At 64.4% G+C, this 42,228-nt stretch carries 39 protein-coding genes, 1 tRNA gene and 1 pseudogene; 17 read left to right on the forward strand and 24 right to left on the reverse strand.

Annotation, left to right across the window (positions count from 1 at the left end; all coding sequences use genetic code 11):
- Positions 1-565 precede the first annotated feature (565 nt).
- The 6 genes from cas2 to cas5c are packed head-to-tail and all read right to left on the reverse strand — an operon-like array spanning position 566 to position 5,952.
- Positions 566-856 (reverse strand): CRISPR-associated endonuclease Cas2, encoded by a 291-nt coding sequence (gene cas2 / locus C5F44_RS15190; protein ID WP_107674400.1) that lies wholly within the window; start codon positions 854-856, stop codon positions 566-568.
- Position 857: 1 nt separating this feature from the next.
- Positions 858-1,886, reverse strand: coding sequence for a type I-C CRISPR-associated endonuclease Cas1c (gene cas1c, locus C5F44_RS15195; RefSeq protein WP_107674401.1), 1,029 nt, complete (start codon positions 1,884-1,886; stop codon positions 858-860).
- Positions 1,883-2,506: a CRISPR-associated protein Cas4 gene (gene cas4 / locus C5F44_RS15200; protein WP_107674402.1), complete on the reverse strand. Its 624-nt coding sequence runs from the start codon at positions 2,504-2,506 to the stop codon at positions 1,883-1,885. Before cas4 ends, cas1c begins: the two co-directional genes overlap by 4 nt.
- A complete protein-coding gene (cas7c, locus tag C5F44_RS15205; protein ID WP_107674403.1) occupies positions 2,507-3,457 on the reverse strand; it encodes a type I-C CRISPR-associated protein Cas7/Csd2 in 951 nt (316 codons plus the stop codon).
- Positions 3,458-3,499: 42 nt separating this feature from the next.
- Entirely contained in the window at positions 3,500-5,257 is a 1,758-nt protein-coding gene (cas8c, locus tag C5F44_RS15210) for a type I-C CRISPR-associated protein Cas8c/Csd1 (RefSeq protein WP_107674404.1), read from the reverse strand.
- Positions 5,254-5,952 (reverse strand): type I-C CRISPR-associated protein Cas5c, encoded by a 699-nt coding sequence (gene cas5c, locus C5F44_RS15215; RefSeq protein ID WP_107674405.1) that lies wholly within the window; start codon positions 5,950-5,952, stop codon positions 5,254-5,256. Before cas5c ends, cas8c begins: the two co-directional genes overlap by 4 nt.
- A gap of 96 nt (positions 5,953-6,048) precedes the next feature.
- On the opposite strand from cas5c, the gene C5F44_RS15220 reads away from it, so the two are divergent.
- From C5F44_RS15220 to C5F44_RS18360, 4 genes and pseudogenes are all read left to right on the forward strand, one after another.
- The gene (locus C5F44_RS15220) at positions 6,049-6,453 is read left to right on the forward strand and encodes a hypothetical protein (RefSeq protein ID WP_146161964.1); all 405 of its coding nucleotides are present in this window, start codon (positions 6,049-6,051) and stop codon (positions 6,451-6,453) included.
- Positions 6,446-6,667, forward strand: a complete 222-nt coding sequence (locus tag C5F44_RS15225; protein WP_107674407.1) for an RNA-binding protein — start codon at positions 6,446-6,448, stop codon at positions 6,665-6,667. The genes C5F44_RS15220 and C5F44_RS15225 overlap by 8 nt, the downstream gene beginning before the upstream one ends.
- A 91-nt stretch (positions 6,668-6,758) precedes the next feature.
- The gene (locus tag C5F44_RS15230; RefSeq protein WP_107674408.1) at positions 6,759-7,295 is read left to right on the forward strand and encodes a hypothetical protein; all 537 of its coding nucleotides are present in this window, start codon (positions 6,759-6,761) and stop codon (positions 7,293-7,295) included.
- A gap of 208 nt (positions 7,296-7,503) precedes the next feature.
- Positions 7,504-8,040, forward strand: a pseudogene (locus C5F44_RS18360) (IS1 family transposase); the annotation flags it as partial.
- Positions 8,041-8,117: 77 nt separating this feature from the next.
- Here C5F44_RS18360 and C5F44_RS15245 read toward each other — a convergent pair.
- Positions 8,118-10,349: a CRISPR-associated helicase/endonuclease Cas3 gene (locus C5F44_RS15245; protein ID WP_107674410.1), complete on the reverse strand. Its 2,232-nt coding sequence runs from the start codon at positions 10,347-10,349 to the stop codon at positions 8,118-8,120.
- Positions 10,350-10,618: 269 nt separating this feature from the next.
- Here C5F44_RS15245 and C5F44_RS15250 point away from each other — a divergent pair, with 269 nt between their 5' ends.
- The 3 genes from C5F44_RS15250 to C5F44_RS15260 all read left to right on the forward strand — a co-directional run bounded on the left by C5F44_RS15250 (position 10,619) and on the right by C5F44_RS15260 (position 14,968).
- Positions 10,619-11,452: a helix-turn-helix domain-containing protein gene (locus tag C5F44_RS15250; protein WP_107674411.1), complete on the forward strand. Its 834-nt coding sequence runs from the start codon at positions 10,619-10,621 to the stop codon at positions 11,450-11,452.
- Between the two features lie 15 nt (positions 11,453-11,467).
- Positions 11,468-12,280 carry a helix-turn-helix domain-containing protein gene (locus C5F44_RS15255; protein ID WP_107674412.1) on the forward strand — a complete coding sequence of 271 codons (813 nt, stop codon included), beginning with the start codon at positions 11,468-11,470 and terminating at the stop codon, positions 12,278-12,280.
- A gap of 261 nt (positions 12,281-12,541) precedes the next feature.
- Entirely contained in the window at positions 12,542-14,968 is a 2,427-nt protein-coding gene (locus C5F44_RS15260; RefSeq protein ID WP_107674413.1) for a Hint domain-containing protein, read from the forward strand.
- A gap of 270 nt (positions 14,969-15,238) precedes the next feature.
- On the opposite strand, the gene C5F44_RS15265 is transcribed toward C5F44_RS15260, so the two are convergent.
- The 7 genes from C5F44_RS15265 to C5F44_RS15295 form a co-directional block, all read right to left on the reverse strand.
- Positions 15,239-17,350: a hypothetical protein gene (locus C5F44_RS15265; RefSeq protein WP_146161965.1), complete on the reverse strand. Its 2,112-nt coding sequence runs from the start codon at positions 17,348-17,350 to the stop codon at positions 15,239-15,241.
- A 26-nt stretch (positions 17,351-17,376) separates the two neighbouring features.
- Entirely contained in the window at positions 17,377-19,593 is a 2,217-nt protein-coding gene (locus tag C5F44_RS15270; RefSeq protein ID WP_107674415.1) for a glycosyltransferase family 2 protein, read from the reverse strand.
- A 322-nt stretch (positions 19,594-19,915) separates the two neighbouring features.
- On the reverse strand, positions 19,916-21,049 hold the full coding sequence (locus tag C5F44_RS15275; protein ID WP_107674416.1) for a glycosyltransferase 61 family protein: 1,134 nt from the start codon (positions 21,047-21,049) through the stop codon (positions 19,916-19,918).
- A gap of 200 nt (positions 21,050-21,249) precedes the next feature.
- Positions 21,250-21,326 (reverse strand) — tRNA-Arg (locus tag C5F44_RS15280).
- An 11-nt stretch (positions 21,327-21,337) separates the two neighbouring features.
- Complete coding sequence (locus C5F44_RS15285) at positions 21,338-21,802, reverse strand: GNAT family N-acetyltransferase (protein ID WP_107674417.1); 465 nt, start codon at positions 21,800-21,802, stop codon at positions 21,338-21,340.
- A 61-nt stretch (positions 21,803-21,863) separates the two neighbouring features.
- Positions 21,864-22,175, reverse strand: coding sequence for an ETC complex I subunit (locus C5F44_RS15290; protein ID WP_107674418.1), 312 nt, complete (start codon positions 22,173-22,175; stop codon positions 21,864-21,866).
- Positions 22,176-22,430: 255 nt separating this feature from the next.
- Positions 22,431-23,285 (reverse strand): class I SAM-dependent methyltransferase, encoded by an 855-nt coding sequence (locus C5F44_RS15295; RefSeq protein WP_107674419.1) that lies wholly within the window; start codon positions 23,283-23,285, stop codon positions 22,431-22,433.
- A 97-nt stretch (positions 23,286-23,382) separates the two neighbouring features.
- Here C5F44_RS15295 and uvrB point away from each other — a divergent pair, with 97 nt between their 5' ends.
- Positions 23,383-25,566, forward strand: coding sequence for an excinuclease ABC subunit UvrB (uvrB, locus tag C5F44_RS15300; RefSeq protein WP_107674420.1), 2,184 nt, complete (start codon positions 23,383-23,385; stop codon positions 25,564-25,566).
- On the opposite strand, the gene C5F44_RS15305 is transcribed toward uvrB, so the two are convergent.
- A complete protein-coding gene (locus C5F44_RS15305) occupies positions 25,563-26,192 on the reverse strand; it encodes an NYN domain-containing protein (protein WP_107674421.1) in 630 nt (209 codons plus the stop codon). The genes uvrB and C5F44_RS15305 overlap by 4 nt on opposite strands.
- Before the next feature lie 67 nt (positions 26,193-26,259).
- Positions 26,260-26,577 carry an antibiotic biosynthesis monooxygenase family protein gene (locus tag C5F44_RS15310; protein ID WP_107674436.1) on the reverse strand — a complete coding sequence of 106 codons (318 nt, stop codon included), beginning with the start codon at positions 26,575-26,577 and terminating at the stop codon, positions 26,260-26,262.
- A 49-nt stretch (positions 26,578-26,626) separates the two neighbouring features.
- On the opposite strand from C5F44_RS15310, the gene C5F44_RS18040 reads away from it, so the two are divergent.
- Positions 26,627-26,803 carry a hypothetical protein gene (locus C5F44_RS18040; RefSeq protein ID WP_164681953.1) on the forward strand — a complete coding sequence of 59 codons (177 nt, stop codon included), beginning with the start codon at positions 26,627-26,629 and terminating at the stop codon, positions 26,801-26,803.
- Here the strand turns inward: C5F44_RS18040 and C5F44_RS15315 are convergent.
- The 7 genes from C5F44_RS15315 to C5F44_RS15345 form a co-directional block, all read right to left on the reverse strand.
- On the reverse strand, positions 26,793-27,080 hold the full coding sequence (locus C5F44_RS15315; protein WP_107674422.1) for a hypothetical protein: 288 nt from the start codon (positions 27,078-27,080) through the stop codon (positions 26,793-26,795). The genes C5F44_RS18040 and C5F44_RS15315 overlap by 11 nt on opposite strands.
- A 58-nt stretch (positions 27,081-27,138) precedes the next feature.
- On the reverse strand, positions 27,139-28,140 hold the full coding sequence (locus C5F44_RS15320) for a rhamnan synthesis F family protein (RefSeq protein ID WP_181318293.1): 1,002 nt from the start codon (positions 28,138-28,140) through the stop codon (positions 27,139-27,141).
- 122 nt (positions 28,141-28,262) lie between these two features.
- Positions 28,263-29,138 carry a glucose-1-phosphate thymidylyltransferase RfbA gene (gene rfbA / locus C5F44_RS15325; RefSeq protein ID WP_107674424.1) on the reverse strand — a complete coding sequence of 292 codons (876 nt, stop codon included), beginning with the start codon at positions 29,136-29,138 and terminating at the stop codon, positions 28,263-28,265.
- The gene (gene rfbD / locus C5F44_RS15330; protein ID WP_107674425.1) at positions 29,135-29,989 is read right to left on the reverse strand and encodes a dTDP-4-dehydrorhamnose reductase; all 855 of its coding nucleotides are present in this window, start codon (positions 29,987-29,989) and stop codon (positions 29,135-29,137) included. Before rfbD ends, rfbA begins: the two co-directional genes overlap by 4 nt.
- A gap of 25 nt (positions 29,990-30,014) precedes the next feature.
- Positions 30,015-31,058, reverse strand: coding sequence for a dTDP-glucose 4,6-dehydratase (gene rfbB, locus C5F44_RS15335; protein WP_107674426.1), 1,044 nt, complete (start codon positions 31,056-31,058; stop codon positions 30,015-30,017).
- Positions 31,058-31,618 (reverse strand): dTDP-4-dehydrorhamnose 3,5-epimerase, encoded by a 561-nt coding sequence (rfbC, locus tag C5F44_RS15340; RefSeq protein ID WP_107674427.1) that lies wholly within the window; start codon positions 31,616-31,618, stop codon positions 31,058-31,060. The genes rfbB and rfbC overlap by 1 nt, the downstream gene beginning before the upstream one ends.
- Positions 31,619-31,838: 220 nt before the next feature.
- Positions 31,839-33,629 (reverse strand): ABC transporter ATP-binding protein, encoded by a 1,791-nt coding sequence (locus tag C5F44_RS15345; RefSeq protein WP_107674428.1) that lies wholly within the window; start codon positions 33,627-33,629, stop codon positions 31,839-31,841.
- A 249-nt stretch (positions 33,630-33,878) separates the two neighbouring features.
- Between C5F44_RS15345 and C5F44_RS15350 the strand changes: the two genes are divergently transcribed.
- From C5F44_RS15350 to C5F44_RS18185, 4 genes are all read left to right on the forward strand, one after another.
- The gene (locus C5F44_RS15350) at positions 33,879-35,012 is read left to right on the forward strand and encodes a 2OG-Fe(II) oxygenase (protein WP_107674429.1); all 1,134 of its coding nucleotides are present in this window, start codon (positions 33,879-33,881) and stop codon (positions 35,010-35,012) included.
- A 15-nt stretch (positions 35,013-35,027) separates the two neighbouring features.
- Entirely contained in the window at positions 35,028-35,558 is a 531-nt protein-coding gene (locus C5F44_RS15355; protein ID WP_107674430.1) for a sigma-70 family RNA polymerase sigma factor, read from the forward strand.
- Positions 35,548-36,339 (forward strand): anti-sigma factor family protein, encoded by a 792-nt coding sequence (locus tag C5F44_RS15360; RefSeq protein ID WP_146161966.1) that lies wholly within the window; start codon positions 35,548-35,550, stop codon positions 36,337-36,339. Before C5F44_RS15355 ends, C5F44_RS15360 begins: the two co-directional genes overlap by 11 nt.
- A gap of 156 nt (positions 36,340-36,495) precedes the next feature.
- Positions 36,496-37,563 (forward strand): Hint domain-containing protein, encoded by a 1,068-nt coding sequence (locus tag C5F44_RS18185; RefSeq protein ID WP_235822648.1) that lies wholly within the window; start codon positions 36,496-36,498, stop codon positions 37,561-37,563.
- Between the two features lie 109 nt (positions 37,564-37,672).
- Here C5F44_RS18185 and C5F44_RS15370 read toward each other — a convergent pair whose 3' ends face one another.
- A complete protein-coding gene (locus tag C5F44_RS15370) occupies positions 37,673-38,662 on the reverse strand; it encodes a Hint domain-containing protein (RefSeq protein ID WP_107674432.1) in 990 nt (329 codons plus the stop codon).
- Positions 38,663-39,040: 378 nt separating this feature from the next.
- On the opposite strand from C5F44_RS15370, the gene C5F44_RS15375 reads away from it, so the two are divergent.
- The 4 genes from C5F44_RS15375 to C5F44_RS15390 all read left to right on the forward strand — a co-directional run.
- A complete protein-coding gene (locus tag C5F44_RS15375; protein ID WP_107674433.1) occupies positions 39,041-40,141 on the forward strand; it encodes an ABC transporter substrate-binding protein in 1,101 nt (366 codons plus the stop codon).
- Between the two features lie 80 nt (positions 40,142-40,221).
- Positions 40,222-41,088, forward strand: coding sequence for an ABC transporter permease (locus C5F44_RS15380; RefSeq protein ID WP_107674434.1), 867 nt, complete (start codon positions 40,222-40,224; stop codon positions 41,086-41,088).
- On the forward strand, positions 41,085-41,867 hold the full coding sequence (locus C5F44_RS15385; RefSeq protein ID WP_107674435.1) for an ABC transporter permease: 783 nt from the start codon (positions 41,085-41,087) through the stop codon (positions 41,865-41,867). The genes C5F44_RS15380 and C5F44_RS15385 overlap by 4 nt, the downstream gene beginning before the upstream one ends.
- Positions 41,867-42,228 (forward strand): ABC transporter ATP-binding protein (locus C5F44_RS15390; RefSeq protein WP_146161967.1); only part of this gene is annotated, 362 nt, incomplete at its 3' end. The genes C5F44_RS15385 and C5F44_RS15390, both read left to right, overlap by 1 nt.

Raw genomic sequence — 42,228 nt, forward strand, 5'->3', positions numbered from 1 at the left:
CTGCAATTTGGGGCGGGTTTCGATCCGCGCCCCCCGGGTGGGGGCGACCCGAGACCGGGAAAGAGCCCTACCTGTTTGTCGGCAACGTTTCGATCCGCGCCCCCGGGTGGGGGCGACCGGTGGTTCAATGCCACCATTCAGCACCATCACCTGTTTCGATCCGCGCCCCCGGGTGGGGGCGACGAAATCGCCAGTGACAACCACCCGCATTCCGCCGGTTTCGATCCGCGCCCCCGGGTGGGGGCGACCGTGCTGGGCCAGCTTCGCGCGGTGGGCAAGCTGGTTTCGATCCGCGCCCCCGGGTGGGGGCGACGGCAGAGGCCATCATCGCCATGGGCGAGGCAAAACGGGTTTCGATCCGCGCCCCCGGGTGGGGGCGACTGTGGGGAGTATATCCGGCGGAGGACAAAAAGGAAATCGGGCGTTGGCCGCGAACGCCGGGCGGTTCTGGTTCCGCCCGGGTGTTTTCCGGCGCAGGCGACAGGAATGTTTCACGATTTCAAAGAGCTGGAAAGGGTGCGAACCTGGGCGGGGAAGGCGCCATGCTGCAGGTTCGCAGATTGGGTCAGAGGAACAGCGGGCCGTTCAGGTCTTTTGCGGGTTTCGCGCCCACATGTTCGATGCGGCGTTCCCAGTTGGCGCCAAGATAGTAGTAGCGCAGGCTGTCATGGGCGGGGTCAATCAGCCCCTCCAGCCGTGCCTTGAGCCTGGTCCATTGCGCCGGGTCAACCTCAACCTCGAAGACCGAGAACTGGACGCGCTGGCCGTAATCCTCGCAGGCCTGGGCGATCTTGCGAAGGCGTTTCCTGCCGCCCGCTTCCAGCGTGTTCACATCATAGGTCACAAGGACGAGCATGTCAGGTCCAGAACCATGGCGGATAGGCATCCATGTCGCCGCGCAGGTGGCGGGCCAGAAGCTGCGCCTGAAGATGCGGCACCAGCCCCAGCGGGGCCTTTTCGTCCAGGAAGGCATGTTGGCGCTCTTCTCGCTTGCGCTCTTGCCAGGCGGTCAGCACCGTCTTGCGCCCTTCGTCCGTCAGAAGCACGGCGCCGCTTTCGGTCTGCCGGAAATCCCCGGCCCGCAACTGGCGCCGGTTGACAAGCGACAGCGCCAACCGGTCGGCCAGAGGCGCACGCAGCTCTTCCATCAGATCCAGCGCCAGCGAGGGGCGGCCGGGGCGATCCCGGTGCAGAAAGCCCACGGCCGGGTCGAGGCCGACACTTTCACAGGCCGACCGGCAGTCATGTGTGAGCATGGTATAAAGAAACGACAGCAGCGCATTCATCGCATCCAGCGGCGGGCGGCGCGACCGGCCGGTCCAGCGCAAGGCAGCGTCGGGGCTGCGGATCAGGCGGTCGAAGACGGCAAAGTAAAGGTTCGCGGCCTCGCCCTCTGATCCGCGCAACTGGTCGGTTGTCCTGTCGGAAAGCTGCACCCGGCGCAGGATCTGGGCCATGCGTTCGGTGGCCTCCTCCAGCCCCGGGCCGGCTGCGTGGTCACGGATCGCCCGGCGCAGGACAGCGCGCTGATTGGCGATCTTGGCCAGAACGAAAGACCGCACGATGTCGGCGCCACGGTCATTCCCGGTTTCTGCCAGCCGGTACTGCGCGCGGCGCAGCAGAACATTGCCTTGGGCGGGGCCTTCGACGCGGGCCTGAAAGCGGCCGGAACGATCAAGAAGGACAAGCGTGATGCCGCGCTCGGCACAGGCGCCGATCAGCGCGGGCGTGACAAGAACCGGGCCGAACGCCACGACCGAGGCCAGCATGTGCAGGGGAACGCGGGATTTCTCGGCGCCGTCGATCATGGCCACCAGGTTTTCGCCATCCTTGTGCAGCGCGGCCCCTTCCGAGGTGACATAGGCGGTGTTCAGCAGCTTTTTCATGGGTCCGTATCCTCAAGCGCCCTTGCAACCGCCCGGTCGCGCCAGGCGCGGGCGGGGCGGCCACAGGCTTCGGGGCGGCAGAGGTCAAGCAGGGAACAGGCCCGGCAGCGGGATTTCTGCAGCGTGGGCGGCGGGGTTTCCTCGGCGGCAAAGACGCGGGCCAGATCGACAACGGCAGCTTCCGTCAGGGCACGAAGGTCTGCATCGAAGGGAACGGTGACCCGCCGCCGCGTCTCGGCGTAGAACAGCGCGCCCTCGGGAACGGGGCGGCCGGTCATCTCTTCCAGACACAGCGCCTGCGCACAAAGCTGCGCCTCGTCGGCGCGGTGCAGCTTGGGCTTGCCGCGCTTGTATTCCACCGGAAAGGCCGTTCCGTCGGGGCCAAACTCAACCAGATCGGCCACGCCCGACAGGTTCAGCCGCGCCGATCCGAGGGGTAGCGACAAGACCCGCCGCACGCCCTTGATGCGCCGGGAGCCGCCCTTGTCGGCCACCGTATGCAGCACATCCCCTTCCGCAGTGAAGCGGTTCTCGGCCCAAAGCCGCTCCAGATGGATCAGCGCCGCCTGCCGCAGGCAATAGACAGCGTGCTGGATGGCCGAAAGGGGGATGGGTTCCATTTACACCAGATCCAGGATCTCCACCCCTTCCGGCAGGCCTTCGCGGTCAATCTCGATCACATAGTCCGAGAACCGCCGGGCCGGCGCCAGGTTGCCCAACCCCCTGTCATCCAGCGCGCGCCACTCCCCTTCGACATTGCGGCCGATACGGACCCGGTCAAACAGCTTGTGAGCCGGGGCGTTGCCAAGCGCATTCTGGTGGCGAAAGACAATCAGGCGGCGGGTGGTCATCTCGCCCCGCGCGGCAGACCGATCATGCTCGAACATCGAGGTCAGGGCTTCGAACAGCAGGGCAAGATCATCTTCCGAAAACCCGGTCTTTTCCGCGAACTTCGCCGAAACGAAGCCATGGGCAAGGTAGAGGCCATAGGGAACAATATGCTTGCGCCCCATGGTGCGATTGTCGCTGCGCTGGTCGTCCCCGCCTTCCGAAGCCTTCTTCTTTTCGGCCTCATTGGTGGCGGCCATACGGGTGACGGTGATTTCGACCGGCATGATCGGTTCAACCGAGGTGGCAAAGGTCATCTGCACCGGCCCCTTGACCTGGCCACAGTTGATGCCGGTGGACATGACGGCGCCAAAGGTGCGCACATCGAAGAAATTGGCGCACATCCAGTCGCGCAGTTTCAGCGCCTCGGCGTCGTCCTTGGGGTTGAGCTTGGCATCCTTGGCCGCCTTCGTGTCATCGGGGCGCAGCGCAACATAGGCCTTGCGATGCATCTCGTTCAGGATGGCGCCTTCCTGAACATAGATGTGGTGGCCCACCTCGCCCGTGCGGGCAAGGTCAACATAGTTGCGGATCTTGCGCTTGAGGCTGACATCGCTGACGAGACCGTGGTTGGTCTCCGGGTCAAGCCGCGGCATGTTGCCGGCGTCCGGGTCGCCATTGGGGTTGCCATTGGTCACATCGAAGATCAGCGCAAAATCGTGGCGGCGGGAAAGGGGGGTCATGGGGCTGTCCTTTTCGGCAAATCCATAGGGGAAATCGGACGGTCAGGCGCTGGCGTCCGTCACAGGGGAACCCTCGGGGTCGGCCTCGTCGCGCTTGCGGAAGAAATCGCTGCGCTGGTGGTAATACCCGATGCCGAACAGCGCCTGTTCCGCCGCCGAAAGCGATGACGGGATCGGGTCGTTCCCCGGCTCCATCAGATCGGTGATCGAGGTCAGCAGCTTTTCAAGGTTCACCGCCCGTCCCGCCGACAGTTTGCGCAGCTTGGAGAAGTGGTTCTGCGATCCCGCATCCAGTGTGCGGAACACCTTCTGCGGCGTGGCCGAGGCCGCGCCATAGAACTTGTCCTTGATCGTGGCGTTCACATGGCCGCCCAGCGCGGCGCGCTGAACCTCTTCATAGACGGCGAACAGGCGGCCAAGGATATAGCCCTTGTTCTGATTGGCAGGATCAAGCGCCACGGGGGCCTCCATGGAAAGGTTGCGTTTCAGGACAGATTTCAGGATGGCGGCGCGATAGGCATTCACCTCGCCGTCGGAGCGGACCCGCATCAGGGTGGTGGACAGCAGCGTCATCGGATAGCGGCCGCCGGTCAGGATGGCGCGCATCCATTCCCCGGCGATCAGGGGGGGCACGTTCTCGCGCTTGCCCTGCACGGCCAGTTCCACCAGATACCGCCAAAGCGGCGGCCAGCCGTCGCGGGGCGGCGGGTCCAGCGCCATGTCAGCCAGAAATCGCTGATAATTCGCCACAAGCTGGCCAAAGGTGCTGTCCCAGTAGAACCGCACCGACAAGCGCGCGGCATTGGGCGCAAGGCCCAGAACATGGAACCGCGCGCCCGCAAGATCAGGCAGGATCTGCACCAGCGGCTTGCCCTCGCGGATGGCGCCCAGCTTTTCGCCAACCTTCTGCGCGAGGGTCGCCTCGATTGCGGCAATATCTTCCCGGGTCGGCGCGGTATCGAAAAACCCGGCAAACAGGCTTTCGGCCTCGGCGGCCGCGCTCTCCTCGGCCTCGGCCCAGAACACCGTCGAGGTGTCGCCGATCTGCAGGCGATGGTGTTTGTCCGACAGGAACAGGTTCAGCGCGGTCGTATAGGCGAAGGTCGCCGCCTCGGACACCGGGGCATTGTCGCCCTGTTCGTGGCCGTAAGAGGTGAAAGCGTCGAGGTTGAAGGAGACCAGACTGGAACCCGAGCTTTGGCCGCCCCAGACACCTTTGACAGACGGATGCAGTCGGGCGACCGGCGCCTTTTCCGCGGTCAGCAGGCAGGTCTGCGGGTTCGAGGCGCCTTCGGCCCCGATCCGGCGCCACAATGCGCGGGCGGCAGGGCGGTCGTGCAGGAAGCCGCGCTCCGACCCCAGTCTGAAAACGATGTTCGCGTCGCGAATGTCTTCTTGCCCCAGCGCCGCAAAGGCGTCGGGTCTCCAGGCATCCAGAAAGCGCAGGAAGGCCACAAGACCTTCGTCCGTCGTGCCGTCCAGCCAGTCCCGGTGGCGCGCGCAGAAGGCGGCATGGACTTCGTCCACCCGCTTCGCCCCTTCCCCTGCGACACCCAGCACATAGGCGGATTTGTCCCAAAGAAAATTCGGCGCGATGTTGACAGCGCGCTTGACGGCCGCCGGCACCTGCATGATCCGCGGACTGCGCTTCTTGTCCGTTCCGCGCAGGTCGGCAACCTCGGCAACCGTGCCATCCGGGTTCAGGATCACGCAGAAACCGATCTTCTCCGAAGAATAGCCGTAGGGCGGCGCGTGCGGCAGGCGGTCATAGGCGGCGGCAAGGGCCGAAAGCAGGTTCATTGCCGGATCTCCGGGCTGCCGGGCTGGGGCACCTCCATCACACCATCGCGCAGGCTGGCGCGGAACAGCAGTGACGGGCGCCCCGGTTTGGCGTGGTCGATGTCCCACAGCATGAAACCCAGATCGCGGGGGGCGCCAAAGCCAAGATCGGAGGTTTCCGCCTCGGAGTTGCGCGGGGGAAGGGGCGCGCCGGGGGCGATCAGCGCGAAATCGGCGGCGAATTCGCGGGTGCCCAGGCAGGGCTGATGAAAGCACTGCCCCCGGGCCGCCCGGCGGTTGAAGATGTCCAGATGCTTGCCTTCGCTGTCATCGGCATCCGCGCGCGGGGTCAGCACGAAATGCGCCTCGATCACATAGGCCGGCGCCACCAGCACGGTCGAGGCACGCTGCTGGCGGTCTTCATCGACCAGAAGCTGCACCCCGCCAAGATCACCCCGGTTCATCGCCTGCCTGATCTTGCCCGCCGGGGCCTTGTGGCCCACCTCATTCCTGCGGATCGACTGGAACCGGATCGGCTCCAGCACATGGATGCGGTCAATCACCCAGCGGATGGCGGGCTTCCAGTGGATGGCCTCCAGAATTCCCCGCGCGGCCGAGGGCGGCATGACATCATAGGATGCCCGCTCCACCTTGAGTTCCGGGCGCGTGAACAGCGCATGGCGCCCCCGGACGTGCAATCTTATGCCATAGGACATGAAATCCCCCACACCACAAATGCCACCAAGAGGCGATTAAAATCTTTTATACTTTTCCATAAGGCGAATTGCCTGACAAATTCTTTTTCGCAAAATATGAAGCGAATGATTTTCAGAAGGCCTTGGCCTGCCGCAATCAACTCGGTGGTGTCTCAGTTTGAAAATCGGGCGGCCTTGACAGGGGTATCGCCCAGCGCCACGGGTTCCTATATGCTTAGCGTGAAGCATACGGAGAACACCATGCCAGTGTTGAAAAGAGAGATTGCCAAGCAAACAAAGGGATCGTTTGCCGAAACAGAAGACTGGTGGAGCTTGTGCTACGACTCCGAAGCGCAGGCATTCTTCGTTGAACACTGTTGGCACCACATGAACGCACACAACATTGACCAGAATGCTCACGCTGGCACGAAGGTGATCCAGATTGAAGGCTACTCCGGCCCTGGGGCCGACAAGATTGAAGACGCGAAGGCTTCTCTGCTTGCCGAGGCCGGACATGCCTAAAGGTCCCAACGGAGAGAAGCGCCCCGCCAACGCAATCGGACTGGCCGTGCTGGTCGGCAGGATTGCGATTGGTGAAGTTGACGACGTGCCGGTTGATGACGGGAAAGACCCGGCGGCGAAGGCGTTGGGCAAGAAGGGCGGGGCGGCTCGCGCTGCGTCAATGGCAGCAGAAGAACGCGCAAAAGCTGCACGAAAGGCCGCGGCGGCGCGTTGACCGAAGACGCATCCACGTCCACGCCCCATCAATATTGACAACTAACGTGGCTGGGCCTAGAGTTTGCGGAAGCGACTCAGGGGGCCACAACATGAACTTCTTGGACATCTTGAACGGAGAGATTACCGCCCAGGAGCGTTTGCTGGAGGCTCATCCGGCATACATCAAGTTGAAGGCGTTGCGCGCTACACGTGACGCTTATGGCGCGGCTGGCGCGTCGTATGGCGCTGCGGTCGCCTCGTTTGCCAAGGGCGACGCTGCTCCGCCAAAGTCCTTTCTGTCAAGTGCCGCGCCACGTTCGCGCGGAGCCCCGCTGTCAGGAAAGAGCATGGAGGCCGTAAACGCGGTCATTGAGGCCCTGCGCCTAATTGGTGCGCCTGTGAAGACTGCGGACTTGTTGGACATGATCGGTAAGGACGGGATTACATTTGCGGGCAACGCACCGCAGAACGTGCTTTCAAGCCTATTGTCGCGGTCGCCGGACGTTGTGTCCAAGGGCGGTCACATTGGGTGGGCTTTGAAAGAGTGGGATACGGCAGGAGGCGAGAAGCTTGGCGGTGAACCGCCTCCTGCCGATGATGCAACCCCAGCGCAAGGCCGTGAAGCCGGCCCGGGCGGTGGCACATGAGGAGGTAACTAAAGCCGCTTTCGCGGCACCCTCACGCACCCGTAGCTCAGTGAATAGAGCGGGTGATTGCTAGTATCCAGGTCGTCAACTTCAATCTGACCGGGTGCACCATCCACTAAGCGCCGTGTGCTATTTCTAGCGTACGGCGCTTACTTTGTGAATCATAAAATCATGCTTAACGATAAGCAAAATTTCACATACAAAACGCATGAACAAGCTAGACATTAAAACCCGCGCCACCATCCTGAACCTTCTGGTTGAGGGGGCGTCCATGCGTTCGCATCAGTCGCATACGGGTGTCTCCATCAACACTGTGACCAAGCTGCTTGAAGACGCCGGGAAAGCCTGTGCCGCTTACCACGATGTGACCGTGCACAACGTGAAAACGCAACAAGTCCAGTGCGATGAAATCTGGTCGTTCGTATACGCCAAAGACAAGAACTTTGCCGAAGCCAAAGCCGCTCTGAATGGCGCTGGCGATGTGTGGACGTGAACTGCGATTGACCGCGACAACAAGATGATGCTGGCCTTTGAAGTTGGCGACCGTTCGGCGGCAACCGCTAGCGAGTTCATGTTTGATCTATCCGCTTGGCTGGTAACCCGCGTCCAGCTGACTACAGACGGCCACGGCGCTTACCTCAAAAGCGGTTGGCGATGCGTTCGCGGCTGCCATTGACTATGCGATGCGGTCAAGATCTACGGCGAGCCGACGGGCGCTGAGGGCCATGAGCGCAAGTATAGCCCTTTATCGACCCAGCAGAATCTGCTCAGGTTAGGCCGCTAAAGCGAATGCCTCAGCGGGGGTTTTCATGTCCAGCGCCTTCAGATGAACATCTGGTCCTCGCCCAGATCCTCGGCCCCTTCCCAGAAAAGGCCGATGTCGCGGCGATAAAGCTCGGTTTCCGACAGGACAAAGAACTGGTCGCCGCGCTGTTCTGCCGCCACGAAGCCTCCCTTGCCATTGACCCGCAGCTTTTCGCGGGCGCGGGCGGGGATCTGTACGGTATAGGGCTGCAAGGCCCGGGCGATCTTGCCTGAAGGGATTTGCCCGAAAGCAAGTTGCCGGATGGCGTCATCCGACCCCTCACAGGGGATGATGACCGGCAGAAGCGGGCTGTCCACCATGCGATAGGCGGCCGCAACGCTGCGATAGGCAAAGTTCACCGGGCCTCGGGGGGTGAACAGGAACCTGTCCAGCAGACCTTCGCTGTCCAGCCGCGCGTCGCCGGCCCGCCAGTAGACCTCTTCGAACCAATGGCGGATGGCCTGCGGGTCGCCCAAGGCGGGGCTGCCGAATGTTGCCAGCGTGGCCCGCATTGCCGTCGCCAGCGCCCGGATCTCGGCCGGGGCAGGATGGTCGGGCGCCGAAAACAGCGTCAGTGTGCTGTCCTCCGGCGGGCGGCGCCCTTCCCGGTTCACGCGCCCCGCCGCCTGAATCACGCTGTCCAGCCCGGCCTCGGCCCGCCAGCCCACCGGAAAATCCAGATCGACGCCGGCTTCGATCAGGCTGGTCGCGATCAGCCGGCAGGGTGCCCCCTGCGAAAGCCGCTGCCGGATATCGGCAATGATCTCGCGCCGGTGGGCGGGGTATTGCCGCGTGGTCAGGTGCAGGGCGCCGGGCTGGTCCTGCACCTTGCGGAACAGGGCCAGGGCATGGGCGCGGCTGTTGACGATCACCATGGACTGCGGCGCCTGTTGCAGCGCCACCGCCAGCGCACCGTCCTCCATCGGCCCGCCGTCCACCACCTGCGCACGGCGAAGCCGGCGGAACAATCCCTCGGGGTCGGGCGCCAGTTCGCGCCCGGTCAGCGCCAGCCCGATCTTGCGCTTGCGCTTCGCGTGGCGGTCCAGTTCGGCGCTGTCAAAGGCGGGCTGCGTAGCGGTGCACAGCACGATGGTGCAGCCATACTGCGCCGCCAGCGCCTCGATCATCTTCAGCGTCGGCGCCAGCAGGCCGCGCGGCAGGCATTGCGCCTCGTCCAGAATGATGATGCTGCCCGCAATGTTGTGCAGCTTGCGGCAGCGCGAGGGGCGGGCCGCGAACAGGCTTTCGAACAGTTGCACATTCGTCGTCACCACCAGGGGCGCCGCCCAGTCCTCCATCGCCAGCCGCAGCTTGTCGCGCGCCTCGGCCCCCGGCTTTTCGCTGTCGATGGCCGAATGATGCTCCAGCACCAGGTCGCCGAACATGTCGCGGAAGGTGGCCGCCGTCTGGTCGATGATCGAGGTATAGGGGATCGCATAGATGATCCGGCGGTGGCCGTGCGCCTGCGCGTGATCCAGCGCGAACCCAAGCGAGGCCAGGGTCTTGCCGCCCCCCGTGGGCACGGTCAGGGTGAACAGGCCCGGTGGAAGGGCGGCCTGCGCGCGAAGATGGGTCAGGATCGTGCCACGCAGCCGGTTCAGGTCAGTGTCGGCAAACCCCGCGATGCGCCGGTCGAAGGCCGCCCGCATGTCGGGCAGCACATCCGCCAGCAGGGGCCAGTCGCGCGCCAGCGGGTCGGTCTTGCCATAGAAGGCCTCGGTGTCGCGAAAGTCGGCATCGACCAGACAGGAAAACACCATCCGGCCCGCCAGGGACAGATCGAAGGCCGGACTCTCGGGACGGGTCTTTGCCACCAGTTCCCGCGCGGCGGGCATCAGGTCAACATCGGTCGCGGCCGTCACCTCGGCGGGAATACGATCGACATAGCCATCGCGCCGCGCCGAAAGCGAAGCGTCGCCCAGGCTGTCGGGCAGGCCCGCGTGATGCCCAAGGATCGCCTGCGCCAGAAGATCGGCGGCAAAGCCGGTTCTGGGGTCCGACCGGCGGATCAGCAACATGCCTCCGGCGGTGGAATGATCCACCCGTTCCTGCCGGCCCTGCAGCACACGGTCGAAGGCAGGGTCGTGCTTGCCGAAATCGTGCAGCTTCCCCGCAAGCCGGGCCGCCTCGGCCAGGCCCAGGGGCGCGGCTTTCGCGGCGGCAAGGTCAGCCACCTGTCGCAGATGGTCCTCCAGCAACTGCCAGTCACTGCGGTCGTTTTTGCTGCCGGAATGGGCATAGGCGGGCATCACGGTAAATCCGGTTGGTGCAATACCCCCTTGATAGCATGGCCGGTCTTTCAGAGGGAGTCATCCTGACGGCCACAGAAACAGGGGCAGACCCCCGATCGCGGGATCAGGCCCCTTTCCACATATGGCGCCAATTCATGTTTCTTAAATAATGAATTATCGCACTCCAATATGATCCTGCTTCACCACGCAAGACGGCTGGAATACGCAAAACGGGCAGTATATGTGTCTTTGTGTATTCAGGTTAAGATCGCGGCCGCAGGGCATCCATGGATCAGCGTCAAATGGAAGATACGGCGGGCGTTTCGCTGAATATCAGGTATCTGGTGGCGCAGTTTCCGTCGATCTCGGTGGCATCGGCACGGCTGGGGATAAACCGGCAGCAGCTCAACAAGTATCTGAACGGATCAAGCATCCCTTCCCTGAACACATTGCGCAGGTTTTCCGCCGTTTTCTCGGTGCCGACCGAGGCTTTGGCCCTGCCGCTGTCCGAAATGAAGCGCGCCATGCAGGCCGGGCCGGTTCCCGCCCTCGGGACGGATGGCGATGTGTTCCTTCGTGTGCTGTCCGGCGCCGCGGCACGATCGGCCCCGGCGCTGGCGCCCTATGTCGGGCGCTACTTCCGCTATACCCGGATACCCATGATGCCGTCATCCCTGTTGCGGACCTATGCCGTGGTCCTCCAGAGAAACGGCACGACCATCGCGAAGGTTCTCGAACGGTTTTCGTTCCCCGGCACCCCGTGGCGCCTGCAGGAAATCCGCCGCAGCCAGCAGGTGGTGACCTATGTCAAGGACCGCATCCAGACCATCGACTGCGGCGATACCGATGATGAGCTGACGCCGGGCTTTGCGATCTTCTACCCCAACTATACCTCCGGCGATCAGTATCTGAACGGCTACATGCTCAGCAGCTTCAGCTACGGAAACCGCCCGATCTACACATCGGCGGTGGTCCTGCAACGGCTGGCGGGGCACCGCCACCTGCGCAGCGACCTGCGGGCCTGCGGCATGGTTCCCTGCGATGATCCGTCGATTCCCGCCGAGATCCGGGATTGCCTGAACAAGCAGGAAAACGAACCAACCTATCACCTGGCCGGTTGATCAGGCGAAACCACGATGCGCAGGCAAGACCATCATCACTTTCCCCGGAACCTGCGCACCCTGCTTGGACAGTACCCCACCGTATCGCAGGCGGCGGATGAGCTGGGGATCAATCGCCAGCAGCTCAACAAGTATCTGAACGGGCAGGGTATGCCCTCGCTTGTGACGCTGCAATCCATCGCCCGGCATTTCGGGCTTGGGCCCGATGATCTGCTTCTGCCCGCCGAAAGATTCGCCCAACGGTGGCGCCCCCCGCCCCGTCTGGTTGGCCTGCCCGCCGGAACCGCGCGGGCCTTCAACCAGCTTATTGATAACATGGCGAAAACGCGCCTTGCCCTGGCGCCGTATTGCGGCGTCTATCACGCCTATCTGGCGTCCCGCGCCTCACCAGGCAAGATCATTCGGGCCTGTTCGGTGATCGGCCAGGATGGCGATGTGACCACCATCAAGACGGTCTATTTCCTGACCAACGCAGGCGAACAGCGCAAGGCCCGCGCTCCCAACAAGATCAACGGCATCGTCCAGATGCTGGGAGAGCGCATCTACATGTTCGATGTGCAGAATGTCGGCAAACCACATGCGCGCATCCAGTCGGTGATCCTGTATCCGCCGCCCCTGCCCTCGGTTCCGGTTCTGAGCGGCATTCTTCTGACCGCGAACAACGCCCAGATGCGCCCGGTCTATTCCACCCAGATCATCTTCCAACGGGTCTCGAACGGCCCTCTTCGCAAGAGCGACCTTGCAAGCTGCGGGGTCTACGGCAGCGATGCCCCGGAAATTCCCGACAGCATCCTGCGCATGATTCGGTTTCCGGTAATGCCCCTGTAACGGGCAATCCGAAGGCGCCCCGTCCAGAGGAACGCGCACCCTTCGCGAGGCGATTACAGCCCTGACGCCAACCAGCGAATATTCTACTCCGCCGAATCTTATATGTTCGGTTCACCAGTCATTTCGCAATGTCACACATGATCCGTGACTTCGGTTTGATTATCGCTGCCCGCCCCGGAAACGCGTCGCGATCCGGGACGGGCCTGTTTCAGGTGTGCCTGCGCCGTGAATTGCGCATGGGTTGAGGGTTAGGGGACGGTCATGGCTGACACAATGCTGGGCGCCGGCAACAACAACTATACGAACACTTCCGGTTCCAACCTGCGGATATACGGCGAGGGCGGAAACGACACGATCACTGGCGGGAACTATACCTCGCCGGTGCTGTTTCCCGGGTCGAACTCCGCCGCCAACGGTGAATGGATCTACGGCGGCAGCGGCAATGACCTGTACTATGGCAATGCCGGCAACGACATGCTTGTCGAATACGACTCCGACATCGGCCAGGACACGATGTACGGCGGCATCGGCAACGACAGCATGTATGGCGGTGGCGGCAAGGATTCCATCTGGGGCGATGCCGGCAACGATTACATGGCCGGTGGGTCTGGCAACGACTTCATGAGCGGTGGGGTTGGCGACGATACCGTCAATGGCGACGATGGCAGCGATTCCCTCTGGGGCGGAGAAGGCAACGATTATGTCGATGGCGGCGCCGATGACGACCTGACCGATGGTTCAGAAGGCAACGATACCGTCACGGGCGGTGGTGGCAATGACACGGTCAGCGGCGGTGACGGCGACGATCATGTGATCGGTGGTGCAGGTACGGATTCGCTTGAAGGCGGTACCGGCAATGACAAGATCTGGGGCGACGCCGATACGACTGCCGGTGACCAGACGACAGGCTTTGCCGACATCATCACTGGCGGCGACGGCAGTGATTCGATCTATGGCCTTGGGGGTGATGACACCATCGACGGCGGTGCTGACGACGATGTCGCTCTTGGGGGCGGGGGTGCCGACTCGATCCTGGGCGGCACAGGTTTCGATCACCTTGAAGGCGGCGATGGCGGTGACACCATTGACGGGGGGGCTGACGGCGACTCCATTCTTGGTCAGGCCGGCGCCGATCTGATCCTTGGCGGTACGGGAAAAGACAACCTCGACGGCGGCGCTGACAACGATACGGTCGATGGCGGGGCCGATGACGATGTTGTTGCGGGGGGCGCCGGGAATGACTCGGTCTCCGGCGGCGACGGCAAGGATACGCTGACCGGCGGAAGCGGCACCGATACGCTTGATGGCGGGATCTGGAACGATGTTCTCTGGGGCCAGGCCGGCGCTGACCTGATCCGTGGCGGCGATGGCAATGACAACATCTATGGCGAGGATGGTGACACTGCCACGGGTTACAACGATACCGTCGATGGCGGCGACGGCAACGACAAGATCTATGGCTTCGGCGGCGATGATTCCCTTTTTGGCAACACCGGCAACGATACGGTTGTCGGCGGTGACGGGGCCGATAGCCTTGACGGCGGGGCCAACAATGACTCGCTTCTTGGCGGCAACGGGGCCGACAGCCTGAATGGCGGGACGGGCAACGATACGCTTGATGGCGGGGCCGGCGACGACAGGCTGACCGGCGGCACGGGCGATGACCTGTTCATCTGGACCGGCGCCACCAACGATGTGATTACCGATTTCGGTACTGACAGCGGCGTGCTGAGCAACGGCATCCATACCGACAATGACTTTGTCGATCTGTCGGGCATTTATGACACGTCTGCCCTCGGGGCGGTCAACACCAAGATCACGGCGGCGGGCGGCAAGGCCTTCCACACCGAACTCGGGATGCTGCGGGCGGATGCCGCGGATGGCAAGATCGACGGCATCATCAATGGCACCGATTACCGCACCGAACTGGGCATCACCGGCAGCCTTGAAATGACAGGCGTCGCCTCCGGCTTCCTGAACTTCGACAACACCGCCGTCGTATGTTTCGGGGCCGATGCGCTGATCCTTACCCTTGAAGGGCCCGTCCGCGCCGGCGACCTTTCGGCCGGCGACATGGTGCTGACGCTGGACAACGGCTATCAGCCGGTGCGCTGGATTGGCAAGCGGCGGTTCAATGCGCTGGATCTGGCGCGGTCGCCGCACCTGCGCCCGGTCCGCATCCGCGCCGGGGCGATGGGGGCCGGTATGCCCGAGGCTGACCTGATCGTTTCGCCGCAACACCGCGTTCTGGTGCGCGGCGCGGTTCCCGAACGGATGTTCGGCGTGCAAGAGGTGCTTGTCGCCGCGAAGCAGTTGCTTGGGATGGATGGCTTTGCCGTGGCGCAGGATCTGGACCAGATCGAATATGTCCACTTCCTGTTCGATCAGCACCAGATCGTCTGGTCGAACGGCGCGCCCACGGAATCGCTGTTCACCGGGCCAGAGGCGCTGAAAGCGGTCAACCCCGCGCAACTTGAGGAAATCCTTGCGATCTTCCCCGAACTGGCGAACACCGAAACCGTTGTGCCCGAGCTGTTCCCCCCGGTTCGGCTGCTGGTTCCGGGCCGCCGGGCGCGGTCCATGGCCGACCGGCTTGCCCGCAACGGCCAACGCCCCCTGCAAGGGCACGGCCACAGACCCTTGCCCTCTTGCGGGCGGCAGGAAATGGAGATGGCCGCGCTGTCCTAGGCGGCGGCTTGCGGGCGCCGGATGTCGGGCGCACGCAGGCCGGCCCCGGGCCACGGCTGCCATCAATGTCTGCAAGGGGGCCGTTCCCGGCCCCCGTTGCCCGTGAACCGTGGGGACGGGCCTGCCCGATCCGGCCCGGCCACCGCATGGCGATCGCCATCCGAGCGTCTCGCCAGTCGCGCAGCCCATTCCGGCTGCCGCGCATAAAGGCGGCATCAAGGCCCCCGGCGTGAAAGCGGCGCCGCTTCCGCAAGCGCCCACCAGGATCGGCTAACCGATCTGTTTCAAGGCACGCTCCAGTCGCGCAAGCCTGGGCGCGCCCCCGCTGCGTTGGGCACGGGCCCGCAGCCCCTCCACATAATCCGGCAAGGTGCGGCACGCCCTGTAGTGCTTCATCAGGGTGGCAAGGCTGGCCTTTCCCGTGGCGATGTCGCGCATCACCGCGCTGAGAACGCGGCCGTTGCGCAGCATCAGCGCGGTCTTGTGATCGGCATAGCGCAACGGAACGCGCACCACATTCGGCGAGGTGAACCGTTCAACGTGACGGCGGTCCATCGGCACCGCAGGATCATAGAACAGCCACACCTGGCTTGCGCTGCGCGCCTCTTCGGCCGCATCCGAGAAATGGCCCGCCCAATCGGCGCGTTTGCCCGTCGGATAGCGCGGATCCCAGCCTGCCAGACGCGGCGACAAGGTTGACTGGGGGGAAAACGCCGCGACCCTGCACCCCGGTGCAAGCGACGAAAATGCCGCCGCCCCATAGCCGCCCATTGAGGTGCCGAACATCGTGACCTGTTCGAACTGCTCGAAGAATCCGCTGTCGCGCAGCGACCGCAGGTAGGTGTGCAGGTTCACGTCCCGGAACCAGCCCGGCACATAGGACAGCACCCCGAGATGCGACCAGTTCTCCTTGCGAACAAAGTCATATCCCCAGGGTTGCCGCGAGACCGGGTTCTCACGAACCGAAGCAAGGTTGTCGAACGAGATCAGCAGATGCTCCCGGCTGCGGGCAACATAGGTGCAGGCATAGTTGGGCATCGAATGATAGAACCCGTGCGCCTGCCCTGACAGGCGCAGGTCGGACAGCCAGGCCGGGGCCGCGATCACGGCCTTGTCGGCCCGCGCGGGGGCTGGCGTTTCGGAGTCCGGGCCATCATCGGCATCTGCCCAGATCTGCTCTTCCGCCTCTTCCTCGGCCTCAGGCTGGTCTTCGGTCCGAACCAGCCGTTCCGCCCAGGCCGACTGCGCCTCGGACAGGATCGGCGGAGTGGTGAGGGCCCCGAACGGAACCGGCCAATCAAAACTGTCGAGCGTAATGTTTGCCCCGGCAAGGAACGCCGCCACGATCTTGGCGGCCTTGGGGTCTTGAACGGCCAGCAGGCGCTCCAGACGCCCCGAAAACTCTGCAATCACCTCTGCATGAAGGCGCGCAATTTCGGGATGCCCGGCCAGGAACGCGGCGCGCGTCTCCTGCAAATCCTGCGGACCCGCCCCGAATGGCCCCATCTCGGCCATCGCGAAGTTCAGCTTGTAATACCTCTGGATCGTGCCCTTGAGGTGCTCTGGCGTCATGAAGGGCAGGGTCTCTCCAGACCCGGTGTGACGCAGAAGAAACGTTTCCTTGTCCTGCGCCATGAAACTTATGACATGGGCAAGCCCAAGGCCCGGCTTGTCCGGCATCGCCAGCCAGCCCTTTTCAAGATAGCGCTCCGCGACATCTTCCCCCGCCCCGTTCAGCCATGTGACAGGCTCTTTCCGGCGAATGTATTTTGCCTTGAGCTTGGGGCGGGCGGTCTGCAGCGCCCGCGCCATGCCGGGCCGAAAGATCGTTCGCAGCGGCACACCCAGGAAAAGAGGGCCGGTCGCCCCGCCCGTTCCCCGCGTGAACCGCGTCGGCAAGGGGGCATCGGCAAACCGCGCCTGGCCGGACCCGCCGGCAATCTGCATCGTCAGGCTGATCAGATCCGGGACCGTGCTCAGCCCGGCAACCAGATCTTCCAGCCGCCCTGCCCCGGCATCAATCACCAGAAAATCATCCGGTTGAAGCCAGAGGAAATACTCGCGCCGCGCGTCGGTTTCGGCTTGCAGCGCCTTCTCCTGAACGCTGATCTCGCGGGAACGGGCATTGGCCAGACCCGGACGATTTGTCGGACTGAAGGTGATCAGCCCGGCATCGGCCAGCGCCTGCGCAAGTTTCGTGGCCTGCGTGTTCGCCCCGTCGCCATGCACCGTGATGGCTTCAATCCCCAGGGCCCTGTGGTGCAACACCCAATCCACAAGCTGCGGGGCGCTGTCCTGCATCAGCATATGCAGCGCAAGATCGGGCAGCTTGATTTTCTTACGCGGGAAACCCTCTTTCAGGGACGTTCTGGCGCTTTCCATGGTCCGTTCCATTTGGCGTATCTCGGTCAGCGCGACTTGGGCTCAAGCCCTGCGGCCCGCGCTTCCAGCATCCGGGCGACATTCGGGCGCCCGTTCTGCCGGGCAATCCGGGACAGGCGCAACACCCAGTCAAGGCGGCGGCGGCCCAGCAATCTGGCGCCAAGTGCGTCCAGATACCAGGGCTGCATCCGGGCCGAACGGTAAAGCCTGTGAAAGCCGGTCTCATCCAGAGTCCGCGTCGCCAACCCCCGCACAACCTTGCTGAGAAGCTCGCTCTGGCGCAGCCGCAGAGCCGTCTTGTGGCCGGCAAGCGGGGTTGGCAGGAAGGTGATGTTCGGCCCCGAGAACCGATCGACATGGGCGCGGTCTGCGGCTTCCAGCGGATCGTAGATCAGGAAGACCCTTTCCGCAGATGCGGTTTCACCCGCGGCATCCGCAAAATCGCCCTTCCAGTTGGCCAAACGCCCCGATGGAAAGCGCGTTTCCCAGGGAACCAGGGCAGGCGAAAGGGTGGATTGCGGTGAAAACGCAATCACCTGCGCCCCCGGCGCCAGGGATGAGAAAGCGCAGGCGGCATAAGCCCCCATCGACGTTCCCGAGAAGGTCACGGTCTGGTAGCGCGCAAAAAGCCCGCTATCGCGCAGATGACGCAGGTAATCGAACAAGACATCATTGCGGAACCAGTTGGCCCGGAAGGCAAAGATGCCAAGCTGCGACCAGTTCGATTTGCGCGCGAACTCATAGCCCCAGGCCTCACGGTCAATCTGTTCGTCCCCGACCTGTGACAGGTTGTCGAAGCTGACGAACAGATGCGCGCGTTCTCGTTCGACATGCAGCGCGGCGAACTCTTCTTCCGAGTGATAGAAGCCGCGGCGCCAGGGCGACCGGCGCAGATCAATCAGCCATTGCGGCGGCACGTCCGGGCGGGGCTCGGCCTCGGCCGGCGCGGCAGCCGTCTCCGGGGCGGGCGCCGGATCGGCGGCCGGCTCGACCCAGGGCGTCATTGCCGAAAGCGGCATGGTCGGCACCACAGCGTCCGCGTGCAGCGGCGTCAGCAGGATGGGCGACCGGATCACAGGGCGCGCTTGCGCTGGCGCCGCCGCCTCGGCCTCATCCAGCGCAACCGGCCGGGTCGCCTCCGCGCGCTCTCGCCGCGCCTTCAACTCGGCCTGGCGGCGCCGGGTTTCGGCTTCCAGGATGGCAGGATCGAACAGCCGCACATACTGATCGGGGGCCTCGGCCTGCAACTGGGCCTTCAGCCGGTCGATCTGCTTCCGATACTCTTCGATCGCAGTCGCATGAAGCCCCCCCAGCTCCGGGATAAGCCCGAACAGTTCTGCGCGCGCCTCGTCTACCCGGTCAGCCCAACGGGTGATCCCGGTCTCGGGAACCACATTCAGGTTGTGCTGATCATAATAGTCGAAGTTGATCCGTTCCGCGTTCGAACTGTTGGCGGTGCCCCGCCAGCGCTTCATCAGGAAGACTTCGCTTGAGCGGATCATGTAGTGGTTCACATGGCACAGGTCATAGCCCGCCATTTTCGGAGAGGTGGTCCAGCGGCTGCGCAAAAGCGGCGTGGTGACGTCTTCCCCCGAACCGTTGACGAACAGCAGCGGATGGGCCGGCATCCCGTAAAAATTCTTGAAGACGGGCCGATGAACGCCCAGTTGCTGAACAGGCAAGGGCCTGAACATGGACTTCACCGCAAACTGGCTGTGGGTGAACGGCACGTCCTTCGGAGAGGCTAGCGTGAACTGCCGGATCTGCAGGTCATCCCGGAACGGGATCACCCCGCCATTGCCGAAGATGCGCCATTGCGCGGCAACGGCATCGGTGCGCGGCGGCAGCGCTGCGAACAGGTCGTCCAGCGTGCCTTCGCCCACGTTGACGGTAAAGAACTCGTCGCCATCCAGAACGGCAACCCAGTCGCTGTTCTGAACTTCGGGCAGGGCGATCGCGCGGGAATAGGCGCGCCGCTGCGGGTCTTCCGGCAGCCCGGGCAGAAGGGTGCCGTTGTCGTAATGGCTGACAATCCCCGCCGCATCCAGAATCTGCAGCATCTCATGCGTGCCATCGGTGCAATCGTTGGAATAGATCACAAAGCGGTTGAAGCCGATCAGCCGGTGATAGCACAGCCATTCCAGAAGAAACGGCCCCTCGTTCTTGATCGTCGTCACAACGGTGCGGATCGCATTCGATTTCCATCGTGCGGCCTGCTCTTGTTCACGCGGGCGAATATTCATGGACAAAGCAACATTCCTGTAATCCGGCTGCGGTCATAACAGAGGGAAAACCGTTTGCCTAATGCGCATGACACCCTACCGAAGACCCGTCCTGCGCAAAGCACAGATCCACGGAACAGCCGAAGGCCCGACGACACGGCATGAGGCGCGCAAGGCGTGCGGCAGGCAAAGCCGCCGCCCCGCGCGAAATGTTTCTCAGCAGAACGCCTGCAATCCGGCGCGGCGCGCCCGGCATGGGCGCCTTCCCCTGCCCGCCGCACAGGCGGTGCCGCCTTTCCTGACCTCGCCAACTGAAATGCGCCGCCAATTGGGAAGCGACGCCTCATTTCTTGGCTTCTGGCTTATTTCTACTGGCCTGCAAGGCAAGGTTCTCATCCAGAGGATAGAACTTGGCCTCGTGCTGGGCGTTGATCCGTTCAAGATCGGCCTGGCGTTCATCCTCGGTCAGCGGCGGCCAGGGCTTGGTGCCTGAAATCATGCCGCGCTCGCGCAGGGCTTCCCATGTGCGGGGGAAATCCATTTCCCCGAAAGAACCACGGCCGGGCCGCAGGGCGCGGCCCTGCACCCAATCCTGAACCAGGGTATTGACCTCAAAGGCCTCAATCCCCTTGAACTCTTTCATCTGGCGCACAAAACTTGGCGCAAGGTCCATGCTGCGCCGCGTCAGAATCCCCACGCGTTGCGAGGCATTTCCGACATAGGCCACCATGTGCAAAGGTGAGCAATCCACCGAAATGATGTCGCGCGCCGCCTTGTAATGCGCAATCTGGGCGGCGGCAGAATGCTTTTGCGGATGGAACATCTCATAGCCCTCTTCGGCCAGATATTCCTCCAGCAGGCTTTCGGCGATCAGCCCGCCCCGCTGGGGTGGCAGAAGGCTGCGCGAGATGTAAATCCGCTCGGGGCCCTCGGGCGCAATGCCGGCTCCGGTATGGGTGGCGACAAAATCGCGGAACTTGCGGCTGCCGATCGTCAGATCGCCCATGCCCACACCTTGCCGGGGCACATAAAGCTCTTCGACCTGCGTGGGCGCCATGATGCAGCGCACCGGCACATCCAGACCCATGGCATCCATCAGGGGCCGCAGCGCCTTGACGATGTGCTCGAAGTTGCCGGCTATCTGCTTGGGCGTGAAAAGCACGCCCTCGATCTTGCCGCGCAGTTCGGCCAATGCCCAGGCCCTGGCAAAGGACTCGACAATGAAATGTCCGAAGTGGCCGTACAGGATACCGCCGAACATCCAGCTTCCGCCAAGGGTTTCATGGGTTTCGGGCATGTCCGGCGCCGTGTTCACGGCTTCCTGGCTGTTGGACCAACTGATCGAATTCTCGACCATCTGGCCGTCGGGGGTCAGCACGCCCGAAGCCTGCTGTCGCCCGCGCCCCTCGGCAGGTGGCGGGACAAGCATCGCGTCACGGACGAGAACAAGATCGTCCTTGGCTTCCAACATGAACATCTTACAGACCGCTCCAAAACTGTGACGCCGCGACCCCGAAATGACCGCATGAACGTGCAGGTTTGACCTACATGACAGAGCCGATGCGGTCTAGCCGTTCTCGCTTCACCTGCACCGCCGCCGCCCCGTCGCGCAAGGTTTGCGGGGCCCCGAGACCAAGGGCGCAGATCAGGAAATGCTTCGGCGGCGAACCCCGTAACTGGCGATCGCGGGAGGACTCGAACCCCCGACCCGCTGCTTAGAAGGCAGCTGCTCTATCCAGCTGAGCTACGCGACCGTGCGCTGTTTCTAGCGAAGCGTTTTCGTCATGAAAACCGAATTCGGATCTTCGTGATAGCCTTCGAACGGCCCACATTCGGCAAAACCCGCCCGCGCATACAGCGCGCGGGCCGCCACGAAGGTGGGCTGGACGCCGGTTTCCAGCGACAGGCGGGCAAATCCGTCCCGCGTCGCCTCGGCCAGCAGATGCTCCAGCATCGCGCGCGACAGGCCGCGACCGCGGTCTTCAGCCAGGACATGCATCGACTTGATCTCGGCATGGGTCGCATCAATGCGCTTGAAGGCGCCCATGGCCACCGGACGCCCCGCATCGCGCATCACGAAGAACCGGATGCCCGGGCTGGCCAGTGCGCCCTTGTCCATCATGTGAATGGATTCGGGCGGCGTATCGGCGTGCATGTCGGCGGTATGGCGCTGGAACAGCAGCTCCAGATCCGGGGTCAGCGGGTGTTCTTCGGCAATGGTCACGGGCATGTCAGTCTCCTTGCCGAAGGACTCGCAGGATCGGAACCCTGCCGCAAGCCTTGGCCCGCGGTCAGTGCGTCCAGACGCCCCGGCGGTCGGTGGCGAAATTCTCGCCATAGCCGCGGGCACGGATATTGGCCTTGCGCGCCTTGGGTTCGGTCACGGCGACTTCAATCCCGCGGGCGGCGGCATAGGCTTCGGCGGCCTCGCGCGTATCAAAGCGAAGGCGCACCTGGGTCTGGGTGTCGCGGGTCGAGGTCCAGCCCATCAGCGGATCAACCTCGCGGGCCGACCCTTGGGCGAATTCCAGCACCCAGCCCTTGGTCTTGGCTGTGCCCGATTGCATGGCGGTCTTGGCTGGCTGGTAGATGCGCGCGCGCATGGAAACCTCCGTCTGTCACAGCGGTTTTGTCCGAACAGGGGGGAAAGCGCAAGGGCCCGCTTCGGCTGCACGCCGCAGGAGGCGGGGCGTACAAACTGCTGCCGGCCGATCGCTAAGGTTGGATGGGTGTGTGGTCGCGATCGACCGACAGCTTGGTGTGCTGCTTGCCCTGTAGTGCTGCACTACTTTTAGGCGAACCGCAAGCCTTTGATGCACATCTCGCCCCAATTTTGCCGTAATTTTTTCCGGCAAGTGTCAGCGCGGCTGCAAACGCAGGATGAGATAGCGGTTGTAGTGGCAGAATTCTTCGGCTGTCCGGGTCGTGTCGGCCAGCCGTGACATCAGGTTCCGGCTGCGCTTTTCCGACAGGACCAGCCGCAACACCCGCGACAGCAGCCAGTAGATCCGCGGCCGCGCCCGGCGGATTTCCTGCTGGCAGCGCGTCACGCCCAGACCCAGAACGTTGAAGAACTGCTGTTCCAGCGTGATCGAGGGCGCAACGCTTTCGGTGATGTCCTCTTCATGCGCAAGCTGAAGCGGCTGGCCGGCCAGTGCGCCGTGAAAGGCCGTCAGCTTGTGCCCGCCCCCGGGCTTGGGCCCATGCACATCGCGCCCCAGATAGGCCTCGGTGCGGAAACAGTCGGCAATCAGGATCTGCCCGCCGGGCGCCAGAAGTTGCAGGCAGCGCGGCAGGCTGAACTCCATCGGGATATACTGGAAACTTTCCGAGAACAGGCACAGGTCGAACGACCCCTGTCCGGTGAAATCCTCGAACCGGCATTCATGCACCACGGCCTGCGGGGCGTTCGCCCGGCACCGGCCCGCCAGATAGGCCGACGGCACAACGATCTCGACACTGTGGCCCAGCGCGATCAGCTTCCTGGCCGTCTCGCCGGCCCCGCCGCCAATGTCGAGGATTCGCAGCCGCCCCGCCGGTAACTGGCCGAACAGCTTGTCGGTATAGGCGTCCTGCGCCTGCCGCAGGTTGCCGGCAGACAGCTCAAGCCCGTCCCACAGCCCGTAATGCAGATTCTCGGCCCCGGTGAGCCATTTGATAAGGGCAAGCCCGGTATCCAGGCCAATGGCGCGCGTGTCGATTTTTTCTCCCATGGATTTCCCTTAGCGGGTTCCGCGGATTCCGGCAATCCGGCGCTTGAACCGGAACAAAAACAGATCAAATCTGTTCCGTCCGAAGGGAATCACCCACATGCCCCACAACAACTCGAATGCCCTCAATCCGCGCCCCGATGTGCTGACCAAGCCCAAGCTGGAAGGCGGGCGGCGTTTTGTCATGCAGACGCCGTTTCAGGCCGCCGGCGACCAGCCCACCGCGATTGCCGAACTGGCCACCGGCGTGCTGGCGGGGGAACGGGATCAGGTGCTTCTTGGGGCCACCGGCACCGGCAAGACCTTCACCATGGCCAAGGTGATCGAGGAAACCCAGCGCCCGGCCATCATCCTTGCGCCGAACAAGACGCTGGCGGCGCAGTTGTATGGCGAATTCAAGAGCTTCTTCCCCGACAACGCGGTGGAATACTTCGTTTCCTACTACGACTACTACCAGCCCGAGGCCTATGTCGCGCGGACCGACACCTATATCGAGAAGGAATCCCAGATCAACGAACAGATCGACCGGATGCGCCACTCGGCCACCCGGGCGCTGCTGGAACGCGACGATGTGATCATCGTCGCCTCGGTGTCCTGCATCTACGGCATCGGCTCGGTCGAAACCTATTCGGCCATGACGCAAGATCTGGTCGTTGGCCAGATGTATGACCAGCGCAAGATTCTGGCCGAACTGGTGGCGCAGCAATACCGGCGGCTTGAGGGCAGCTTCCAGCGCGGGTCGTTCCGGGTGCGCGGCGACAGTCTGGAAGTCTGGCCCGCCCACCTGGAAGACCGCGCCTGGCGGTTTTCCTTCTTTGGGGAAGAGCTGGAAAGCATCGTCGAATTCGACCCGCTGACCGGCGCCAGGACGGGCAGCTTCACCCAGATCCGCATCTATGCCAACAGCCACTATGTAACCCCGCGCCCGACGCTGGCGCAGGCCATCAAGGGCATCAAGGACGAACTGTTCCACCGGCTCAAGCAACTGACGGACGAAGGCAAGCTGCTTGAGGCGCAGCGGCTGGAGCAACGCACCCGCTTCGATCTGGAAATGCTGGAAGCCACCGGAAGCTGCGCCGGCATCGAGAATTATTCCCGCTGGCTGACCGGCCGCGCCCCCGGGGAACCGCCGCCCACCCTGTTCGAGTTCATTCCCGACAATGCCATCGTCTTTGCCGATGAAAGCCACGTCACCGTGCCGCAGATCGGCGGCATGTATCGCGGCGACTACCGGCGCAAGTTCACCCTGGCCGAACACGGGTTCCGCCTGCCCAGTTGCATGGACAACCGTCCGCTCAAGTTCGAGGAATGGGATGCGATGCGTCCGCAATCGGTCTTCGTCTCGGCCACCCCTGCGGCCTGGGAACTGGAACAGACCGGCGGCGTCTTTACCGAACAGGTCATCCGCCCCACCGGCCTGATCGACCCCGAGGTGGAAATCCGCCCCGTCGAGATGCAGGTCGATGACCTGCTGGACGAGGTGCGCCGCGTCTCGGCCAGGGGGCTGCGGACGCTGGTCACAACCCTGACCAAGCGCATGGCGGAAGACCTGACCGAATACCTGCACGAACAAGGCATCCGTGTGCGCTACATGCACAGCGACATCGACACGATCGAGCGGATCGAGATCCTGCGCGACCTGCGGCTGGGCGCCTTTGACGTGCTGGTCGGCATCAACCTGCTGCGCGAGGGGCTGGATATTCCCGAATGTGGGCTGGTGGCGATTCTCGACGCCGACAAGGAAGGGTTCCTGCGGTCTGAAACCAGCCTGATCCAGACCATCGGCCGCGCCGCCCGCAACGCCGAAGGGCGGGTCATCATGTATGCCGACCGCATCACCGGCAGCATGGAACGCGCCATGGCGGAAACCGACCGCCGCCGCGAAAAGCAGAAGGCCTATAACACGCTGCACGGCATCACGCCCACGACGATCAAGAAGAATGTCGAGGATGTGCTGCTGGGTGTCTATCAGGGCGACACCGACATGTCGCGCGTGACGGCCAAGGTTGAAAAGGCGATGGTCGGGCAGAACCTTGCCGCCCATCTGGACGCGCTGCGAACCGCCATGCGCAAGGCGGCCGAGAATCTGGAATTCGAGGAAGCCGCCCGGATGCGGGATGAAATCAAGCGGCTTGAGGCGGTGGAACTGGCGGTGGCCGACGATCCGCTTGCGCGGCAGTCAGCCGTTGAGGAAGCGGTTGAAGAGGCGGTGAAATCCGCAGGCCGCTCCACCGCGGGCCGGCCGGGCCAGCGTGGCGGCGTCAAGCGGCGCGGCCGGCGTTAGGCCGCCTGCTGCGGCACCAGCGCCAGATCCTTCAGCGCGGCGCCCTCCGGCCCGTGCGTGCCCCGGATCAGGAAACCGGGGCGCGTCACTTCGGGGTGATCCTCGGCCCAGTCGCGGAAGCGGTCGTTCGACACAACCGAAGCCCGGCGCTTGCGCGCCTCGGCCAGAACCAGCGGGTCGGCGGGCTGGCCCTTGGCGGCGACAAGAATCTGCTTCTGCGGCAGGTTCAGCACCTTGGACAGCTCCCACGGACCCATCCAGTCACCACCAACCTTGTAGCCCACATTGGCATCGAACCAGATGACCGGCTGAAACCCCTGCGATTCCAGCAGGCGCAGCACATCGGAAACGGTCGCCAGCGACGGGCCGACCGGGTTCCAGTACAACACGTTCGACCCGTCGACGATGATCCAGCGCGGGGTTGCCCGCTTGCCGCGCGACGGGCGCCGCTTCTGGCCAGCGTCGCGCGTGGCCGGGCTGGGCCCGCGCGCCGCGCGCAGCGCCAGCACGAAGCTGGCCACCGCGGCCAGCACCGCAGCCACGGCCGGGGCCGACTGCGGGTCCAGCACCACGATGGTGATGACCACGAAGGCCAGAACGAAAAGGGCGAAATAGACGACGCGCATGTTTGTCAGGGCAAGGGGGCTAGGGCGGCCTGGGGCCGGTCATACCCCGTTCGCCGGGAAGTTTCCATCAGTAGGCGGTAACAACCTCATACATCACAGGCTCGAAGTTCTTGCTCAGTTCGTTGATATGGCGATTGCGTTCGCGCATCTCGGGGTTGCGCAGCATGGCCTGATAATCCTCGCGCCGCTGCCATTGCGAATAGTTGCAGACGCGGGTGCGGGCATCGTTGACATGCAGGCCCGCCGATATGAACCCCGGCTGCTTCGAGATGCACGCCGCCAGCGCGGCCTCCAGCGCCTCGATCAGGTCAAAGGCCATCGCGGGGGTGGTCTCGAAGGTGGTGATCACGGTCTGGCCTTGAAAGTCCTTGGAAATCTGCGGCATGGTAAGGCCCTCCTTTTCCGCCATCCTGCCACGGGACGCCCCAGAAATCATGCGGTTAATTGACCCGAAAGACCCTTTCTTTGCAAAGACTTGGGTCCGCTGGGCCACGGTGCTGGCGCCGGCGGCCTGGGGTGTGGCGGAACTGGCCCTCGGCAACCCCGGCTGGGCGGCGGTCTTTCTGGTGGCGGGGGCCTATGCGGGCTGGGTGCTGATCCTTAACAGGTGACCAGTCCACGCATTTCGCCACTGTCCCCCTGAAGCGAGGTTTCGCGCAGCCGGCACCCCGTAACCTGCGGAATCAGCTCGATCATATCGGCGCGGATCTGTTGATGCTCCCCCCGGCGAGCATATCCAAGCCGGATGATTTCCACCATGCTGCCCTTCTGGAACACCACATAGTGCCGGCCGTTGCGGGTTACCTCGGTCTGTTCCGCCCCCCACATCTGGGGCGCAGGCTGGGCACCACAGGCGGCCAGGAAAATCAGGGGAAGAAGGCGCTTCATCCCGCCAGTCTGCCGCAGTACGGTTAACAGCCGGTTAATGCGGCCCGGGGGACTCGGCTCAGCGTCCGCTGTCGCGGGCGCGGATTTCGGTCAGCAAGGTCGGCGGTGGCGGCGGCAGGTCGCCGGCATCCATGGCCTTCATATGCGCCACCCGCCAGGCCCGGCTGATCGGCTCGGACGATTTTTTCAGCAGCGGGTAGCCTGTCAGGTGCACCATGGCATAGGGAAAGCTGGAATAGGCCATGCGCTTTTGCAGCACCCGGCTCACATGATCCAGCGCCGCAGTCTGCCAGCCCGGCCGGCGCCATGACAGCAGCCGGTCCCGCTCGGCGGCAAGCTTGGGGTCGATATAGGCGCCGTAATGCAGCGTCCGCTCAAGGAAATCGGTGTCCTGATCCGCGATCCGTTCCACCAGCGCCGATGTGTCGTAAACCCCGGCCACGCGCAGACCCGCGGCCCGCATCGCCGCGCTGAACCCCCGCTCGCCCCGGCGGATGACGTGATACTTGTTCGAGGTAAGCTGCAGGCTTTTCCAGAAGGTCGAAAAGGCCGGATGTTCCAGCGCCGGGCGCCGCAGCCGGTAAAGATAGCTTTCCAGAAACCGCTCTTCGCCCCGCTCTCGCAGGATCGTCCCGGCAATCTCGGCGGGTTCCAAGGCCAGCCGTGTCAGGATGTCGGTTTCGGGCAGTACGGGCAGCCAGATGCTGTCGTTCAGGATCAGCAGTTCCTCGGGCTCAACACCCCATTGCGCAAGGCAGGTCAGCCCGTCGCGATAACCACCGAAGTCATAGCCGAAGTTTGGCCGTTCCACCGCGCGCCAGACGACCGCGGCCAGCGGCTCGCGATCTTCCTCGGCGATCTGCGCGTTCGACACCACCAGCGGCGCATAGCCGGCCTCGGCCAGCCAGCGGCAGGTCCGGAGCGTGGACTGCTGAATCCCCGACGGCTGGAAGATCAGGAGCAGCGCAATCTTGTCGGCCCGGGGCATCGCGCCCTGCAACAGCGGAAGCCCGTCCTCCACCAGACTGTCCAGCCTGCGCTGCACCACGGGGTCGGTCAACTGATTGCCGATCCCCTTCGTCTGTTGCCATAGCCGCTCCAATTCGCGGCGCACTTTCCAACCAGTAACCACAACCAACTCCGTCCAAAGCACACGTCGAGACAGCCGGCGCAACCGAAACCCTAGCCCGCGATATCGTTCAGATAACGCCCGTATTTGTTCTTCGCGAACAGCTTTGCGCGCTCGCGCAGCGTCTCGCGGCTGATCCATCCCTTGCGGAAGGCAATCTCGTCCGGGCACCCCACCTGCAGGCCCTGGCGTTCTTCCAGGGTGCGCACGAAGTTGCCGGCGTCCAGCAGGCTGCCGTGGGTGCCGGTGTCCAGCCAGGCGAATCCGCGCCCCAGCAGTTCAACGTTCAGGCTGCCTTCGGCGCGGTAGATTTCCAGCAGATCGGCAATCTCCAGCTCGCCCCGGGCCGAGGGTTTGACCCGCCGCGCCAGTTCGGGGGCGCGACCGTCCAGATAGTAAAGCCCGGTCACCGCATAGTTCGACGGCGGTTTCGCCGGCTTTTCGATGATGGCACGGACGCGGCCCGCCTCATCGAAATCAACCACGCCATAGCGCTCGGGGTCGGCAACGCGATAGCCGAAGACGGTACCGCCCTCTGGCCGGGCATCGGCTGCTCCCAGCAGTTCGGGAAGGCCATGACCGAAAAAGATGTTGTCGCCCAGCACCAGCGCGCTGGGGGCGCCGGCCAGAAAATCCTCGGCCAGAAGATAGGCCTGCGCCAGCCCGTCCGGGCTGGGCTGCACGATCCATTCAAACCGCATTCCATAGGTGCTGCCATCGCCCAGCAGACGCTGGAACTGTGGCTGGTCCTCGGGCGTGGTGATGATCGCCACCTCGCGCATACCGCCCAGCATCAGGGCGCTCAGCGGGTAATAGATCATCGGCTTGTCATGCACCGGCAGCAGTTGCTTCGACACGCCCAGCGTGATGGGCCAAAGCCGGGTGCCGGACCCCCCGGCCAGAATGATGCCCTTTCTGGCAAGCGTCATGCGACAAGCTCCTTCACGATACGATCAAGGCCTTCGCGCCAGTCGGGGCGCGTTACCCCGAAGGCGGCGGCAAAGGCCGAACAGTCCAGCCGCGAATTGGCCGGGCGGCGGGCCGGGGTGGGGTAGTCGGCGGTGGTGATGTCTTCCACCTGCGCGGGCAGGCCGGCCGTGGCCATGATGGCGCGGGCAAATTCTGCCCAGCTTACATCCGGCGCACCCGAGAAATGATGCGTGCCGCCGGGGGCGCCCTGCACCATGGCCCGCGCGGCAGTGATCAGCGCGGTGGCAATATCAGCGGCGGGCGTCGGCCCCCCCACCTGATCGGCCACCACGCGCAGGACCGGGCGGTCCTGCCCCAGCCGCAGCATCGTTTTCACAAAGTTGCTGCCATGGGCCGAAACAACCCAACTGGTCCGCAAAATCAGATGCGCGCCGCCGGCGGCCCGCACGCCCTGTTCGCCGGCCAGCTTGGTGCGGCCATAGGCGCCCAGCGGGCCGGTCTTGTCATCCGGGCGGAAGGCACGGGTGCCGACCCCGTCAAAGACGTAATCGGTCGAGATGTGCAGGAAGGGAATTCCGCGCCGCGCGGCAGCTTCGGCCATGGCCGCAGGCGCGGCGGCATTCACCAGATGCGCGGCGGCTTCCTCGGTCTCGGCCTTGTCCACTGCCGTCCAGGCGGCGGCATTGATCACGGCGTCGGCCTCGCCCCCCGCAACGGCCTGTGCCGCCGCCGCAGGGTTGGCAAGGTCAAGCTCGTCCCGGCCCAGGAAACGGGCCGTCACATCGGTAGGCAGGGCACGCGCCAGTTCCTGCGCGACCTGTCCGGTTTTCCCGATGACAAGCAGCTTCATCGCGCGGCCTCCTGCGGTCCGGCGCTCATGCCCGCGTTCCCAGCCGTTGCCCCACGCCCTGCCGTTCCAGCAGCGGGCGCCACCAGGCTTCGTTGTCCAGATACCAGCGCACCGTGCGGCGCAGCCCTTCCTCAACCGTCACGCTGGGCCGCCAGCCCAGTTCCGTGCGGATGCGGGCCGGGTCGATGGCATAGCGCGCGTCATGCCCCGGCCGGTCGGTCACAAAGGTGATCTGCTCGGCATAGCTGCCCTTGGCCCGGGGCTGCATCTCATCCAGCAGGGCGCAGATCGTGCGCACCAGGTCGATGTTGCGCCGCTCGTTCTCGCCGCCGATGTTGTAGCTGCGCCCGACCGCCCCCTTCTGCACCACCAGAAGCAGCGCATCGGCGTGGTCTTCCACATACAGCCAGTCGCGCACATTCTCGCCCGTGCCGTAAACCGGAATCGGCCGGCCATGCAGCGCGTTCAGGATCGTGACCGGGATCAGTTTCTCGGGGAAGTGATAGGGGCCATAATTGTTGGAGCAGTTGGTCAGCACCACCGGCAGGCCATAGGTCTCGGCCCAGGCGCGGACCAGATGGTCGCTGGCCGCCTTTGACGCCGAATAGGGGCTGCGCGGATCATAGGGCGTGTCCTCGGTGAACTGCCCTTCGGCGCCCAGGCTGCCGAACACCTCGTCGGTCGAGATGTGGTGAAAGCGGAAGCCGGACGGGCGGCCCTGCCGCATCCAGTGGGCGCGGGCGGCTTCCAGCATGTTGAAGGTGCCGGTGATGTTGGTTTCCACGAAATCCGCCGGCCCGTCGATCGAACGGTCGACATGGCTTTCCGCCGCCAGATGCATCACCGCATCGGGGTTATGCGTGGCAAAGACCCGCTCCAGCGCGGCGCGGTCGCGGATGTCGGCCTGTTCGAAGCTGTACAGGTTCGATCCCGACACAGGCGCGACATTCGCCTCGCAGGCGGCATAGGTCATCGCGTCAAGGTTCACCACCTCATGTCCGCGCGCCACGGCCAGCCGCACCACGGCGCTGCCGATGAACCCCATTCCGCCGGTAACCAGCAACTTCATCACTTGTTCTCCCACTGGAAGGGGCGCGGCGCATCGGCCAGCAGCGGCGCGGCGGCATCCTTGGCCGACAGCACCGGCGGCGCGGTCAGGCCCCAGTCGATTCCGATCTGCGGATCGTCCCAGCGGACGGCCCCGTCACAATCGGGCGCATAGAAATCGGTGCATTTGTACTGCACCTCGGTGTCGTCGGTCAGCGTCACGAAGCCGTGCAGAAACCCCTTGGGCACCAGCAACTGCTGGCCATTCGCGGCGCTCAGTTCCACCGCAACCCATTTGGCAAAGGTCGGCGATCCGGCGCGGAAATCCACCGCCACATCCAGAATCGCCCCGCGAGAGCAGCGCACCAACTTGTCCTGCGCATGGGGCGGCGCCTGATAATGCAACCCGCGCAGCGTGCCCTTGGCGGCGCTGAAGCTGTGGTTGTCCTGCACCCAGTTCAGATGCCCCAACCCCGCCTCGGCCATCCGCGCCGCGCTGAACGTCTCGCAGAACCAACCCCGCTCATCGCCAAACCGGCGCGGCGTCAGAACCACCACATCAGCAAGGCCGTCCGAAATCATATTACCGCCCACAGGGCCTCCAGTCAGACCAACACGTTTCGCCAGTCCGTAAGTCCGCTTCCCACAACCGTCAATGCCGACCACAGTTCCGTTGCGGCACGCGGGGCCGGCAGGGCGGAAAATCGGCGGATTCAAGCTAAACACACGAAAATACCAAGAAATCCTGAACGCCGATTCCCGCCTGCCGGCAACACAGGATAGTCACCGTCGCGGCACCCGTTCAGGGGGAATTTTCGCCGCCCGCGAACTGCTGATCATAAAGCGCCCGGAACTTGCCGCCGGCCTGCAGCAGATCATGCAGGGTGCCGGCCTCCGCGACCTGGCCGCCTTCGATATAGCAGATGCGGTCCGCGCGCATCACGGTTGACAGGCGGTGCGCAACCACGATGGTGGTCACCCCTTGCGTGATGCGATCCAGCGCGTCGCGCACCAGAACCTCGGAATGGCTGTCCAGCGCGCTGGTCGCTTCATCCAGCAGCAGAATGGGCGCCTTGCGCAGAACCGCCCGCGCGATGGCAAGGCGCTGCCGCTGCCCGCCGGACAGGAAGGTGCCGTTCTCGCCGATCTGGGTCTGGTAGCCCTGCGGGAAACTTCTGATGAATTCGTCGGCATGTGCGACCCGCGCCGCCTCGATGATTTCCTCATCGCTGGCCTGGGGGCGCACCATGCGCAGGTTGTCCATCACGCTGGCCGAGAACAGGAACGTGTCCTGCCCGACATAGGAAATCTTGCGCCGCAGCGAGGCAAAGGTCACCTGCCGGATGTCGGTTCCATCCACCAGAACCCGGCCGCTGTCGGCGTCATACATCCGCAGCATCAGGTTCAGCAGGGTTGACTTGCCACCCCCGGACGGACCCACCAGCGCGGTGGTCGTGCCTTCCGCGAAATCCAGCGTGATGCCGTCGATCACCGGCCGGTCCGGCGCATAGGAAAAGCGCACATCCTCAAGCCGCAGCCCCGAAGGCCCGTCGGTCAGATCAACCGCGTCCGGCGCTTCTGTCAGGCTGCGCGGCTGGTCCAGCAGGGCGTACATCATCCGCACGCCCATCATGCCGCCTTCGATCGTCACCCGCATCCGCGACAACCGCTTCGCCGGCTCATAGGCCATCAGGAACGCGGTCACGAAAGACATCAACTGCCCGGCGGTGCCCGCGGCCTGCCCAAAGACCTGCACCGCGCTGAGGATGACAATGGCGGCAATCGCCAGCCCGGTGATCGTGTCCATCAGGGGCGAGGTGGCCGCTTCCAGCCGGACCATCTTGTTCGCCCGCTTCTCGACCTGACGCACGGCGGATTCCATCCGCTGCGCCATCTGGCTTTCAAGGGCAAAGGCCTTCACCACGCGGGCGCCGGTCGAGGTTTCCTGAACAACCTTGATGATCTCGGTCAGGCCGGCCATTTCCTGCGCCATGACATGACGCACCTTCCGCAGGATGAGCTGCACCCCGAAAACAGCCGCCGGCCCGACAACCAGGCACACAGCCGAAAGCAGCGGCTGCTGGTAGATCATCACCGCGACCAGCCCGATCAGCGTCAGCATGTCGCGCACGAAGCCGGTGACGATCACGTCAATCACCGAACGGGCCATCTGCGCGCTTTGGGTCACGCGCAGCAGAACGTCGGAGGATTCGGTGTTGTTGAAAAAGGCAACGCCCTGGTCCAGCAGCTTGCGGTAAAGCTGAATCTGCTTCTGCGCCACGATGCGGTTTCCCGCCCGCGCCATCAGCACGGCCTGCGCAAAGGACGCGATGCCCTTCAGGAAGAAGATCAGCGCCACCCCGGCCGCCACAAGGTAAACGCGTGATCGGTCCGGCGCCGTCATCGAATCGACGATCTCGCCCATGATCCAGGCCGAGGCGGCGGTGGTGCCCGCCACGAAGACCATCGCGATGATGGCTGCGAAGTAATGCGCCTTATGCTCGGGAAAGCTTTCGACCAGAAGCCGGACAAGCAGGCTGTCGGCGGTCTTTCTCTCCAGCCAGCCGGCCAGGCCGGACTTTTCCTTCGGCATCGGGGGTATTCTCACTTGGTTCTTACAGGGCCACACGATTACAGGCGCGCTGATAGCAGAGCGAGCGGGTGGCGTCACGGCCATGACGAAGGCACCCGGCCGGAACCGGCGGCAAACGGCAAGGAACCGCAGATCGCCGATGAGCCGGCTGGCGGCAGGACCATCCGCAGAAAAAACGTCAGGTCTGCGGGATGAAGATGAACAGGGGCTCCGTATGCAGCGCAACTGCATCACAGGTAAGGCGCGCGTATGTCCAGCACCACCCCCACCCGGACGGAAATTCCCCTGCCCGGCGAACCGGCCCACCCTTTCACCCAGCGCACCCCGGCCAATCCGCAGTTCAACTTCGATACCGCGGCCGGCCGCTATCTGGCGCTGTGCTTCCTGGGTTCGGCGGCCGATGCGCAATCCCGCGCGGCGGTCGGGGCGGTTCTGGCGCGGCCCGATCTGTTCAACGATGTGACCGCGGCCTGCTTTCTGGTCAGCAACGACCCGGCCGACGAAACCGAAAACCGGCTTGCCAACCAGCTTCCCGGTTTCCGCGTGTTCTGGGATTTCGATCTTTCGGTCGCCCGGCTTTACGGCGCGGCGGCCCCGGACACCCGGTCCCCCGCCCTGCCCGCAACCCGATTCTGGCTGCTGCTCGACCCGACCATGCGGATCATCGCCACGGTCCCGTTCCGCGAAGATGGCAGCGATGCGGCCGCCTTCATCCGGCTGGTTGAAACCCTGCCCCCGCCGGCCCGCTTTGCCGGGATCGAACTGCAGGCGCCCGTCCTTTACCTGCCGAATGTCTTTGAACCGGAATTGTGCCGCCACCTGATCGGGCTTTACGAAACCAACGGCGGCCACGAAAGCGGCTTCATGCGCGATGTCGGCGGCCGCACCGTCGGCATAAGCGATGCCAGGCACAAACGCCGCAAGGACTATGACATCCACGACATGAACCTCATCGCCGGGCTCCGGTCGCGCATTGCGCAGCGCGTGGTGCCGGAAATTGCCAAGGTCCATCAGTTCAAGGTCACCCGGATGGAGCGTTACATCGTGTCCTGCTACGCCGCCAAGGATGGCGGGCATTTCGCGGCGCATCGCGACAATACCAGCGCCGGCACCGCCCACCGGCGCTTTGCGGTCTCGATCAACCTGAACGACGATTTCGACGGCGGAGAGGTCAGCTTCCCCGAATACGGGCCGCGCAGCTTCAAGGCGCCGCCCGGCGGGGCCGTGGTCTTTTCCTGCTCGCTTCTGCACAAGGTTGGCAAGGTGACACGCGGCCGCCGCTTCGCCTTTCTACCGTTCCTCTATGACGAGGCTGCCGCACAGCTTCGCCAAAGGAATGCCGCCCTGGTCGGAGAGAAGGGATCGCGCTACCGTGCGGGGTGAAACGGAAGATGCCACATGACCCGGCTTGACATCGAACCCTGCCTTGGCGCGCTGCGCCGCTATGCGCGGGTTCTGACGCGGGCCGGTCAGGAGGCCGACGATCTGGTGCAGGGCGCGCTTCTGCGCGCCTATGAGCGACGGGCCACCTTCCGCGAAGGCGCCGATCTGCGTGTCTGGCTGATGACCATCCTGCACAACCATTTCATCGACACGCTGCGCGCCCGGAAATCCGCGCTGGCCCGCGAACAGGCCTGGGCGGAAACCACGCCCGGCTTCGTTCTGCCCGAGGGCGAGCACGCGGCGCGGCTGGCCCAGTTGCGCCGCGCCTTTCTTGCGCTGCCCGCAGACCAGCGCGAGGCCCTGCACCTCATGGCCGTCGAAGGATTGAGCGTGGCCGAGGTCGCGGCCGTTCTGGCAATTCCGGCCGGAACCGTCATGTCGCGTGTCGCCCGGGCGCGCGCGGCCCTGCGCGATTTTGAAAACGGCCCCACCGAAAAACCCGAACCCACCCGCCTCAGGCTTGTGCGAGGACGCGATGACACCTGACCGTGACACCAACATGGATCTTGAGATTGATGCCTTCGTGAACGGCCAGCTTGATGGCGAACGGCGCTTTGCCGTGGCGGCATTTCTGGCCCGGCAGCCCGACCGGGCGGCCGAAGTCATGTCGGACCTGCACCTGACAGAAGGCCTACGGCTGGCGCTTGGCACGATCGACGCCCCGCCCGACCCGCGGCTTGATCTGGCGGCGGCCCGCGTCAGCCGGGGGCTTGAGAGCCGGCATCGCCTGCGCCACTGGGCCCCCTTCGCGGCGGCGGCGGCCATGTTCGTGGTCGGCTGGACGGCGCAGTCCCTGGTCTCTGGATCGGCGCTGCTTATGCAAGGCTCCGGCACCGCCGAGATTTTCGAAACCGCGCTGGACGCGCAGGATGCGGTGTCCCTTCGGCTGATGCTGTCAGGCGAACTTGGCCCGATGTCGAAGGATGCCCAGGCGATTTCAGACCGGCTTGGCATCCCCCTGCCCGACCTGCCGGCGGGCTGGTCCGTGCGGGCCGCCCAGGTGGTGGCAACGCCGGAACGCCCCGGGATCGCGCTGGTGATCGACACCCCGGACCTGGGCGAGATCATGCTGTTCAGCGTACGGCGCAGCGACAAGGGGCCCGGCACGGCAACCGACACGCCCGTCGATACCACCACACAGGATGGCCGGCTGCTGGCTGTCTTTGAAAAGGGCCAGGCAGCCTATGTTCTGGTCGACAACTCCGGGCCGCTCAACGACCTGCGCCGCGGGGCCGAGGAGCTGCGCCACAGCCTGACCCAGGGGTAACCCTGCCGCCGGATGCGGTTTCACGCCGGTTTCCGGCCCCTGCCGGCAGACGGGTTTGCGCAGGCGGGGCGCCGGTGATAACACCGGAAACGGGTCTGACGTTCAGCCCCTGTGCCAGTGTCCGTGTAACCAGTCCCCTTTGTAAATGGTGTAATCGTGGCTACCTATGTTCTGAACTTTGCCAACAATCAGCTTGGCAACTTCAACTCAGCCGGCCTAACCAGCGTCTTCGGGTCGCAGAACCTGAAAATCAACAGCGCGCATCCGGGCGACCGTCTGGTCAGTTCGGGGGCCATCGGTTCGGTCAACCAGATCACCGGCTGGCGCCTGACGGTTCAGGGCGACATGGAACCGGGCGACAACGATGTGGTGCCCGGTGCGCCGATGATCATCGAATATTCCACCGACAACGGCGCGACCTGGCAGTCCTACTCGGTCGGGATCGGCCAGCCGGATGCCGTTTGGTATGCCCGGCAAGATGAAGAAGGCTGGATGGCGATCACCGCCAATGTTCCGGGCCAGCTCGACGGCCAGATGGGCTTCATCGTGGCCGATGCCGGCGTCACCCCCGGCCAGATCTTCACCACCGACGAAACCATTCTCGAAACGCAGATCGGGGAATATGCCCTGCCCTGCTTTACCGCAGGAACCCTGATCACCACGCCAACCGGCCCGCAGCCCATCGAAACCCTGCGTCCCGGCGATCTGGTGATGACGCTGGACGGCGGCGCGCAGCCGCTGCGCTGGATCGGGCACCGCCGCGTGTCGCGCGCCGAGATGCAGCTCAATCCGAAGCTGCGGCCCATCCGGTTTGCGGTCGGAAGCCTGGGCGAAGGCCTGCCGCGCCGCGAGTTGCTGGTGTCGCGCCAGCACCGCATGTTCCTGCGCCGGGATGCGGCGCGCGACATGCTTGGCAGCGACGAGATCCTTGTCGCGGCGCATCACCTGACCGGGCTGCCCGGCGTGGAACAGGTCATGCCTGACACCGCGGTGACCTATGTCCACCTGCTGTTCGACCGGCATCAACTGGTCTGGGCCGAGGAATCGCTTTCGGAATCCCTGTTCACCGGGGCCGAGGCGCTGAAGGCGCTGGGGCAAGCGGCGAGTGAGGAAATTGCCATGCTGTTCCCCGAACTCCTGCAAGATAAGCCCAGACCCGCACGCCCGTTTCCGCAGCGCGGGAAGCAGGCGCGCAGCCTTGTGCAACCCGATCTGGCAGCCTGAGAGGCGATTGCCGGCCCCTTCGGACTTCCCGGCCCCCCAGTCTGATGATGGGGCCGGGCTTGCCTTCGACAGGAACCATACCCCACGCGGAACGGCGAAGGCGCCGGTCTCAGGCGGTTTCGGCCAGTTCGGCGCCCGGCGCGCAGGGCTGTTGCGCCGGGGTGGTGGTGTCCCATGCCGATATGGCCTGCCGTGCGGCGATGCCATTGATCAGCGGCCGCGCCGGCACCGGCAGTTCATCCGGCCCAAGGCCCAGTTCGGCAGGCAGCCTGTCGCGAACATCCACCGGCAACATCCGGCGGGCTTGGATTCCCAGATACAGGCTTTCGGTCACCAGCCCCTCGCTTAGCAGCAGGTGGTGCCGGGGCAGCAGCAGGTGGTGGTAGGTCACGCCCTGTCCGGGGTCGGCCAGATGGATGCCCGCCAGCCCCACAAGCCGGATCGCCGGCACCAGCACCTCTGCCGTGCCACAGGCCGCAGCGATGTGCGGCCCGCTCAGCAGAACGCGGTGGTGGGGCGAAAGCGCCAGGCGCCGGCTGGGCCTGCCCCCGCCAAGGGCGCCTTGCGGGATGATGACCGGGCAAAGATGCCGCCGCTGTTGCAGGCTTTCCGCCCCCAGATGCCGCCGGCCGACCCAGATGACCGCCGTTGACCCGCCATCGGCCAGCGTCACCAGATCGCCGGGGCGCAACTCCTCAACCGGGCGCGCCCCGCCGGGCACCGCGATCAGCGTTCCTGCACAGAAACAGGGCGGCGGCGGCGCGTCCAGATTGGCCGGATCGACATTGAACTGGTTTCTCAGGCCGGCCTTCAGGCCCGGTATACCCGCCTGATAGGCCGTGGCGGAATAGATGATCCCTGCCCCGCCGGGGGCCCCGTCGAACAGCACCGTCGCCGTTCCCCCGTTCAGACCAAGCCCGCCCCCGGTATAGCTTTGCCATTCCTGCGCATTGACCAGACCGTCACCGTTGCTGTCGAGGATGAAGATGGTGTAGCCGCCCGGGTTCGAAGGCCCCACCCACACCGTCACCATTGTCGAGGCAGCCGTCGATGTTCCGGCGCTGTTCACAGGCGTTGCGTACCATTCATAGGCCGGCATGAGGGCGCTCCTGCAGTGACCGGAAACCGAACTTGTCAAAACGGCAGCATAGGGGCCGGGGGTGCGCTTCCGTCAATCGAATATCCGATTCCAGGGCCGTCTCATCCGGTCGGATGCGGCATTTTCCCCCGGCATGAGACATGGCCGCAGCCATTCTGCCGCATTGGCAGCCCCGGCCTCGCGCCTGGCATGAGAATCGCAAGTGAAACACAGCCTTAAGGCGACTTGACGCCGCGTCGCCATGCCGGTGCGTCCGGCCTCAACAATCCAGCTTGTGAGGCGTCCGTCTTCCTCGCTACACTTCGCTGGCAAACCTCGCCGTCGCCCCATGAAACGCGAACAAGGCGAGGAGCGGTAAACAACCCGGGAGAGACCCAGATGATGTTCAAGCGTATTCTCGGCACCACCGTCAGCCTGTCGGTGATGGTGTCGGCCGCGGCCGGCTTTGCCCAGTCAGAGGAAACCATCGCCGCGGCCAAGGCCGAAGGGATGCTGACCACCATCGCCCTGCCGCATGACTGGTGCGGCTATGGCGAAATCATCGCCTCCTTCAAGGCCAAGTACCCCGAGATCAAGGTCAACGAACTGAACCCCGACGCCGGCTCGGCCGATGAGGTCGAGGCCATCAAGGCCAACAAGGACAACAAGGGTCCGCAGGCGCCCGACGTGATCGACGTTGGCCTGTCCTTCGGCCCGTCGTCGCAGGCCGAAGGTCTGCTGCAACCCTACAAGGTGGCGGTCTGGGATTCGATTCCCGGCGCGATCAAGGACCCGGATGGCCACTGGTACGGGGCCTATTACGGCGTCATGGGCTTTGTGGTGAACAAGGACATGGTTCCCAATCCGCCGCAGGACTGGGCTGATCTGCTGAAACCCGAATATGCGGGCATGGTGTCGCTGGCCGGCGACCCGCGCGCCTCGAACCAGGCGATCCTGGCGGTGCTGGCCGCGGGCATGGCCATGGGCGGCGCGCCCGGCAAGGAAGCCGGCGAAAAGGGGCTTGAGTTCTTCAAGCAGCTCAATGACGCGGGCAACTTCGTTCCGGTCATCGGCAAGGCCGGCACGCTGGCGCAGGGCACCACCCCGATCGTCATCGCCTGGGACTACAACGGCCTGAGCTGGGGCAATTCGCTGAAGGGCAACCCGCCGGTTGAGGTGGTGATCCCGAAATCGGCCGCGCTGGCCGGTGTCTATGTCCAGGCGATCAGCGCCTATGCGCCGCAGCCCAATGCCGCGAAACTGTGGATGGAGCACATCTTCTCGGACGAAGGCCAGCTTGGCTACATCAAGGCCGGCTGCCAGACCGCGCGCTTCAACGAACTGGTTGCCGCGGGCAAGGTCTCGAAGGAAGTTCTCGATGCCATGCCGCCGGCCGAAGCCTACGCCAAGGCCTATTTCCCCACGCTGGATGAAGTGAACGACAACAAGACGGCCGTCACCGCCGGCTGGGACAGCACCGTCGGCGCCAACGTCGAGTAAGACCGCCTTCCCCGCCCCGGCACCAGCCGGGGCGGGTTCCATCAGACGGGCCAACAGAAGCCCGCAGGACAGGGAACCCCATGGCTACCAGACCTTCGCGGATACGCCCTCATCTGGCGTGGCTCGGGCTGTTGCCCTTTCTCGCCTTTGCCCTGCTGTTCCTGATCCTGCCGACGATCAAGATCGTCATCGGCGCCTTTCAGGCACAGGGGGGCGGCTTCACCCTGCAGAATTTCGTTGAACTCAACACGGCCTCGAACCGCAGCGCCTACTGGACCTCGATCAAGCTGTCCTTCGTGACGGCGGCGCTGGGGTGCCTGGTGGGCTTTGGCATGGCGGCGGCGGTGTCCTTTGGCGGGTTGCCGCGGTTCCTGCGCAGCCCGCTTCTTACCTTTTCGGGCGTCGCTTCCAACTTCGCGGGCGTGCCGCTGGCCTTTGCCTTCATCGCGACGCTGGGTCCGGTCGGGCTGATCACCGTCTGGCTGCGCACCGAATTCGGCATCAACCTGCGCGCCATGGGCTTCAACCTGCTGTCCTACTGGGGCCTCGTCATCACCTATCTGTTCTTCCAGATCCCGCTGATGATCCTGATCATCACCCCCGCGCTGGACGGGCTGAAACGCGAATGGCGCGAGGCGGCCGAGGTTCTGGGCGCCACCGGCGCGCAATACTGGCGGATGGTGGCGCTGCCGATCCTGTTCCCGGCGATCCTGGGCACCTTCGCCCTTCTGTTCGCCAACGCCTTCGGGGCGGTCGCAACGGCCTTTGCCCTGACTGGCCCGCAGTTGAACATCGTGCCGATCAAGCTGTTCGCGCAGATCCGGGGCGATGTGCTGGGCAACCCCAACCTGGGATACGCGCTGGCCTTCGGGATGATCCTCATCACGGCGGCGGCGAACATCCTGTATATCTGGCTGCGCGTCCGGTCCGAGAGGTGGCTGAAATGATCCGCACCCTTGCCTGGATCGTCTTCATCCTTGGCGGCCTTTACTTCCTGCTGCCGCTGGTCGGCATGGCGGAATTCTCGCTGCGGATGCGGCGCGGCGAATATTCGCTGGATGCCTATCGCGTTGTCTTCGCCGACCCGAACTTCTGGGCAACCTTCGGCTATTCGCTGAAGCTGGCGGTGGCCACCATCGTCTTCGGCGTCTTCCTTGTCATGCCCACGGCCTATTGGGTGCGGCTCAAGCTGCCGCAGGCCCGCCCCGTGGTGGAATTCATCACCCTGCTGCCGCTGGTCATTCCGGCCATCGTGATCGTGTTCGGCTACATCCGCCTTTACAACACCTCGTCCTTCCTGCCGCTGACCGGCTCTGCCGTCGGAACCGACATCCTGCTGACCATGGGCTATGCCACGCTTGCCCTGCCCTACATGTATCGCGCCGTCGATACCGGGCTGCGCACCATCGACGTGGCCACCCTGACCGAGGCCGCGCAAAGCCTGGGCGCGGGCTGGGTCACCATTCTGGGCCGGGTCATCCTGCCCAATGTCATGGCGGCCGTCCTGTCCGGCGCCTTCCTGACCCTGGCCATCGTCATGGGCGAATTCACCATGGCGGCGCTTCTCAACCGGCCCGCGTTCGGCCCCTTCATGCAGTTGATGGGCGCCAACCGCGCCTATGAGCCCCCCGCGCTGGCCGTGATCGCCTTCGCGCTGACCTGGGGCTGCATGGGGCTGATGCAACTGGCCACACGTTTTGCCAAACACGAAAGGGCAAAGGGCTGATGTCCTATCTCTCGATTGACCATCTTGAAAAGTCCTTCGGCGCCAACCGCGTGGTCAAGGATTTCTCGCTTGCCGTCGAGAAGGGGGAATTCGTCTCTCTGCTTGGGCCATCAGGCTGCGGCAAGACAACGGTCCTGCGCATGGTCGCCGGCTTCGAACGCCCAACCGCCGGCCGCATCGTGATCGACGGGCAGGATGTGACCGGGCTGCGCGCCAATGCCCGCAACATCGGCATGATGTTCCAGGCCTACGCGCTGTTCCCCAACCTCACCGTGGCCGAAAACGTCGGCTTCGGCCTCAAGGTCAAGGGCGTGCCCCGGGCCGAGCGCGAGGCCCGCGTGACCGAAATGCTGCGCCTGAT

This window comes from Fuscovulum blasticum DSM 2131, from assembly GCF_003034965.1.
Taxonomy (GTDB): Bacteria; Pseudomonadota; Alphaproteobacteria; order Rhodobacterales; family Rhodobacteraceae; genus Pseudogemmobacter; species Pseudogemmobacter blasticus.

Coding starts and splice junctions, on each gene's coding strand:
- cas2 (WP_107674400.1), bottom strand. CDS start 856: ATGCTCGTCCTTGTGACCTATGATGTGAACACGCTGGAAGCGGGCGGC.
- cas1c (WP_107674401.1), bottom strand. CDS start 1,886: ATGAAAAAGCTGCTGAACACCGCCTATGTCACCTCGGAAGGGGCCGCG.
- cas4 (WP_107674402.1), bottom strand. CDS start 2,506: ATGGAACCCATCCCCCTTTCGGCCATCCAGCACGCTGTCTATTGCCTG.
- cas7c (WP_107674403.1), bottom strand. CDS start 3,457: ATGACCCCCCTTTCCCGCCGCCACGATTTTGCGCTGATCTTCGATGTG.
- cas8c (WP_107674404.1), bottom strand. CDS start 5,257: ATGAACCTGCTTTCGGCCCTTGCCGCCGCCTATGACCGCCTGCCGCAC.
- cas5c (WP_107674405.1), bottom strand. CDS start 5,952: ATGTCCTATGGCATAAGATTGCACGTCCGGGGGCGCCATGCGCTGTTC.
- C5F44_RS15220 (WP_146161964.1), top strand. CDS start 6,049: ATGAAGCGAATGATTTTCAGAAGGCCTTGGCCTGCCGCAATCAACTCG.
- C5F44_RS15225 (WP_107674407.1), top strand. CDS start 6,446: ATGCCTAAAGGTCCCAACGGAGAGAAGCGCCCCGCCAACGCAATCGGA.
- C5F44_RS15230 (WP_107674408.1), top strand. CDS start 6,759: ATGAACTTCTTGGACATCTTGAACGGAGAGATTACCGCCCAGGAGCGT.
- C5F44_RS15245 (WP_107674410.1), bottom strand. CDS start 10,349: ATGCCCGCCTATGCCCATTCCGGCAGCAAAAACGACCGCAGTGACTGG.
- C5F44_RS15250 (WP_107674411.1), top strand. CDS start 10,619: ATGGATCAGCGTCAAATGGAAGATACGGCGGGCGTTTCGCTGAATATC.
- C5F44_RS15255 (WP_107674412.1), top strand. CDS start 11,468: ATGCGCAGGCAAGACCATCATCACTTTCCCCGGAACCTGCGCACCCTG.
- C5F44_RS15260 (WP_107674413.1), top strand. CDS start 12,542: ATGGCTGACACAATGCTGGGCGCCGGCAACAACAACTATACGAACACT.
- C5F44_RS15265 (WP_146161965.1), bottom strand. CDS start 17,350: ATGGAAAGCGCCAGAACGTCCCTGAAAGAGGGTTTCCCGCGTAAGAAA.
- C5F44_RS15270 (WP_107674415.1), bottom strand. CDS start 19,593: ATGAATATTCGCCCGCGTGAACAAGAGCAGGCCGCACGATGGAAATCG.
- C5F44_RS15275 (WP_107674416.1), bottom strand. CDS start 21,049: ATGTTCATGTTGGAAGCCAAGGACGATCTTGTTCTCGTCCGTGACGCG.
- C5F44_RS15285 (WP_107674417.1), bottom strand. CDS start 21,802: ATGCCCGTGACCATTGCCGAAGAACACCCGCTGACCCCGGATCTGGAG.
- C5F44_RS15290 (WP_107674418.1), bottom strand. CDS start 22,175: ATGCGCGCGCGCATCTACCAGCCAGCCAAGACCGCCATGCAATCGGGC.
- C5F44_RS15295 (WP_107674419.1), bottom strand. CDS start 23,285: ATGGGAGAAAAAATCGACACGCGCGCCATTGGCCTGGATACCGGGCTT.
- uvrB (WP_107674420.1), top strand. CDS start 23,383: ATGCCCCACAACAACTCGAATGCCCTCAATCCGCGCCCCGATGTGCTG.
- C5F44_RS15305 (WP_107674421.1), bottom strand. CDS start 26,192: ATGCGCGTCGTCTATTTCGCCCTTTTCGTTCTGGCCTTCGTGGTCATC.
- C5F44_RS15310 (WP_107674436.1), bottom strand. CDS start 26,577: ATGCCGCAGATTTCCAAGGACTTTCAAGGCCAGACCGTGATCACCACC.
- C5F44_RS18040 (WP_164681953.1), top strand. CDS start 26,627: ATGCGGTTAATTGACCCGAAAGACCCTTTCTTTGCAAAGACTTGGGTC.
- C5F44_RS15315 (WP_107674422.1), bottom strand. CDS start 27,080: ATGAAGCGCCTTCTTCCCCTGATTTTCCTGGCCGCCTGTGGTGCCCAG.
- rfbA (WP_107674424.1), bottom strand. CDS start 29,138: ATGACGCTTGCCAGAAAGGGCATCATTCTGGCCGGGGGGTCCGGCACC.
- rfbD (WP_107674425.1), bottom strand. CDS start 29,989: ATGAAGCTGCTTGTCATCGGGAAAACCGGACAGGTCGCGCAGGAACTG.
- rfbB (WP_107674426.1), bottom strand. CDS start 31,058: ATGAAGTTGCTGGTTACCGGCGGAATGGGGTTCATCGGCAGCGCCGTG.
- rfbC (WP_107674427.1), bottom strand. CDS start 31,618: ATGATTTCGGACGGCCTTGCTGATGTGGTGGTTCTGACGCCGCGCCGG.
- C5F44_RS15345 (WP_107674428.1), bottom strand. CDS start 33,629: ATGCCGAAGGAAAAGTCCGGCCTGGCCGGCTGGCTGGAGAGAAAGACC.
- C5F44_RS15350 (WP_107674429.1), top strand. CDS start 33,879: ATGTCCAGCACCACCCCCACCCGGACGGAAATTCCCCTGCCCGGCGAA.
- C5F44_RS15355 (WP_107674430.1), top strand. CDS start 35,028: ATGACCCGGCTTGACATCGAACCCTGCCTTGGCGCGCTGCGCCGCTAT.
- C5F44_RS15360 (WP_146161966.1), top strand. CDS start 35,548: ATGACACCTGACCGTGACACCAACATGGATCTTGAGATTGATGCCTTC.
- C5F44_RS15370 (WP_107674432.1), bottom strand. CDS start 38,662: ATGCCGGCCTATGAATGGTACGCAACGCCTGTGAACAGCGCCGGAACA.
- C5F44_RS15375 (WP_107674433.1), top strand. CDS start 39,041: ATGATGTTCAAGCGTATTCTCGGCACCACCGTCAGCCTGTCGGTGATG.
- C5F44_RS15380 (WP_107674434.1), top strand. CDS start 40,222: ATGGCTACCAGACCTTCGCGGATACGCCCTCATCTGGCGTGGCTCGGG.
- C5F44_RS15385 (WP_107674435.1), top strand. CDS start 41,085: ATGATCCGCACCCTTGCCTGGATCGTCTTCATCCTTGGCGGCCTTTAC.